Annotated in this window: 47 protein-coding genes, 1 tRNA gene and 3 pseudogenes (2 of these 51 running past the window's edge); 27 read left to right on the top strand and 24 right to left on the bottom strand. The window is 64.9% G+C overall.

Annotated elements, in window-relative coordinates:
- Positions 1–829, bottom strand: the 5' portion of a protein-coding gene (locus B586_RS03270) for a class I SAM-dependent methyltransferase (protein WP_054880693.1). The gene continues 119 nt to the left of window position 1, outside the view; the window shows 829 of its 948 coding nt (coding positions 1–829); it begins with the start codon at positions 827–829; its stop codon lies beyond the left edge, outside the window.
- A gap of 141 nt (positions 830–970) precedes the next feature.
- Here B586_RS03270 and B586_RS03265 point away from each other — a divergent pair, with 141 nt between their 5' ends.
- Complete coding sequence (locus B586_RS03265) at positions 971–3358, top strand: lysylphosphatidylglycerol synthase transmembrane domain-containing protein (protein ID WP_054880694.1); 2388 nt, start codon at positions 971–973, stop codon at positions 3356–3358.
- A 6-nt stretch (positions 3359–3364) separates the two neighbouring features.
- On the opposite strand, the gene B586_RS03260 is transcribed toward B586_RS03265, so the two are convergent.
- The gene (locus B586_RS03260; RefSeq protein WP_054880695.1) at positions 3365–5986 is read right to left on the bottom strand and encodes a GH92 family glycosyl hydrolase; all 2622 of its coding nucleotides are present in this window, start codon (positions 5984–5986) and stop codon (positions 3365–3367) included.
- Positions 5987–6105: 119 nt separating this feature from the next.
- Positions 6106–6927 carry a class I SAM-dependent methyltransferase gene (locus B586_RS03255; RefSeq protein WP_054880696.1) on the bottom strand — a complete coding sequence of 274 codons (822 nt, stop codon included), beginning with the start codon at positions 6925–6927 and terminating at the stop codon, positions 6106–6108.
- 247 nt (positions 6928–7174) lie between these two features.
- On the opposite strand from B586_RS03255, the gene lpqN reads away from it, so the two are divergent.
- The 3 genes from lpqN to B586_RS03240 all read left to right on the top strand — a co-directional run bounded on the left by lpqN (position 7175) and on the right by B586_RS03240 (position 10328).
- Positions 7175–7834, top strand: a complete 660-nt coding sequence (lpqN, locus tag B586_RS03250; RefSeq protein WP_047313781.1) for an envelope biogenesis lipoprotein LpqN — start codon at positions 7175–7177, stop codon at positions 7832–7834.
- Positions 7835–7880: 46 nt separating this feature from the next.
- Entirely contained in the window at positions 7881–9578 is a 1698-nt protein-coding gene (locus tag B586_RS03245) for a thiamine pyrophosphate-binding protein (RefSeq protein WP_054880697.1), read from the top strand.
- Positions 9579–9842: 264 nt separating this feature from the next.
- On the top strand, positions 9843–10328 hold the full coding sequence (locus B586_RS03240; RefSeq protein WP_054880698.1) for a hypothetical protein: 486 nt from the start codon (positions 9843–9845) through the stop codon (positions 10326–10328).
- Here B586_RS03240 and B586_RS03235 read toward each other — a convergent pair.
- A complete protein-coding gene (locus tag B586_RS03235) occupies positions 10325–11143 on the bottom strand; it encodes a Mut7-C RNAse domain-containing protein (RefSeq protein WP_082607491.1) in 819 nt (272 codons plus the stop codon). The two genes, B586_RS03240 and B586_RS03235, sit on opposite strands and share 4 nt — an antisense overlap.
- Before the next feature lie 210 nt (positions 11144–11353).
- Here B586_RS03235 and B586_RS03230 point away from each other — a divergent pair, with 210 nt between their 5' ends.
- Together B586_RS03230 and B586_RS03225 are read left to right on the top strand one after the other, a co-directional pair.
- Positions 11354–13549 (top strand): FUSC family protein, encoded by a 2196-nt coding sequence (locus B586_RS03230; protein WP_054880699.1) that lies wholly within the window; start codon positions 11354–11356, stop codon positions 13547–13549.
- Between the two features lie 39 nt (positions 13550–13588).
- Positions 13589–14755: an FAD-binding domain gene (locus B586_RS03225; protein ID WP_054880700.1), complete on the top strand. Its 1167-nt coding sequence runs from the start codon at positions 13589–13591 to the stop codon at positions 14753–14755.
- A gap of 29 nt (positions 14756–14784) precedes the next feature.
- On the opposite strand, the gene B586_RS03220 is transcribed toward B586_RS03225, so the two are convergent.
- Complete coding sequence (locus B586_RS03220; RefSeq protein WP_047313582.1) at positions 14785–15669, bottom strand: LysR family transcriptional regulator ArgP; 885 nt, start codon at positions 15667–15669, stop codon at positions 14785–14787.
- Between the two features lie 71 nt (positions 15670–15740).
- Here B586_RS03220 and B586_RS03215 point away from each other — a divergent pair, with 71 nt between their 5' ends.
- Positions 15741–16340: a LysE/ArgO family amino acid transporter gene (locus B586_RS03215; RefSeq protein ID WP_047313583.1), complete on the top strand. Its 600-nt coding sequence runs from the start codon at positions 15741–15743 to the stop codon at positions 16338–16340.
- Positions 16341–16815: 475 nt separating this feature from the next.
- On the opposite strand, the pseudogene B586_RS20695 reads toward B586_RS03215, so the two are convergent.
- A pseudogene (locus B586_RS20695) lies at positions 16816–16958 on the bottom strand (transposase); the annotation flags it as partial.
- Between the two features lie 447 nt (positions 16959–17405).
- Between B586_RS20695 and B586_RS03205 the strand changes: the two are divergent.
- On the top strand, positions 17406–20729 hold the full coding sequence (locus tag B586_RS03205; protein WP_414738691.1) for a helix-turn-helix transcriptional regulator: 3324 nt from the start codon (positions 17406–17408) through the stop codon (positions 20727–20729).
- A 36-nt stretch (positions 20730–20765) separates the two neighbouring features.
- Here the strand turns inward: B586_RS03205 and B586_RS03200 are convergent.
- Positions 20766–20849 (bottom strand) — tRNA-Tyr (locus tag B586_RS03200).
- A 71-nt stretch (positions 20850–20920) separates the two neighbouring features.
- Between B586_RS03200 and B586_RS03195 the strand changes: the two genes are divergently transcribed.
- The 4 genes from B586_RS03195 to B586_RS03180 all read left to right on the top strand — a co-directional run bounded on the left by B586_RS03195 (position 20921) and on the right by B586_RS03180 (position 25723).
- A complete protein-coding gene (locus B586_RS03195; RefSeq protein WP_047313584.1) occupies positions 20921–21412 on the top strand; it encodes a YajQ family cyclic di-GMP-binding protein in 492 nt (163 codons plus the stop codon).
- Positions 21413–21440: 28 nt separating this feature from the next.
- Complete coding sequence (locus B586_RS03190) at positions 21441–22946, top strand: flavin-containing monooxygenase (RefSeq protein ID WP_054880702.1); 1506 nt, start codon at positions 21441–21443, stop codon at positions 22944–22946.
- Positions 22933–23961: an NAD(P)H-dependent glycerol-3-phosphate dehydrogenase gene (locus tag B586_RS03185; protein WP_047313586.1), complete on the top strand. Its 1029-nt coding sequence runs from the start codon at positions 22933–22935 to the stop codon at positions 23959–23961. The genes B586_RS03190 and B586_RS03185 overlap by 14 nt, the downstream gene beginning before the upstream one ends.
- Positions 23962–24214: 253 nt before the next feature.
- Positions 24215–25723, top strand: a complete 1509-nt coding sequence (locus tag B586_RS03180; RefSeq protein ID WP_236971348.1) for a SulP family inorganic anion transporter — start codon at positions 24215–24217, stop codon at positions 25721–25723.
- Here the strand turns inward: B586_RS03180 and B586_RS03175 are convergent.
- The 3 genes and pseudogenes from B586_RS03175 to grcC1 all read right to left on the bottom strand — a co-directional run bounded on the left by B586_RS03175 (position 25688) and on the right by grcC1 (position 28198).
- Positions 25688–26043: pseudogene (locus tag B586_RS03175) on the bottom strand (type II toxin-antitoxin system HicB family antitoxin). The gene B586_RS03180 and the pseudogene B586_RS03175 overlap by 36 nt on opposite strands.
- 189 nt (positions 26044–26232) lie before the next feature.
- A complete protein-coding gene (gene htpX / locus B586_RS03170; protein WP_047313588.1) occupies positions 26233–27093 on the bottom strand; it encodes a zinc metalloprotease HtpX in 861 nt (286 codons plus the stop codon).
- Between the two features lie 97 nt (positions 27094–27190).
- Positions 27191–28198: a nonaprenyl/(2E,6E)-farnesyl/geranylgeranyl diphosphat synthase gene (gene grcC1 / locus B586_RS03165; RefSeq protein ID WP_047313589.1), complete on the bottom strand. Its 1008-nt coding sequence runs from the start codon at positions 28196–28198 to the stop codon at positions 27191–27193.
- 15 nt (positions 28199–28213) lie between these two features.
- On the opposite strand from grcC1, the gene menJ reads away from it, so the two are divergent.
- The 3 genes from menJ (at position 28214) to B586_RS03150 (ending at position 30563) form a co-directional block, all read left to right on the top strand.
- Complete coding sequence (gene menJ / locus B586_RS03160) at positions 28214–29440, top strand: menaquinone reductase (protein ID WP_054880703.1); 1227 nt, start codon at positions 28214–28216, stop codon at positions 29438–29440.
- A gap of 69 nt (positions 29441–29509) precedes the next feature.
- Positions 29510–30196, top strand: coding sequence for a class I SAM-dependent methyltransferase (locus B586_RS03155; protein ID WP_054880704.1), 687 nt, complete (start codon positions 29510–29512; stop codon positions 30194–30196).
- 28 nt (positions 30197–30224) lie between these two features.
- Positions 30225–30563 (top strand): DUF732 domain-containing protein, encoded by a 339-nt coding sequence (locus B586_RS03150; RefSeq protein WP_047313592.1) that lies wholly within the window; start codon positions 30225–30227, stop codon positions 30561–30563.
- Positions 30564–30570: 7 nt separating this feature from the next.
- On the opposite strand, the gene B586_RS03145 is transcribed toward B586_RS03150, so the two are convergent.
- From B586_RS03145 to B586_RS03105, 9 genes are all read right to left on the bottom strand, one after another.
- A complete protein-coding gene (locus tag B586_RS03145) occupies positions 30571–31272 on the bottom strand; it encodes a demethylmenaquinone methyltransferase (protein ID WP_047313593.1) in 702 nt (233 codons plus the stop codon).
- 26 nt (positions 31273–31298) lie between these two features.
- Entirely contained in the window at positions 31299–32426 is a 1128-nt protein-coding gene (locus B586_RS03140) for a glycosyltransferase family 4 protein (RefSeq protein ID WP_054880705.1), read from the bottom strand.
- A 79-nt stretch (positions 32427–32505) separates the two neighbouring features.
- On the bottom strand, positions 32506–33033 hold the full coding sequence (locus B586_RS03135) for a DUF3592 domain-containing protein (protein WP_047313595.1): 528 nt from the start codon (positions 33031–33033) through the stop codon (positions 32506–32508).
- A 24-nt stretch (positions 33034–33057) separates the two neighbouring features.
- Complete coding sequence (gene menD, locus B586_RS03130) at positions 33058–34728, bottom strand: 2-succinyl-5-enolpyruvyl-6-hydroxy-3-cyclohexene-1-carboxylic-acid synthase (RefSeq protein WP_054880706.1); 1671 nt, start codon at positions 34726–34728, stop codon at positions 33058–33060.
- A 149-nt stretch (positions 34729–34877) separates the two neighbouring features.
- Entirely contained in the window at positions 34878–35726 is an 849-nt protein-coding gene (locus B586_RS03125; protein ID WP_047313597.1) for a coiled-coil domain-containing protein, read from the bottom strand.
- 98 nt (positions 35727–35824) lie between these two features.
- Positions 35825–36595: a hypothetical protein gene (locus B586_RS03120; RefSeq protein WP_056936224.1), complete on the bottom strand. Its 771-nt coding sequence runs from the start codon at positions 36593–36595 to the stop codon at positions 35825–35827.
- Positions 36596–36751: 156 nt separating this feature from the next.
- The gene (locus B586_RS03115) at positions 36752–37540 is read right to left on the bottom strand and encodes an alpha/beta fold hydrolase (protein WP_047313786.1); all 789 of its coding nucleotides are present in this window, start codon (positions 37538–37540) and stop codon (positions 36752–36754) included.
- Entirely contained in the window at positions 37503–38507 is a 1005-nt protein-coding gene (locus tag B586_RS03110; protein ID WP_054880708.1) for an o-succinylbenzoate synthase, read from the bottom strand. Before B586_RS03110 ends, B586_RS03115 begins: the two co-directional genes overlap by 38 nt.
- The gene (locus B586_RS03105; RefSeq protein ID WP_054880709.1) at positions 38504–40108 is read right to left on the bottom strand and encodes an amidohydrolase; all 1605 of its coding nucleotides are present in this window, start codon (positions 40106–40108) and stop codon (positions 38504–38506) included. Before B586_RS03105 ends, B586_RS03110 begins: the two co-directional genes overlap by 4 nt.
- 117 nt (positions 40109–40225) lie before the next feature.
- Here B586_RS03105 and fadD8 point away from each other — a divergent pair.
- The 10 genes and pseudogenes from fadD8 to B586_RS03055 all read left to right on the top strand — a co-directional run bounded on the left by fadD8 (position 40226) and on the right by B586_RS03055 (position 49547).
- Positions 40226–41903 (top strand): annotated as a pseudogene (gene fadD8, locus B586_RS03100) (fatty-acid--CoA ligase FadD8).
- 160 nt (positions 41904–42063) lie between these two features.
- Positions 42064–42966, top strand: a complete 903-nt coding sequence (locus tag B586_RS03095; RefSeq protein ID WP_047313602.1) for a 1,4-dihydroxy-2-naphthoyl-CoA synthase — start codon at positions 42064–42066, stop codon at positions 42964–42966.
- A 22-nt stretch (positions 42967–42988) separates the two neighbouring features.
- Positions 42989–43879, top strand: a complete 891-nt coding sequence (locus B586_RS03090) for an SDR family oxidoreductase (RefSeq protein WP_047313603.1) — start codon at positions 42989–42991, stop codon at positions 43877–43879.
- A gap of 89 nt (positions 43880–43968) precedes the next feature.
- The gene (locus B586_RS03085; RefSeq protein WP_054880711.1) at positions 43969–44598 is read left to right on the top strand and encodes a maleylpyruvate isomerase family mycothiol-dependent enzyme; all 630 of its coding nucleotides are present in this window, start codon (positions 43969–43971) and stop codon (positions 44596–44598) included.
- 41 nt (positions 44599–44639) lie between these two features.
- Positions 44640–45047 carry a VOC family protein gene (locus tag B586_RS03080; RefSeq protein ID WP_054880712.1) on the top strand — a complete coding sequence of 136 codons (408 nt, stop codon included), beginning with the start codon at positions 44640–44642 and terminating at the stop codon, positions 45045–45047.
- Between the two features lie 97 nt (positions 45048–45144).
- Positions 45145–46389, top strand: a complete 1245-nt coding sequence (locus tag B586_RS03075; RefSeq protein ID WP_047313606.1) for an inorganic phosphate transporter — start codon at positions 45145–45147, stop codon at positions 46387–46389.
- Entirely contained in the window at positions 46386–46673 is a 288-nt protein-coding gene (locus B586_RS03070) for a hypothetical protein (RefSeq protein WP_047313607.1), read from the top strand. Before B586_RS03075 ends, B586_RS03070 begins: the two co-directional genes overlap by 4 nt.
- A 29-nt stretch (positions 46674–46702) precedes the next feature.
- Positions 46703–47005 carry a DUF3349 domain-containing protein gene (locus B586_RS03065; RefSeq protein WP_047313608.1) on the top strand — a complete coding sequence of 101 codons (303 nt, stop codon included), beginning with the start codon at positions 46703–46705 and terminating at the stop codon, positions 47003–47005.
- Positions 47006–47073: 68 nt separating this feature from the next.
- Positions 47074–48171: an o-succinylbenzoate--CoA ligase gene (gene menE / locus B586_RS03060; RefSeq protein ID WP_236971385.1), complete on the top strand. Its 1098-nt coding sequence runs from the start codon at positions 47074–47076 to the stop codon at positions 48169–48171.
- 11 nt (positions 48172–48182) lie between these two features.
- Positions 48183–49547, top strand: coding sequence for a hypothetical protein (locus tag B586_RS03055; protein WP_054880713.1), 1365 nt, complete (start codon positions 48183–48185; stop codon positions 49545–49547).
- A gap of 23 nt (positions 49548–49570) precedes the next feature.
- Here the strand turns inward: B586_RS03055 and B586_RS03050 are convergent, their stop codons facing one another.
- The 3 genes from B586_RS03050 to B586_RS21815 form a co-directional block, all read right to left on the bottom strand.
- Positions 49571–50242 carry a TIGR04282 family arsenosugar biosynthesis glycosyltransferase gene (locus tag B586_RS03050; protein WP_047313610.1) on the bottom strand — a complete coding sequence of 224 codons (672 nt, stop codon included), beginning with the start codon at positions 50240–50242 and terminating at the stop codon, positions 49571–49573.
- Positions 50239–50895: a glycosyltransferase family 2 protein gene (locus B586_RS03045; protein WP_047313611.1), complete on the bottom strand. Its 657-nt coding sequence runs from the start codon at positions 50893–50895 to the stop codon at positions 50239–50241. Before B586_RS03045 ends, B586_RS03050 begins: the two co-directional genes overlap by 4 nt.
- 163 nt (positions 50896–51058) lie before the next feature.
- Positions 51059–52921: a DUF7159 family protein gene (locus B586_RS21815; RefSeq protein ID WP_236971347.1), complete on the bottom strand. Its 1863-nt coding sequence runs from the start codon at positions 52919–52921 to the stop codon at positions 51059–51061.
- 421 nt (positions 52922–53342) lie between these two features.
- Here B586_RS21815 and B586_RS03020 point away from each other — a divergent pair, with 421 nt between their 5' ends.
- Positions 53343–54977, top strand: coding sequence for a DUF7937 domain-containing protein (locus B586_RS03020; RefSeq protein ID WP_236971383.1), 1635 nt, complete (start codon positions 53343–53345; stop codon positions 54975–54977).
- Between the two features lie 7 nt (positions 54978–54984).
- Here B586_RS03020 and B586_RS03015 read toward each other — a convergent pair whose 3' ends face one another.
- Positions 54985–56031 carry an NAD-dependent epimerase/dehydratase family protein gene (locus tag B586_RS03015; protein WP_047313614.1) on the bottom strand — a complete coding sequence of 349 codons (1047 nt, stop codon included), beginning with the start codon at positions 56029–56031 and terminating at the stop codon, positions 54985–54987.
- Positions 56028–56816, bottom strand: a complete 789-nt coding sequence (locus tag B586_RS03010; protein ID WP_231584544.1) for an S-methyl-5'-thioadenosine phosphorylase — start codon at positions 56814–56816, stop codon at positions 56028–56030. Before B586_RS03010 ends, B586_RS03015 begins: the two co-directional genes overlap by 4 nt.
- 63 nt (positions 56817–56879) lie before the next feature.
- Between B586_RS03010 and B586_RS03005 the strand changes: the two genes are divergently transcribed.
- Positions 56880–57671, top strand: the 5' portion of a protein-coding gene (locus tag B586_RS03005; protein ID WP_047313788.1) for a 1,4-dihydroxy-2-naphthoate polyprenyltransferase. Its footprint extends 93 nt past the window's final position; 792 of the gene's 885 nt are visible here — the first part of the coding sequence; it begins with the start codon at positions 56880–56882; its stop codon lies off the right edge, out of view.

Raw genomic sequence — 57671 nt, 5'->3', positions numbered from 1 at the left:
CCCAGCCGTGGCTAGCCAACCAGTCGCCGACGTCGTCGCGCTCCTCGAAGTACCAGAGATCGTGGACGTCGGGGATGTCGCGTTCCGGCTCCAGCTTGGCCATCAGGTCGCGCACCCGCTGCATCGTCTCGCGCTGCTTCGCAAGGGCATCGGGGGCAAGGAAGCCCGGGCCGGGCGCCTCTACGGCGATCCGGCTGCCGGCGCTGCCAAGCGCCTGGACGCGTTCGAAAAGCAACTCTTGGGCAGCCGCCGGCAAAAACGGCAACAGCCCCTCGGCGGACCAGACGCTGGGCGCCGAGGCGTCGAACCCGGCCCGCTGCAACGCCTCCGGCCAGTCATGACGCAGGTCGATCGGAACATGAACCAGGTTGCACGTCGGCTCCGCCCCGTTGTCCCGTAACGTCGATGACTTGAATTCCAGCACTCGAGGCTGGTCGAGCTCGTAAACCGCGGTACCGTCCGGCCAGGGCAGCCGCCAAGCCCGCGAATCCAAACCGGCCGCCAAAATCACCACCTGGCGCACGTCCGCGCGGGTGGCGTCGAGGAAGAACTGGTCGAAAAACGCTGTCCGGGCGGCCATGTAGTCGACCATTCGCTGCATCCGCGGCTTCAGGTCGGGTTCAGCCTCGACGATCTCGGCTGGCAGGTTGGGCACCGCAAACCAGTTCCACATGCCGTCTCCGGCGGCGTCGAGGAACACCCGCGCGAACGGATCGCTGATCAGCGGGGCCTCGCTCTCGGTTTCCGCGGCGCGGGCCGCCGCGACGCCCAGCGCCGTCGCACCCACACTCTCGGTGATCCCCCAGGTGTCGTTGTCGGTTCTCGGCACGCTCGTGTCCTCCAATTCGCTAGCACATCTATGTATCGACCTTACGCGCGCTGAGCCGCAACGGCCCGGCCCTTAGGGCGCATCCTTGCCTGGAATTGGGGTCACGCAGGCTAAATTGTCGACGAGGCGGTGATGTGCACTATGCGAGTGGACGGGCGCGACATCACCGTTTCCGGCAGCCTGCTGCAACCGCTAACCCGCCGGACCAACGACATCATCCGGCTCGTCCTGGCGGCCGTCTTCCTCGCGGCGGTGATCACGAGTTCACTGATTACCCGCCCGAGATGGATCGCGCTCGAAAGATCCATCTCCCAGATCGTCGGGGTCTTGTCGCCCACTCAGTCCGATGCGGTGTATTTGGCGTACGGCTTGGCGATTGTGGCGTTGCCCTTCGCGATCCTGATCGGCCTGATCGTCGCGCGGCAATGGAAACTGCTCAGCGCATACGCGGCCGCCGGGCTGATCGCCGTTCTCCCGCTGTCGATCAGTGCTAACCGCATCGTCGGGCTCCGCTGGCACTTCGACATCTCGGACCGGCTCAGCACGCTGCCCGCCCAGTTCCTGGATGACCCGCGGTGGATCGCCATGCTCGCGGCGGTGCTCACCGTGTCGGGTCCCTGGCTGCCCGCACGCTGGCGACACTGGTGGTGGGCGCTGCTGCTGGCCTTCGTGCCGATCCACCTGTTCGTCAGCGCCGTGGTGCCGGACCGCTCGTTGCTGGGGCTGGCGGTCGGATGGGTCGTCGGCGCGTTGGTGGTCCTGGTGGTCGGCACTCCGGCGCTGGAGGTGCCGCTGGATGGCGCGATTCGCGCGATGGCCAAACACGGGTTCGTGGTCTCCGGGCTCACGGTGGTCCGGCCGGCCGGACCTGGGCCACTCGTCTTATCGGCCGCATCCCAGTGTCCCGATGCTGGGGAGCCGATCAAGGCGGTGATCGAGTTGTACGGCCCGCATCAACGCAGCGGCGGCGCAGTGCGCCAGCTCTGGCGGAAGGCGCGGCTGCGCGGTACCGAAACCGCGCCCTTAGTGGCTTCCATGCGCCGCGCCGTCGAGCATCGCGCGTTGATGGCCATTGCCATCGGTAATGCGGGCGTCGCCAACACGTCGACGATCGCCGTCGCCCCGCTCGACCGGGGATGGATGTTGTACGCACACCGTCCCGTTGGCGCAATCCCTCTCAACAAATGCGCAACGACGACACCGGTTGCCCGCGTGTGGGAATCACTACGAACGTTGCAGAATCACCAAATCTCGCACGGGAACCTGCGCAGCGCGGAAATCACGGTCTGTAACGGCACCGTTCTTTTCGGCGGGTTCGGCAGCGCCGAATACGGCGCCACCGACGCTCAACTCCAATCCGACCTCGCTCAACTTCTGGTGACGACATCAGCGCTGTATGACGCAAAGTCGGCGGTAGCTGCAGCGATCGACGCATTTGGTAAGGACGCGGTCCTGACCGCGTCGCGCCGACTCACTAAAGCCGCTGTGCCAGCTAAAATTCGCGAATCAGTGCCCGACCCGGGCGCCGCCATCTCCAGCGCCCGCGCCGAGGTGATGCGCCAAACGGGTGCCGACCAGATCAAAGCCGAGACGATCACCCGGTTCACTCGCAGCCAAATTATTCAACTGGTGCTGCTCGGCGCACTGGTCTATGTCGCCTATCCCTTTATCAGCGCCGTGCCGACCTTCTTTTCAGAACTCCGAAACGCGAACTGGTCGTGGGCGCTACTGGGATTAGCGGTGTCGGCGCTGACGTATGTTGGTGCGGCAGCGGCGTTGTGGGCCTGCACCGACGGATCGATCAGCTTCTGGAAGCTATCAATCGTGCAGGTGGCCAATACTTTTGCGGCAACCACCACGCCGGCCGGAGTCGGCGGGCTCGCGCTCAGCACCCGGTTCTTGCAGAAGGGCGGTCTTTCCACACTGCGAGCCACCGCCGCGGTGGCGCTGCAGCAAGCCATGCAGGTGATCGTCCACGTTGTGTTGCTGATCTTGTTCAGCACCATTGCGGGCGCGTCCACCGACCTGTCGCACTTCGTCCCGAATGCAACTGTGCTGTACCTGATCGCCGGTGTGGCGCTCGGTATCGTCGGCGCGTTTCTGTTCGTGCCCAAACTGCGGCGCTGGCTAGCAACGGCGGTGCGCCCCAAACTCAAGGAGGTTACCAGCGACCTCGTCGAGCTTGTCCGTGAACCGCAACGATTGGCGCTGATCATACTTGGTTGTACCGGAACAACTCTCGGCGCAGCGTTAGCGCTCTGGGCCAGCATCGAAGCATTCGGTGGCGGCGCGACATTCGTCACTGTCACCGTGGTGACAATGGTCGGCGGCACCCTCGCCTCCGCCGCCCCGACGCCCGGTGGAGTCGGGGCTGTCGAAGCGGCACTGATCGGCGGACTGGCCGCCTTCGCCGTGCCTGCGGCCATCGGCGTGCCGTCGGTACTGCTGTACCGGGTGCTCACGTGCTGGTTACCCGTCTTCATCGGCTGGCTGGTGATGCGGTGGCTAACCGAGAAGGAGATGATCTGAGGCCAGTCAGGGTTCGTCGGTTTCGACCTCAGCAATAACCATCACGGTCGACCTCCTGATGCTCTCTCCGACCGTGATGGCGAGATAGACCAGGCAGTACTGCGCGGGCACGGACAGCGCCACCGTGATTGCCACCGGCACGGTTGCCGATCCGTCGGAGGCAAAGCGTCCGGACGCAGGCGCGGCTGTAACTGCGGGGTTAGAAGACGTGCCAGTGATGGTGTAGTCGCTGACGCCGTCGATCATACGTTGAGCATCAACATTGACGGTCCCAGTTCCGCCCGGCGGGATCGTCACGATGGGGTGCGAGACGTTAACGGTCACAGCCGAGCTGCTCGCACCGAAGGACGGCGGCGCAGCGGATTCGGCAGTGCCCCAGCGCGTGTTGGGGTACGCGGAGAGGGAAAACGTGAGATCGCCGCCAGTGCGGATGATCGACTCCGGAAGAGACGTTTGATCAGTGGCCTGACCGTCGATGCGCAGGCCGCTGATGTAGCGCAGCCGGCGGGGCGCCGATGCGCCCGGGGCGGAGATCCGGATGGATTTTCCTCCCGGCACCGTGATGAGGGCTCGGTCGAAGAGCGGCGTGTTCACGGTGAGGATTGCAGTCCCAGGGGTGCTCGGGTACAGGCCGAGGGCAGCCCAAACGTACCAGCTGGACAGCGCGCCGAGGTCGTCGTTGCCCGGCTCGCCATCGGGAGCGGGACCGAATAGTCCGCGCACCCGGTCCACCGTCTGCTGAGTCTTCCATGGTTGACCGATGTAGTTGTATAGCCACGGCACCCCGAATCCTGGTTCGTTACCGGCCCAAAGATAGGGCTCGTTGGGGCCCACATTGAGCTTTTCCGTGAAGCGGTCGAGTCGGCGCGCCACCGCACGGCGACCGCCAAGAGCGGTCACCAGACCGGCGACATTATGCGGCACCCACCAAAGGTATTGCTCGGCGTTGCCTTCGTCGAATCCGTCCTGGCCGAATCCCGATGAGGATTCTACGAATCCAGGGCCGTCGCGGAAGAATCCGTTCAGGCTGCGGGGTGAGATGTAACCCGTGCTGGGGTTAAACAGGTTCTGCCAGTACTGCGCCCGGCTTTGGAATTCGGCCGCGGTCGCTGTGTCGCCGAGCGAGTCGGCGAACCGTGCGATAGCGAAGTCGTCAACCGACCACTCCAGCGTGATCGAGGCGCCGGCGCCGAACTCAGCCGTCTGGGGTGCGTAACCCAATCGCAGATAGGTGGCGATGCCCGGCCGCTCCACGTAGCCGCCCCGCCCAACACCGCCTGCGGTCGCCGCGTTCACCATGTAGTGCAGCGCCGCTTTGAGGTCGAAGTCCTTAGCTCCGTAGGAATACAGGTTCACGATGAGCGGTACTACGTTGTCTCCGCTCATCTCGCCTGTCGCGGAATTCGCGATTGCCCAACGCGGATAAGCTCCGCCTTGCTCGGCATCGTTGACGAGCGATTGGGCCATGTCGCTGGCTTGCTTCGGGAAAAGCAGGCCCTGTAAAGCTGCCAGGCACCGATATGTGTCCCAGTCGGAGAAGTTGGTGTACTGGGTCCGCCCGCCGGCCACGGTGTGGATGAAGCCATCGAAACCGATGTAGCGTCCATCCGCGTCGTTGAAGGTGTTGGGGTGCAGCAGCGAGCGGTAGAAAGACGTGTAGAAGGTCTGCAGATTGGCTTCATTTGCGCCAGCCACCGTGATACGCGACAACATGCTGTTCCACTCCGATGACGCCGCAGCGCGGACGTCATCGAAGCTCGCTTTGCCCTCGGCCGCCAGGTTTGCCCGCGCTCCGTCGACACTGACATAGGAAATCGCAGTCCGTACCTCGAGCACCGAGCCGGTGGGGAACTCTACATACCCGCCGCTGAAGGGCGAAGCCGCGCCGCGGGTGCCGGCGTGCACCGTGTAGCCGTCCCAAGTGCCGTACGAGAGGAACGGCTGGCTGAACTTCATCGCGAAATACACCGTGTAGGTGTTGTTCTTGCCGCAGAATCCGCCGCTGGTTGCCCATCCGGTAATCGTGGCGTTGTCCTGGCCAAGCTGGATGGTCGCGCGCGAGTTGCCCGCGAACGATGCGCCGGACCGAACGTGAACCAGGGCAGGCCGACCGTCACGCGGATAGCTGAACCGGCCGACGCCGGTGCGAGTGGTAGCGGTGAGTTCCGCGATTACTCCGGTGCCGGGGAACCGCACCGTGTAGTAGCCGGGAACACCCACCTCGGTGTCGTCGTGGGCGATCCTTTCCCAGGCGTTCCAGGGCCACGCGCCGATCGGGGTGGTGGTCGGCAGCATGGCAATGTCACCGAAAGCCGGACAACCCACCGAGGCGTGGGTCATGCTGAATCCGGTGACGCGAGAGTTGCCGTAGTCGTAGCCGGCGTAGTCATTCGTGGTGTCTGGTGAGTACTGCACCATTCCGAACGGCACAGCAGCGCCGGGGAAGTTGTTGATCTCCCCGACCGTCTCACCGCCAGTCCCGGTGCCGTTGAGCGTGTCGACGTAGTCGGCTGGGTTCGCGATAAACCCGGGCTCACCGTCGTAACCAATGGGCGGGGCCAGCGCAATGAACGTCACGAAGACGCCCATCGCCGACACCAACGCTACTAGGGCCCTGTGTGACCGCATAGTTGTCTCTTACTGCATAACCGCCTATTCCCGTGGGTGTTTCGAGAGGGATTCCACAGAGATCGAGGGCGCTTGCGGGCGGGCAGCGTCCCAGGAAACGACCTAATAAGGCGCGTGACTCAGCAAGCGAAGCGGTTGAGCACGTTGTAGTTGCGGGCCGGTGTGGCGTTGACCAGCCGCCACAGCAGCCGCACCGGCGTTGATGGGATACGTTCGTGGAGTGCCCCCGCTGGCGACCGCTCCAGGCAGCGCAGCCGCGGGTTCCATTGCTCAATGTCGCGGGCATCACGGATGCCCCACTTGGTGATGCCCTTGGTGAGCACCTTGGACAGGCGTGGCCCCATCGGCGATACGGTGTCGAAAATGAGCTCGCCGCTGCCGAACCGATCCGTGAGGCGCTGCAGCAGCGCGCGCACCTGTGGCTCGGTGAGATACATGACCAGCCCCTCGGCGACCATCAGCATCGGACGACCAATGGGTATCTCGTCCAGCCACGCCGCATCGGTCACTGACGAGCCAATCATCCGGTAGCCATCGCGGTCGTCGTAGAGCTTGCGGCGCAACGCGATCACATTCGGTTGATCGACGTCGAACCACTGCACAGTTTCGGGTGGATGCAGCCGGAACGCCCGGGTGTCCATGCCGCAGCCGAGGTGCAGCACCACGGCGTTCGGATGGCGACGCAGGAAGTTGGTGCTCCAGTCGTCGAGCTGTTTGGCGCGCATGGTGACCATGTACTGATTGACCCCAGGCCGCATGGCGCGGCGCATGCGGGCCCAGTCGTATTCGATGCGGTCCACCGCCTCACCTGCTGCCGTGTCTCCGAGAATCGGTGCTGGCGAACGGCTTTCGTATGCCCGCAGGTACAGCGTGCACAGGTTCGTCCATTCCACCGAGCCCCACCGCACATCGGTGAAGTCGACCTGGTCCGCCTCAGTCATGGCTGCCTCACCATGCCGGATTCCGGCAGCTGCCGGATGATGGTGTGCGGCGGCTGCGGCGGGTCGCAGATCGGCAGCCAGCCATACACGCAGCAGACGATAGTCTTTTCGGCACGGGCATGGGCTCTTTACACGGCCTTGCCTCGGTCTTTGGAAGTTCTTTAGCAACCTTGCACACCATTTCGGCTAGTGTCAGTTCCGTCGCGGCCAGCGCAGGTGCCGGCCCATTTTCGGGGAGATGCAATTGATGCGGTACTTCACGGCGGCAATCACAACCGTGGCGCTGAGCCTGGCGCTCGTTGGTTGTGGCTCTGACAACCAGAGCAACAAGGCGTCAACATCCACATCCACCAGCTCGTCGGCCACCAGCACAGCACCTGCCGCGGGCGCCAAGTACACCATCGCCGACTACATCAGGGACAACCACATCACCGAAACCCCGGTCCACCATGGCGATCCCGGTTCCCCCACCATCGATCTGCCGGTGCCCTCGGGTTGGCAGCTGCTCAACGAAAGCGCCGACGCGCCTTATGGCGGCATCGTTTTGGCCCGGCCCACCGATCCCTCGGATCCGCCCACCATCGTGGCGCTCGTCTCCAAGCTCACCGGCGACGTCGACCAAGCGAAGATTCTGCAATACGCTCCGGGCGAGTTGCAGAATCTGCCCGGATACCAGGGCTCCGGCGACGGAAACGCGTCCAGGCTCGGCGGCTTCCAAGCGTGGCAGCTAGGTGGTACCTACACGAAAGACGGCAAGAAGCGGGCGGTCGCGCAGAAAACGGTGGTGATTCCCAGCCAGGGTGCGGTGTTCGTGCTGCAGCTCAACGCCGACGCCCTCGACAGCGATTCAGGCCCGCTGATGGACGCCACCAACGTCATCGACCACCAAACGACCATCACTCCCTGACCCTCTCGGGATCGGAAAGTCGGGCCGGACGAGAGTGGACCTACACATGCGTGCAATCCAGAACGGCGCCAAAGTCCTGTTGGATCAGTTGAATGCACACGGCGTGGACTGTGTTTTCGCCTCTCCGATCGCCGTCATGGCACCAATCTGGGAGGCGCTGACCCGCCGCGTCGATAACACGACGCCACGTTACTTCCGCTGCCGTCACGAACTCCTGGCGGTCAACCTGGCCTCCGGATACTACAAGGCCACCGGCCGCAGCCAGGTCGTCTTTCTGCCGTCGTCGCTGGGAATTCAAAACGGCTCCATGGGACTGCACACCGCGCTGCAAGAACGCACCCCAATGACCGTACTGTCGCCCGACACGCTCACCTACGGCGAGGATCCCGCCACCGACCCTGGCCCCGAATGGCCCTCGCTGCTGGTCGACCTGGTCGGGCCCGCCCGCAACGCGGAAGCCGTAGTCAAATGGTCCAAACGGGTGCGAACCCCCTCCGAATTGGTTTACGAGCTACGGCGCGCCCGCTTCGTCGCCGAGTCGGTGCCGCGCGGTCCGACCGTGCTGGAGATCCCGTTCGACCTGCTGATCGGCGAAGGCCACGGCGAGATCCCGACGTGGGTTGCGCCCGCGCCGGTCGTCGCCACCCCACAACAGATTGACCACGTCGCCCGGATTCTGGCCGAGGCCGAATGTCCGCTCATCATCACCGAGCATGGCGGCCGCACGGACGAACAGCGCGACGCCCTGGTACGCATTGCCGAAGCCGTGTCGGCGCCGGTTTTCGAGTTCATGTCGCCCGCCTACCACAATTTCCCGCGCTGCCATCCGCTCTACGGCGCGGGGCCGGTGGAGGCCGTGGTGGGCGACGCCGACGCGATCCTGTTGGCCGGCTGCAATGCGCCCTGGCATCCGCCGCGCCCAACGCTACGACCGGGATGCGCCGTCATTCATGCCGACGAGGACCCGCTGCGTCCGCGGGCGGCGTATTGGGGCTACCCGACCACGCACGCGCTTCCGGGAGACCTCGCCCACAACCTTGAAACGCTGGCCGCCAGCCTGGCGCAGCGATCGCCCCGACCCAATGCCGCTCAAACCGCTGCACGCTGGGCCCGTCACACGCAGAGCGTTCGCGACCAGGGCATCGAGGATGCCCGCCAATCCGGTGTGCAGGCAAACGATTTCGTGCCTGCAGCCAAGCTGTTCGCAGAACTACACGACGCGCTGCCCGACGATGCGATTTGCGTCGACGAGATCATCGCCCAAATGCCGCAGATGATTCAGTTCCTCTTCGAGCGCAAGCCTATTCGACAATACCGCGGCTGGGCCGGAGCCCTCGGGACCAGCCTGGGCACCGCGTTGGGCGTCAAACTCGCGCGCCCGCACCAACTTGTCGTGTCAATCCTTGGCGACGGAGCCTGGCACTACAACCCCGTCCCGGCCGCCCTCGGATTCGCCCAGGAGTACAACGTTCCGTTGCTGATCGTGCTGTGCAACAACCGAGGCTTTGCGTCGCAGACGTGGAACATGCTGCGCTACTTCCCAGACAGTGCCGCGGTTCGCGACCGCGATTTCGTCGGCGACGTTATCTCACCAACACCGGACTACGTCAAAGTCGCCGAAGCTTATGGCGGGGCGGGCGAACGTGTCGAGAAATCGGGCATGCTGCGCCCAGCCCTGCAACGCGCCTTGGCCACCGTCGCCTCCGGCACAACGTTCCTGCTCGACGTGACAGTCGACCCGTAGCTGACCCGATCAGCCTCGCGAACCAATAAGGCAAGGCGATGCTTCGGCGACCAGTCCGTCGCCGCCGCCCTACCGTCTGTGCGCCGAGTTAAATGGAGTGTGGGACCCACAATCGGGGCGTTGCACGGTCAGTCAAGCAGTTCGAGCCGGACCACGCCGAGGGTGGGCTCATCACCCCGCGCGTTCCCTCGCCGAGTTCGCACCGATCCTGCGCGACAAGGGCTGCCCAACTGACGTCGCAAGCTCGAGTCGTACGGTGTTGTCATGACAGAACAGTCGTATGCCATAGATGTCGGACACCCGCCCAGTGCATTACTCCGTATTGTCAATCCGATTCTGGGCGCCCTGCTGCGCACTCCGCTCGCGGGCCCTGCTCGCAAGCAGCTGATGATGTTGAGCTTCACTGGGCGAAAGACAGGGCGGCAGTTCTCAATTCCGGTGAGCGCCCACCTGATCGACAACGATCTCTATGCATTGACCGGCGCGCTCTGGAAGCAGAACTTCCGTGGCGGCGCTGTCGCCAAGGTCGTCTATGACGGGAAGACGACCGCGATGCGGGGCGAGCTGATCCGAGACCGTGCGGTGGTCTCCGATCTGTACCTGCGGTGCGCCCAGAACTACGGCGTCAAGCGCGCACAGCTGATGATGGGGTTGAAATTCCGCGAGCAGCGAATTCCGACACTCGAGGAGTTCGGCGAGGCGGTGGACCGCATGCAGCTGGCCGCCATCCGGTTGACTCCAGCCGATTAGCCTTCCCCGAGCGTGCGGCCAGCTTCACGCTCGGTTTCGAACGTGCGGCTAGCTTCACGTTCGGCGGGGCCAAGTTGGTCGCGCAGTCGTTCGACCAGTCGGACCAACCGTGCATGATGCGACCCTGCCCAGTAGATCCGACCGCATGCTGGGCAACGGCTGAAGTCCTGGTAGTACCGGCGGGTCAACGGCTCAAGTTGGTCAATCACCTCATCTTTGGTGACCGCGGCCAACGTCCCATTGCACCGGATGCACCGCGTCAACGGCGCCAGCCGCTGCCGTAGGTCTAGTCGTCTGATCACCTCGACCGTCTGCTCCTGGGGATGCTGGGAGTGGACGAATAGGCCATGCGTGATCGCCCTACGCTTCAACAGGGCACGGTCGCGGGTCAGCAGGATCCGTTGCTGCTGGCGGCTGATGTTGGTCAGGGTCGTGTCGTCGGCGTTATTTGACCACCACACGTCGAGGCCGAGCATTCGCAGCAGGCGCGCCAGCCGACCGAGGTTCACGTCGACAACGAACCGCGGGTCACGCAACGGCACCGGCCGCAGCCTGGCCGTCGACCCGACGTCGAGGGCCTCGAACATCGGGTAGGCGGTGATGCGGTCGCCGGCCGTCGGCCGATGGCAAGACTCGACAGGATCGCCGTTCACCAGGATGAGGTCGACCTCGGTATGCGGAATGCCCATCGCTTCCAGCACATCCTTGACCGTCTGATGACTCTGGAACGGACGACGCACGGTCACACCACGCGACTCGGCTTCCACGAAGTCATTGAGCTCGGCGTATGCCCGAACATCCACATGGCCGGCCATTCCTTTAGGCACTGGATAACTGGAACACCGCCCCGAAGCCGGGGAGGGCCACCGTGTCCCCCGCGCCGGGTCGCACCACCACCGTGACCTTAGTCTGATTCACGTCGACCGCCTGACCTCGTATTCGCGCCTACTAGATCGACGATCCCTCAGCTAGATGCGTCCGCGCAATGGGTCATCCATGTTTCGAAAGGGGGTGTCGCATCGGTGATGCTTCTTTACGAACGCGCACAAAACTGGGCGATCGGCTCTGATCCCGGATTGCTGCGGCTACGGACGGCGAGCCGGACGACGGGCGCACTGGCCTGCTCGTTGGTGATCCTTTACTTTCTGACGAGAGCGACCAAGCAGCCGCTGACCGTCGCTTTGCTCGGCGTCGTTATCACGATGATCGCGGCACGATCCGTCAACGAGCCAAGCCCACACCAGCAACGGATCACGATGGCGCTGCTGCCCGTGCCCGCCGCGCTTGCTATCGCCGCCGCAGCGCTGCTGGCACCCCACCAGGTGGTCAGCGACGTTGTCTTCGTGGTTATCGTGTTCGCCGCCGCCTACATCCGCCGCTTCGGGCCGCGCGGCAGGACGCTGGGGATGGTGGCGTTCATGGCCTACTTTTTCACCTTGTATCTGCGGGCCGGTATGTCGGAGTTGCCCTGGATGATTGGGGCGATCGTGGTGGGCACGATGTGCACGTACGTGATGAGCAGCTACGTTCTGCCCGATCGACCCGAACGTGTGCTGGAAGCCAGCCTACGGGCGCTGCGGGCGCGGATGGCGATTGTGATCGACGGCACCGCCGACGCGGTCGGTACCGGCCGGCTCGACGAACGGCGCCGGCGCCGCATGCAGGCGCATATCGTTCGGCTCAACGAGACCGCTCTCATGGTGCAGAGCCAGATCGAAGACAGAGCCGACCCTGCCGCACCGTGGCCCGGAGTCACCGACGAACAACTGAGCCCCTGGTTGTTCGACGCCGAACTTGCCATCGAATGGGTCGACACCGCCGGTCGACGAGCCGCGGCCGTCGCCTCGAACATAGCTGCCGCCAGCCGTGCCGAACTGGTCGGGACGCTTCGAGAGCTCGCGCGGGCAATCCGGCTACCGCAACCCGATGGACTTCGACAGACCGCGAACCGGGCTCAACGGCTGCTGGACCAACAGCCCAGCCCTACCGAAGCCGACACCCCAGCCAGCGACGCCGGTAGCGCCGCCGTCCGCCGCCTTGCCCTGGCGATCATCAACGCGGCGAACGCGACTTCTGATATCCGGGCAATGGTCGAGGGCGCGACCACCGGGACCCCGGAAAGCGCAGCAAGCGCCCCGCCAGCCGCATCCGACAGCGGCGCCGAGCAACACCGCGGCGGCTTGCGGCCAACGACCCGGCAGGCCATCCAAGTGGCCGTCGCCGCGTCCTTAGCCATCGTCACCGGCGAGTTGGTGTCGCCGGCCCGCTGGTACTGGGCGGTGGTCGCGGCGTTTGTGATCTTCGCTGGCACCAACTCCTGGGGTGAAACCCTCACCAAGGGCTGGCAGCGGTTGCTCGGCACCATCGTCGGCGTGCCCTGTGGTGTACTGGTGGCCACGCTGTTCTCCGGCAACACCACGGCCTCGCTGGCCGCGATCTTCGTATGCCTGTTCTGCGCCTTCTATTTCATGGCGGTCACCTACAGCCTGATGACCTTTTGGATCACCACGATGCTGGCGTTGCTGTACGGCCTGCTCGGCCAATTCTCGGTCGACGTGCTATTGCTGCGAATCGAAGAGACCGCACTCGGCGCCGTCATCGGCGTGGCGGTGGCCATCCTGGTGTTGCCGACCAATACCAGATCCGCCATCCGCGACGACACCCGCGCCTTTTTGACGACCCTGTCTGCACTGATCGAGGCAACCACCGCGACCATGTTCGGTGACGACGAGAGCGGGAGCCCGACCGAGCGGGCGCGTCAACTCGACCGAGACCTGCAGCAGTTCCGGGCTACGGCTAAGCCACTAGTGGCTGGGGTCGCCGGCATCAACAGCCGCCGAAGCATTCGACGCGGCCTGCGGCTATTCACCGCATGCGATCACTTCGGCCGCAGCCTGGCGCGGAGCAGCGAGCGGTACCGGAATCCGGCCGGCTCACCCGAGCTGGCCGCTACGCCTGCCAATGCCTTCACGTCGGCCGCAACGCAGACTCGGCGCAATATCGACGCGCTAGTCGCGGCCATCGACGGTGCCCACACGCCGACGATCGTCTCCGCGACCGACGACCTCGATGCCGCTGAGACCTTGACCCGCCAGCACTTTGGCGATCAGGATGACCGCGTACCACGGACCGATACCCGACGATTCCTCACCGCAGTGCACTCGCTTCGCCAGATCGATCGCATTATCGGCACGGTAGCCGCCGACTTCGGCGCGGCATGATGACCAGCGATTGACCGCGTCGACCGGCAGAATCGCAGCATGAGAATCGCAATCAGCGGTGCCGGGGTGGCAGGCGCTGCGCTCGCCCACTGGCTTCATCGCACCGGCCACACCCCAACACTGATCGAGCAGGCGCCGAAATTCCGCACCGGCGGCTACATGATCGACTTCTGGGGCGTCGGCTACCAAGTGGCCAAACGCATGGGCATTGAGGACCCGATCCGCACCGCCGGCTACCAGATTGAAAGCTTGCGCTCGGTGGGCCGGGGCGGCGAGACCAAAACGGACCTGAGCGTCAACATCTTTCGCGGCATGATCGGCGACGACTTTACTAGCCTGCCCCGCGGCGACCTGGCCGCCGCGATCTACGCCACCATCGAAGACCAGGTCGAAACGGTCTTCGGCGACAGCATTGCCACCATCGACGAGCAGGCTGATGGTGTCCGCCTGACCTTCGATAACGGCGCGCCGCGCGATTTCGACCTGGTTATTGGCGCCGATGGTCTGCACTCGAATGTGCGGCGTCTCAGCTTCGGGCCAGAGGAGACCTTCGAGCATTACCTTGGCTGCAAGGTCGCGGCCTGCGTGGTCGATGGCTACCGCCCACGCGATGAATTGATGTACGTCACCTACAACACGCCCGGCAAACAGGTGGGGCGATTCTCGCTGCGCGATGACCGCACCATGTTCTTGTTCATCTTCCGCGCCGAGCACGACGGCGCCGGCGCGGCACCAAAAGACCAGTTGCGCAACCAGTTCGGTGACGTCGGCTGGGAATGCCCGGATATCCTCGCGGCCCTCGCTGATGTCGACGAGCTGTACGTCGACGTCGTCAGCCAGATCCGCATGGGTCGCTGGTCACGCGACCGGGTGCTACTGATCGGTGATGCAGCGGCTTGCATTTCGCTGCTTGGTGGCGAGGGCACCGGCCTGGCGATGACCGAAGCTTATGTGCTGGCCGGCGAACTGGTGCGCGCCGGCGGCGATTACCGCCGTGCTTTCGATGCCTACGAGGCATGCCTGCGTCCCTTTATCGAAACCAAGCAAGCCGCAGCGACGAGGTTTATCTCGTTCTTCGCCACGCGAACCAGACTCGGGCTGCGGTTCCGCAACGTGGCACTGCGCACGATGAACTTCAGGCCGCTGGCCCACCTGTTCGCCGGCAGCGTGCGCGACGACTTCGAGTTGCCCGCGTACGGCATCTAACTTTGGGACAGACACCGCGCTTGTGGTCCTTATGTTGATCGACGGCGGAGGTCCGTGGCGGCGGCTAGGACCGCGTCGGTAATGGTCGTCACGATTGGGCTCTCCAACTTCCAGCACTGCCAGAACAGCGGTACATCCAAATGAAGGCCGCTGATCGGAACGAACGATCCGGCGGCCAGCTCAGGTGCCGCGAGTTTGTCGGGAAACATGCCCCAGCCAAGCCCTGCCCGCGCCGCTGCAGCCATTCCTTCTGTGGTCGGCACAAAATGTATCGGGCGGCTGATTGCGCGGCGAAATGCCTTGCGCACCAGCATATCCTGCAGCGCGTCATTGCGGTTCCAGGCCAATGACGGCGCCACCGATGCCGCGTGCGCGGTGAAGCCATTGGGTAGATGGCGTTTGATGTAGGACGCGCTGGCGACCGGCACATAACGCATGGCCCCCAAGGGCTGCACTCGACAACCTGACACCGGAGCGCGTTCGGTGGTGACCGCACCCATCACGACCCCCTCACGTAACAACTGCGCCGAATGGTCCTGGTCCTCAATGCGGATGTCGAACAAGACATCCTCCAGCCCGGCGAAGACCTGGGGAAACCAAGTCGCCATCGAGTCGGCGTTCACGGCCAATGCAACGCGAGTGCGCGTCGAATCGTCCCGCAGCTGGCTGAGGGCCTCGGATTCAAGCATCGCGGTCTGTGCCGCAAGTCGCAGCAGCGGGATGCCGGCCGCCGTCGCCACGCACGGCTTTTTTCTTACCACCAGCACCCGCCCTACCCGCTGCTCAAGCACCTTAACCCGCTGGCTGACAGCTGACGGGGTGATGTGCAACCGTTCGGCCGCAGCATCAAAGCTGCCCAGTTCGATCACGGCTGCGAAGGCGGCCAGCTGGTCGTCATCCAACAGCTGCGTCACATTAGAGATTCTACTGATAGTTAAGAATATTTAGCTCGACTGAAACCGTTGGTGACCCTAGCGTTGACGCGGTGACTTCCCCCTTGCTGCTTGGCTTTATGACCGGGATGGCGCTGATCGTGGCGATCGGCGCTCAGAACGCCTTCGTGCTGCGCCAAGGGATCCAGCGGCAACATGTGCTGGCCGTGGTGGCAGTGTGCGCGGTCTCCGATCTCGTACTGATCGCAGCCGGCGTGGCCGGATTCGGCGCGCTGGTTACCACCTATCCCGACGTCGTCGCAATGACGAAGTTCGCCGGAGCGGCGTTCCTCACCTGTTATGGCCTGCTGGCGGCCCGACGCGCGTGCCGTCCCAGCGGCCTGCAGCCCGCCGACGCCGCACCGGCGCGACTGGTCAGCGTGGTGCTGGCCGGCCTGGGCTTCACCTGGCTCAACCCGCACGTGTACCTCGACACCGTGGTGCTGCTCGGCACGATGGCCAACCAGCATCGTGGTGAGCGCTGGCTATTCGGCATGGGCGCGGTAGCGGCCAACACCGTATGGTTCACCGCGCTCGGGTTCGGTGCGCGCGGGCTGCACGGGTTGTTCGCCCGGCCCAGCGCCTGGCGCGTCCTCGACGGGTTCATCGCGGCCACCATGATCGGCCTCGCCGTCGCAACGGTGCGGTGCTAACTCGGCGGGCACGGGGTATTCCTGCGGGACAGCGAAGAGGGTACCAGTGACGCCAACGACAGAGGTCGACGCCGACGTGGTTGACCGCGCTGGCGACTGTCGCGACAGTGGTCGCGGCTGCCACCGGGCACCGGCTGCCCGAACGACTGCTGGTGTGCCGAAGAAAAGGCCACTCATGTGCTGATCCGCCGAGTAGCTAAGGGCAACAAGCTATCTGGACGGACCGCTCTGGCGAAGATCGCGTGATCTGTTGCCATTGCGCAGCCTCATCGTCTGATTCGGGCTCGAAATGAATGAAGATGCCGCGAACGATTGCTGACGTAGGCGTTTAAATCTGGTGCTTGGGGGCACTCGGCAGTCGTGGACACCGACGGCTGCATGGGTTGTTCGCACGGCCCAACGCCTGGCGTGTGCTCAACGGGTTCATCGCGGCCACCATGATCGGCCTCGCCGTCGCAGTGCAGTAGCTGGGCTACTTATCGGCGAGCGCATCGACGATCCGATCGGATTGCGCTGCAACGGAATCAGCATCGGGCTGGCCATAGACCGAATGAACAGAGTGCGCACCCACGGCCACGACGCTTTCGGAGGTATCGACATCAGATTCGTCGAGTGGTGGCAAAGCTACCGAGAACTGGATGGAGCGATTACGTTTGACCTGCGCATACCCGTCAGCGACAGGCCGGGCTTCGGCGAGTTGCCCATCGCTAATCCATGGAAAGTTACGCATTAATGCTGACGTTTTCCGCCCCCGGAACCAGATCTCTTATAACAAAGCCTGTAATCGATGCCGGGGCCGGACCCCGTTAGCCTGGGGGTGACGTTTTGGTGGTGATGGCGCCAACATCAGGGAGGGAAACCCACCCTGACTTGGGCAGCGCGCTCGGGGAAATCTTGCAATTCGCCGAGGTCGAGCGCCGAAAACCCGATGATTTGCGGCTCACCTCCCAGGACGAAGGGCTGCGGGTCGGTTTTCCGGCCTGTCTCTCTCCGAGAGTACGTGCATGAATTGGTGCAGGTTGGAGTTGATGTTTTGCTGCCTCGGTCGCTACATGCCGGCTTAGGGTGAGCGAGATTGACCAGCGCGCCGATGTGCCATCACCGTTGGACGGGAGCGATGGCAGGACTGCGTCGTTGCTGCCCGGCACCATAACGTTGCTTTTGGTGGCCGCCCAATCCAACACGGACCGGTTGGAGGGCATGCGACCGGAGGAGACGGGTACGGCAATTACGGAGCTGAGATCCGCGGTGTCAGAAGCCGCCACAGCCCATGGCGGGTTGCGCACAGTGGAACAAGGCGAGGGCGACACCGTTACCGTGGCGTTCAGTCGCGCAAGTGATGCTGTTGCGTGCGCCCTGGATCTGCAGCGCGTCCCGCATCCGCCGTTGCAACTGCGTATCGGTCTTGACACCGGTGAGATAACGTCTCGCGGGAATACCAACTGCATGCCGCCCACCATGGCCCGGGCTACGCGGCTGTTGGATCTGGCACATCCGGGTCAGACGTTATTGTCAACTACAACAGGTGATCTGGCTATCGACCAGCTCCCGGCCGATACCTGGTTGATTGACCTCGGCAGCCATCAACTGCCGGATCTACCTCGGCCTATCGGTGTCATGCAGCTGTGTCACCGCAACTTTCGCAATGAGTTTCCTGCCCTGAATCTGTTGGAAGCTGTTGCTGGCCAAGATCTTCCAGTACCGCTCACCACTTTTGTGGGCCGAGCCGCGCAGCTGGACGAAGTGCAAGAGCTCGTGATCGGAAATCGGCTGGTGACGCTGTACGGTGCGGGCGGGGTGGGCAAAACGCGCCTTGCGCTACAGGTGGCCGCTCAAATTACCAGCGAATTTAGTGACGGACTGTGGTACGTCGATCTAGGTTCGATCTCTGATCCCGACCTCGTGCCCATGTCGATAATGAGCGCAGTAGGCCTTGCCGATCAACCGGACTACGCAACACAGGAGACCCTGATCCGTTTCGTCGGCGACCGGCGCATGCTGATTGTGCTGGACACCTGCGAACATCTTCTCGATGTGTGCGGGGAGCTAGTGCTTGCGCTGCTGGGCGCCTGTCCCGCGTTGACGTTCTTAGCGACCAGCCGCGAGCCGATCAGGGTGACCGGCGAAGTCACGTGGCGGGTCTCGGCCTTGTCGCTGGCCGAAGCGATCGAGTTGTTCACCGACCGTGCTGGCCTGGTGTTGCCCGGATTCAGCATTACCGATGCTGACACCCAAGTCGTACGGAACATCTGCCGACGCCTCGACAGCATGCCATTGGCGATCGAACTCGCCGCGGCGCGGGTGGCTACGTTGTCGCTAGCCGAGATTACCAAGGGTTTGGACGATCGGTTTCGATTGCTGAACAGCGGTGCACGGACCACGGTGCCACGTCAGCAAACCCTGCGCGCATCAATGGATTGGTCGCATGCGCTGCTGACCGAAACCCAACGGACCCTGTTTCGCCGACTAGCGACATTTCCGGGCACGTTCGACCTCACGGCAGCCGAGGCGGTGGCCGGCTACGGTGACCTCAAGCCTCATCAGGTTCTCGATCAGCTGACGCTGTTGGTGAACAAGTCGCTGGTGGTGGTCGAAGGCAGTCGGGGTCGTACCCGATATAGGTTGCTGGAATCGGTTCGCCAGTACGCGGCAGAAAGGCTCACCGAGTCCAGCGACGCCACCGCCGTACACACACGTCATCGTGATCACTACGCGTTGTTGGCTGATCTGCTGGACGCTTCGGGACACCGTGACCACCAGGAGCTGATCGAGCGAGCCGAAACTGAACTCGATAATCTGAATGCCGCGCTTGCGTGGACCCACAACGCGGGCGATATCGCCGGCGCACTACAACTAGCGTCCTCGTTGCAACCGATCTGGTTTGGACGAGGGCACATGCATCAGGGGGTGGCCTGGTTCAACGCCCTCTTAGAAGACGAAAATATCCATCACCAAGTGGTATCTGCAGGGGTTTTGGCACGCGCGCTCGCCGACAAGGTCATGTTAGATGCAGTGCTCAGCAGCAGAGTGACCGTCGACGACATCACCGCTCGAGCTCAACAGGCCTTGGCTATTGCCCGCGATATAGGCGACCCTGTCGTCTTGGCTCGGGCGCTTACTGCCTGCGGCTTCAGCAGTGGTTACAACGTTGGAGTCGCCCGACCTTACTTTGACGAGGCGATCGAGCTAGCGCAGGCGTTAAACGATAAGTGGACGCTGAGTCAAATCCTTTATTGGGAGCTCCTCGGGGCCTACATATCGGGCGACCCGGTTGCGTTGCGCACAGCCGCTGAGACGGCGCAGGACCTGGCGAAAGCCATCGGAGACCGATTCGTTGCCCGTCAGTGCCTGTTGTGGTTCAGCGTCGCAAAGCTATGGCAGGGCGATCTCACCGAGGCAATCGCGCAATCGCGCAAGGTTACGGCCGAGGCTGAAGCGGCTGGCGATGTGATTACTCGAATAGCGGGTCTTTACACACAAGCGCGAGCGTTGGCGCACCGGGATGCCAAGAGGGCACAAGCCGCGGCCTGCATGATCGTCCAAGTCGCAACGGAGTTCGAGTTAAGTCCGATCTACCGAAGAATAGGTTATGCGGCCATGAATTGCGCGGCTTTGGGCGCAGGCGACATCGCCTTGGCCGTCCCTGACAGTGAGCTAGTGCCGCCGAGCCTTAGTGCCCAGCAAGATCTGGTGCCGACACAACATGACCTCATCGCGCAGGCAGCTCTGGCACGAGGTGATGTGTTGGTGGCACGGCGCATCGCCGACGAAGCCGTCCTCGTCAGCCAGGGCTGGCACCTCATGGTGGCTTTGACAACGCGTGCGCGCGTTGCGATCGCGCAGGCTGAACTCGAACAGGCACGAAATGACCTTCATACAGCGCTGGCCTGCGGTGCCGACATTCAAGCGTATTTTGGCATGCCCGACTGCATAGAACTCCTGGCCGGCCTGATCGGCGAGACCAGCAGTCACGAAGCCACGCGCCTTTTCGGCGCGGCATCCGCGCTGCGCCGCCGGACAGGTGAGGTCCGCTTCAAAACATGGAACGCCGCGTACGAGGCCGCGGTGGCGGCACTTCGTGACGCAATGGGCGACGAAGATTTCAATTCCGCCTGGGCCGAGGGCGCGGCCTTACCCATCAAAGAAGCGATTGTCTACGCGCAACGCGGACGCGGAAAACGTAAACGACCAGCCAGCGGCTGGGAATCATTGACCCCAGCCGAACGCAATGTGGTGCAGCTGGTTAGCGAGGGGCTATCAAACAAAGACATCGCAAAACGGCTTTTCGTCTCCGTGCGCACGGTGCATACCCACCTCACCCACATCTACACCAGACTAGGTATCAACTCCCGCGTACAACTCGTCCAAGAAGCAATGCGTCACACCTAGTCGACCCCATGGGGCCTGTCCAACACCTCTGACCTGTGGTGGCAGGTACAGGATTCGAACCTGTGTAGCTTTCGCGACGGATTTACAGTCCGCTCCCATTGGCCGCTCGGGCAACCTGCCGCCTAGCAGGGTACAACGAGCGGGTAGACAGAACACAAACGGCTATCACCGGAAAGGAAGGGACGGACCGCATGGCGGACTCATCGTTCGACATCGTCAGCAAGATCGACCGACAGGAAGTCGACAACGCGCTCAATCAGGCTGCCAAGGAGCTAGCGACGCGTTTTGACTTCCGCGGCACCGACACCAAGATCGCGTGGAAGGGCGACGAGGCCGTCGAGCTGACGTCGTCCACCGAGGAGCGGGTCAAGGCCGCCGTGGATGTTTTCAAGGAAAAACTGATCCGCCGCGACATTTCGATGAAGGCCTTCGACGCCGGCGAGCCACAGGCCTCCGGCAAGACGTACAAGGTCACCGGCACCCTCAAGCAAGGCATCGACAGCGGGAACGCCAAGAAGATCACCAAGCTCATCCGCGACGAGGGGCCCAAGGCCGTCAAGACCCAGATTCAGGGCGACGAGGTCCGCGTCACCAGCAAAAGTCGCGACGACCTGCAGGCCGTTATCGCGATGCTGAAGAACGCCGACTTGGACGTCGCACTACAGTTCGTCAACTACCGATAGCTACCTAGGCTCATAACGAGGTTCGACCGTGACTTCCCAGGGAGCCGACGCCGACTACGTCGACGTGGTTATCGTCGGCGCCGGCATCTCCGGCCTCGATGCGGCCTATCGACTCACCGAGCGTAACCCGCACCTGACCTACACCATCGTGGAGCGGCGCGCGCGGATCGGCGGTACCTGGGATTTGTTCCGGTATCCCGGTGTGCGCTCCGACAGCAGTATCTTCACGCTGTCCTTTCCGTTCGAGCCGTGGACCCGCAGGGAAGCCGTCGCCGACGGTGCCCACATCCGCGAGTACCTGACCGCCACCGCGCGCAAGTACGGCATCGATCGCCACATCAGGTTCAACAGCTCCGTGTGCGCAGCGAACTGGGATTCGGCCACCGACACCTGGACGATCACCGTCGACGACTGCGGCAGACAGCAGCGTTTGTGCAGCCGGTTCGTGTTCTTCGGCAGCGGCTACTACGACTATGACGAGGGCTACACCCCTGATTTCCCCGGCATCGAGCAGTTCGGCGGCGCCGTCGTGCATCCGCAGCACTGGCCGGACGAGTTGGACTACACCGGCAAAAAGATGGTGGTAATCGGCAGCGGCGCCACCGCGGTCACGCTAATCCCCTCGCTCACCGACCGCGCCGAAAAGGTGACCATGCTGCAACGCTCACCGACCTACCTGATGTCGGCGTCCAAATACAGCAAGTTCGCCTTTGTCTCTCGTAAAATGTTGCCCCGCAGAGCTTCCCATTCGATCATCCGGATGTACAACGCGTTACAAGAGGCGGTGCTGTGGTTCATCTCCCGCAAAACGCCGGCGGTGGTGAAGTGGATAGCACGACGCACGGCGGTCAACAACCTGCCCGACGGCTACGACGTCGACACGCACTTCAAGCCGCGGTACCAACCGTGGGATCAGCGGATGTGCCTGATCCCCGACGCCGACCTCTACCTCGCCATCGCTGCGGGCCGCGTGGAGGTAGTCACCGATCACATCGACCATTTCGACACCACCGGTATCGCACTGCAGTCCGGCGGGCATCTCGACGCCGACATCATCATCACCGCCACTGGGCTGCAGTTGCAGGCGTTTGGCGGCGCCGCGATCAGCCTGGACGGCATCAAGATCAATCCCTGTGACCGCTTCGTCTACAAGGCTCACATGCTCGAAGATGTGCCCAACCTGTTCTGGTGTGTGGGCTACACGAACGCGTCCTGGACGCTACGCGCCGACATGACAGCCCGAGCCGCAGCAAAACTCTTGGCGCACATGGATTCTCACGGCTACACTCACGCCTACCCACACCGAGATGCCGATCCCATGGCCGAAAAGCCGTCCTGGGACATTAAGGCCGGCTACGTACTGCGATCGCTGCACGCGCTGCCCAAGTCAGGCACGAAACGGCCGTGGAATGTCCGGCAGAACTACTTCGCCGACGCCATCGATTACCGATTCGACCGCATCGAGGAGGCGATGGTGTTCGGCTTCCCAAAGGTCAAGAGTCGGCAATACGCTAAACCCCATGCCCGTGGCTGAGCAGCGCGAACCCAAAGTCGTTGTCTTCGGTGGCGGCTCGTGGGGCACCACCGTGGCGTCAATCTGCGCGCGCCGCGGACCGACGCTGCAATGGGTGCGCTCGGAGGTGACGGCCAAGGACATCAACGAGCAGCACCGCAACAGCCGCTACCTCGGAAACGACGTCGTCCTGAGCGACACCCTGCGCGCCACCACCGACTTCGCGGAGGCCGCCCGCTGCGCCGACGTCGTCGTCATGGGCGTGCCCTCACATGGTTTCCGAGGCGTACTCACCGAACTAGCCAAGGAACTGCGGCCGTGGGTGCCGGTGGTGTCGCTGGTCAAAGGGCTCGAGCAGGGCACCAACATGCGAATGTCACAGATCGTCGAGGAGGTACTGCCCGGCCATCCGGCGGGAATCCTGGCCGGACCGAACATCGCCCGCGAGGTGGCCGAGGGGTACGCCGCCGCGGCGGTCCTGGCGATGCCCGACCAACATCTGGCGACCCGGCTGGCGGCGTTGTTCCGGACCCGGCGCTTCCGCGTCTATACGACCGACGACGTCATCGGCGTCGAGGTGGCGGGCGCGCTGAAGAACGTCTTCGCCATCGCCGTCGGGATGGGTTACTCACTGGGCATCGGGGAAAACACCCGCGCGCTGGTGATCGCCCGCGCGCTGCGCGAGATGACGAAGCTAGGCGTGGCCTTGGGCGGGCGCAGCGAAACCTTTCCCGGCCTGGCCGGTCTGGGTGACCTCATCGTCACCTGCACCAGTCAGCGCAGCCGCAACCGCCACGTCGGTGAACAACTGGGCGCGGGCAAGCCGATCGACGAGATCATCGCCTCGATGAACCAAGTCGCCGAGGGAGTCAAGGCCGCCAGCGTGGTCATGGAGTTCGCCACAGAGTTCGGGCTCAGCATGCCGATCGCCCGCGAAGTCGACGCGGTGATCAACCACGCCTCGACCGTCGAGCAAGCCTATAGCGGCCTGATCGCCGAGATCCCCGGCCACGAGGTGCACGGCTCAGGGTTCTAATCTCGCAACAATGGCCTCGTTGACCTGCAAAAATTTGGATTCGGTATGCAGGTGGCTCGTCAACTTGACCCACGCCCGGCCGCCCCAATACCGTCGAAGCTACCAGTAGCCAGCCATTCCGGCTCCGAACAACGGAGCTGGAGTGGTTGAACTTTGCCTGTGTGCAAGCACGTTGCGTAGCCGCTATGCAACGCCAATACGGGACGGGATATCGGAACGTCCCCCCGCTAAGACCTATCGAGGGAGCTACCGATTGCGATCCGTTATCCGGCATGAATTGCGATCCGTTATCCGGTATGACCTGCCCGCGTCACTCGTGGTGTTCCTGGTGGCGCTCCCGTTGTCGCTGGGCATCGCGATCGCCTCGGACGCACCGGTGCTCGCCGGTCTGATCGCCGCCATCGTCGGCGGGATCGTCGCCGGAGCCGTGGGTGGATCACCGCTGCAGGTCAGCGGTCCTGCGGCCGGGCTGACGGTCGTCGTAGCCGAGCTGATCTCCGACTTCGGTTGGGCAGTAACCTGTTTAATCACCTTGGCCGCGGGTGCTCTGCAAGTGCTGCTGGGGCTTAGCCGCGTTGCGCGAGCCGCACTGGCGATCTCGCCCGTCGTCGTGCACGCCATGTTGGCCGGCATCGGCATCACCATCGCACTTCAACAGGCCCACGTGCTGCTCGGCGGAAAGTCGAAAAGCACCGCTTGGCACAACGCCATTGGCTTGCCAGGTCAGATCCTGGGCGCGCACCGGCCCGGGGTCATTCTTGGCGTACTCGTGATCGCCATCCTGATCGCCTGGCGGTGGGTTCCGGCCCGAGTGGCCCGGATCCCCGGCCCGCTGGTCGCCATCGTGGGGGTGACGCTGGTCTCGGTGATATTCCCGTTCCACGTGTCCCGAGTCAAGGTCGACGGGTCACCGTTGGATGCCTTGCAGCTGCCGGCGCTTCCCGACGGTAACTGGGGTGCCGTGGCGTTAGGCGTGATCACGGTCGCGCTCATCGCCAGCGTCGAGAGCCTGCTGTCGGCGGTGTCAGTCGACAGGATGCACAGCGGGGCACGCACCGACTTCAACCGCGAGCTGATCGGACAGGGCGCTGCCAACATGGTGTCCGGGGCGATCGGCGGGCTTCCCATCACCGGGGTAATCGTGCGCAGCTCAACCAATGTCATTGCGGGCGCGAAAACCCGCGCCTCGGCGATCATGCACGGACTTTGGATCCTGCTCTTCACAATTCCGTTTGCGGGGCTGGTCAACCAGATCCCGTCCGCAGCGCTTGCCGGACTACTCATCGTCGTCGGAATTCAGCTGCTGAAGCCAGCTCATATCGAAACCGCCCTGCGGAACGGGGATCTCGCCGTCTACCTGGTGACCGCCGTCTGTGTGGTGTTTCTCAATCTCTTGCACGGCGTAATGATCGGACTCGCCGTCGCCATCGCGTTGACCGGATGGCGGGTGATCCGAGCCAAGGTCGAGGCCCAGCCCGTTGGTGACGAGTGGCACGTCCTGGTCGCGGGAGCGTGCACCTTCCTGGCGTTGCCCCGGCTCACCCGGGTGCTAGCTTCTATCCCTCCCCGCACGCGGGTCACGGTCGACATTTCAGTCAACTACCTCGACCACGCCGCGCATCAGGCGATTCACGACTGGCAGCGACAGCATCACGCCACCGGCGGGACGGTTCAGATCAACGGCATGCTCGAGACGGGTCACCTGGCTCGCCGCACCGTGAGTGGCCTAATCGGACCCGAACGGCCAGAGGCCGCTGCGTAGTTCCCGCCCACTGAGCTTCTGAACCACCCACTGATTGAGCGACACACGCTGCTCAGCAGCTTCGAGGGCAAGGCGTGCATGCAACGCCGGTGACGTCCTGACGACGAACGTGCCGCGGTAATTGCGCTCGGTCAATGGTGTGGGCGCTGTTTCACCACACACTTGCATATCAGCGACCAGCTGGTCGACCGCCTCAGCGATACTGGCGATGGCTTGGTGGGCGGTCCGGGCCCGCCGCACTAGCGATGGCAGCTCGATGCAAAGTGCGACGTATTCGTGCCGTCAGGCGACCATTCGGCACGGTAGGTATAGCGGTTCACGCCGGATTTGATAGCACATGTGATATCGATTGCGACATTCACTCATACACTGCGCGGCCATTAGCGCGAGGGGTTAGGGCGACCGCGGGAATCGATATCACATGCGATATCAAATCGGCGAAGCCACGCATGGTTCTGACCCGAGGGTCAGTCAACATCGATACGGGATGCAGGCACTCGGCACCGTTCTTATCGCCCAGCCATCGCTTCTAGCCGGCGAATGCGGTCCTCGATCGGCGGGTGCGTCGAAAACAGCGATCCGATCCGCTCGCCGGCACGAAACGGGTTGGCGATCATCAGGTGCGCCTGGCTGGCCAGCTGCGGCTCCGGAGGCAACGGCGCTGCCTGCACGCCGCTGGAGATCTTGCGTAACGCCGACGCCAGGGCCAGCGGGTCGCCGGTGAGCACAGCGCCCGATTCATCGGCTTGGTACTCCCGCGATCGCGATACCGCTAGCCGCACCACCGTCGCGGCGATCGGGCCCAGCAATGAAACCAACAGCAGCGCAAAAGGATTCTCCCCGTCCCGGTTGCCGCCAAACATGCCCGCCCACATGGCCATGTTGGCCAGCGCGGTAATCACGCCGGCCAACGCGCCGGCCACACAGGAGATCAGGATGTCGCGGTTGTACACGTGCGAAAGTTCATGCCCTAGCACAGCGCGCAGCTCGCGCTCGTTGAGGATCTCCAGGATGCCGGTGGTGCAGCACACCGCGGCGTTGCGCGGATTGCGGCCGGTAGCGAACGCGTTGGGCGCGTTCGTGTCACTGATGTAGAGCCGCGGCATCGGCTGGTGCGCTCCGGTGGCCAGCTCGCGCACGATCCGGTACATCGCCGGTGCTTGAACCTCCGAAACCGGTTGCGCATGCATCGCGCGCAACGCGAGCTTGTCACTGTTGTAATACGTGTAGACGTTGATTCCCACAGCGAACAGGGCCGCAAAGAAAAGCGCCGTCCTACCGAACATCGCGCCGACGGCCACGATCAATGTGGACATACCGACCAACAGGACGAAGGTCTTCAACCTGTTGGCTTGGGGATGCCAGGTCATCAGTGTCCTCCTAGCAACACGCGGTTCTTGCTGACTACTAACAAATTCAACGCCCACGACGACCCTGCGGGTTCCGCGACCCGGGGGTTGCCCGCTACTAACCGTGCCGGTTAGTCGTGTAGTCGACCAGCGCCGCCAACGCATCCCGACCGGGGCCGTCGGGCAGCAGCGCCAGCTCGCCACCGGCCTGCGCCGCGTACTGCGCCAGGACTTGCTTGGCCTTCGCCATCCCCGGCGACGCCCGCAACAGCGCTAGCGCCTCGACTACCTCTGCGTCGTTGTCGACGGGTCCGGCCAGCAGCGCGCGCAGCCGCTCGCTGTCGGGCCCGGTCTCGCGCAGCGCATAGAGCATCGGCAAGGTGCGCACGCCTTCACGCACATCGGTGCCGGGAAGCTTGCCGGACTTGGTGCTGTCGCTGTCGATATCGATGATGTCGTCAGCGATCTGAAACGCGGTGCCGACAATGCCCCCGAGCCGGCTCAGCCGCTCGACCTGCTCGGCGTGTGCGCCGGCGAACAAACCACCGAGCCGGCCGGCCGAGCCGATTAGGCAGCCCGTCTTTTCGTACACCACCTTCAGGTACTGCTCGATCGAACCTGCATCTTCTGGAACGCCGCGGGTTTCGCGCATCTGCCCGGTCACCAGCTGAGCAAACGTGTCAGCGATTATCCGCACGGCATCCGGTCCAAGCTGCGATACCAGCCGCGACGCCGTGGCAAACAGATAATCGCCGGCGAGGATGGCGACGCTGTTGCTCCAGCGCAGGTTGGCACTGGGCGCACCGCGCCGGACCTCGGCCTCGTCCATCACGTCATCGTGGTACAGCGAGGCTAGGTGGACCAGCTCGATGACCGCGCCGGCGACTATTACCTCGGGAGCGTCGGGCCGGGGTCCGATCTGGGCGGACAGCACCGTGAACAGCGGCCGGAATCGCTTACCACCGGCCGCGAACAGGTGCAGCACCGACTCAGCCATCACCTCGTCGGCGCCGCGCAGTTCGGCGTCCATGAGCTGCTCGATCCGCGCCACACCGTCTTGCACGGTCGCCGCGAATGCGGCGTCGCCGAAATTGATGCCAGCTACCACCGTCGGCGGAGTCGTCATCCGACCAACATACTAGTGAGCGTGGAGACCAGCGCAGACGTGGTAGTGGTGGGCGCCGGGCCAGCGGGGTCCGCGGCGGCCGCCTGGGCGGCCCGCGCCGGCAACGACGTAGTCGTCATCGACTCGGCCAGCTTCCCTCGAGACAAGGCCTGCGGTGACGGGTTGACACCGCGTGCGGTCGCCGAACTGGAACGGCTAGGGCTGGGCGACTGGCTAAATACCCGCATCCGACATCGCGGCCTGCGAATGAGCGGCTTCGGTGGCGAAGTGGAAGTGAACTGGCCCGGCCCGTCGTTCCCGTCGACCGGCAGCGCGGTGGCGCGCCTGGAATTAGATGACCGGATCCGTAAGGTCGCCGAGGACTCCGGGGCCCGCATGCTGCTCGGGACCAAAGCCGTTTCAGTTCACCATGATTCATCGAGACGGGCTGCATCGGTGACGTTGGCTGACGGCACCGAGGTCGGCTGCCGTCAGCTGGTTGTTGCCGACGGGGCCCGGTCTCCGCTGGGCCGCAAGCTAGGCCGGCGCTGGCATCAACAGACGGTGTACGGCGTCGCCGCCCGAGGGTACCTGACCACTGAACGCAGCGACGACCCCTGGCTAACGTCGCATCTGGAACTGCGTTCTCGCGACGGAGCCATGCTGCCTGGCTACGGCTGGATTTTCCCGCTGGGCAACGGCGAGGTGAATATCGGCATAGGAGCGTTGTCGACGTCAAAGCGGCCAGCCGACCTGGCGCTGCGACCGCTGATCTCGTATTACACGGATCTGCGCCGCGACGAGTGGGGCTTTTCCGGCCAACCGCGGGCGGTGTCGTCGGCGTTGCTGCCGATGGGTGGCGCGGTTTCCGGGGTGGCGGGGCCAAACTGGATGCTCATCGGCGACGCCGCAGCGTGCGTCAACCCGCTCAACGGCGAAGGTATTGACTACGGCCTAGAAACGGGCCGGCTGGCCGCCGAGCTGCTGGACTTGCGCGATGTGTCGCACGTGTGGCCGTCGCTGCTGCAGCAGCATTACGGCCGCGGATTTTCGGTCGCGCGCCGGCTGGCGTTGTTGCTGACCTTCCAACGGTTCCTGCCCGCGACCGGCCCGAGAGCGATGCGCTCTACCGCACTGATGACGATCGCCGTGCGGGTGATGGCCAATCTGGTCACCGATGACGACGCCGACTGGGTAGCGCGGGTGTGGCGAAGCGGCGGGCGGGCATCACGGCTCATCGATCGCCGACCACCGTTCAGCTAGCCCAGTTTTGCCCCCTCCCGCAATATCAACTTCCTTGACATATATCAGGGCGGTTGATATACCTGAGTCATGACCAAACCGCTTGATTTTGAGTTCGAATCGGCCTACCGCGGCAAATCCGCCCAGTTCGGGGACGGCGCCCGGCCGCCATGGAGCATCGGCGCACCACAACCCGAACTAACCGCCCTGATCGAGCAGGGCAAGTTTCACGGCGACGTCCTTGATGTGGGCTGCGGGGAAGCGGCCATCTCGATGACCCTGGCCGAGCGGGGCCACGCCACGCTGGGACTCGACCTGTCGCCCACCGCCATCGAGCTAGCGCGACGCGAGGCCGGGCGGCGAGGCCTGGCCACGGCTCGCTTCGAGGTGGCCGACATCAGCGATTTCACCGGCTACCCACCAGGATCAGCCGGCCGGTTCGGCACCATCGTGGACAGCACGCTATTCCACTCGATCCCGGTCGAGGCGCGTGAGGGCTACCAGCAGTCGATTCGCCGCGCCGCAGCACCGGGTGCGTCCTACTTTGCGCTGGTCTTTGACAAGGCGGCGGTACCCGAAGGCCCGATCAACGCGGTGACCGAGGACGAGCTGCGCCAGGTGGTGTCCAAGTACTGGGTCGTCGACGAGATCAGGCCGGCCCGTCTGTACGCCAAAGCGCCGAAGGACTTTTTCGGGATGCCCGGCGTCGAGCTGCGTGACGAACCCAACGGGCTAGTGTCGATCGGCGGCTGGCTGTTATCAGCGCACCTGGGCTGAGGATGCGGTCGGGTGTATAGTCCGGCTAATGAAGGGCACTAGCCTCGCCGTTAGCGTGGCGATGGCGGCGGCCGCCCTGGCACTGGCCGCACCGGCACGGGCCGACGACTACGACGCCCCGTTCAACGCCCAGCTTCGCAGCTACGGCATTTACGGCTCGCAGGACTACAACGCGTGGCTGGGCAAGATCACCTGCCAGCGACTGGCCAAGGGCGTAGACGGGGATGCTTATAAGTCGGCCACCTTCATCCAGCGCAACCTGCCGCTACACACCACCGAGGGGCAATCGTTGCAATTCCTGGGCGCCGCGATCGACCACTACTGCCCTGACCAAGTAGGTGTCCTGCAACGGGCCGGCGCTCGCTAGGTTTTCCTTAGTCGGCTGGCAGCACCGGCTTCTCTGCGGCGTGCAACGCTACGATGCCGCCGGTGAGGTTACGCCAGCGTGGTGTTGCCCAACCGGCCCGCAACATCTGGCCGGCCAGCGTCGCCTGATCGGGCCAGGCTCGGATGGACTCCGCTAGGTAGACGTAGGCATCGGGATTACTAGACACCACTCGCGCCACTTGCGGCAGCGCCCGCATCAGGTATTCCTTGTAGACGGTGGCGACCAGCGCATTGGTAGGTGTGGAGAATTCGCACACCACTAATCGACCGCCGGGCCGGGTGACGCGGGCCATCTCGCGCAGCGCCGCCTGATGGTCGGCGACATTGCGCAACCCGAAACTGATAGTGACCGCATCGAATACGCCGTCGCCAAAGGGCAGCTGGGTGGCATCTCCGGCCACCTTCGGCACCTTCCGCGCACCGCCGGCCGCGAGCATCCCGACCGAAAAGTCCGCGGCCACACACCAGGCGCCGGATTTCCTCAGCTCCGCTGTGGACACCGCTGTGCCTGCGGCCAGGTCCAGCACTTTGTGTCCGGGCCCAATCCGCAGCGCCGACCGGGTGGCTCGCCGCCAGTACCGATCCTGCCCCAGCGACAGCACGGTGTTGGCTAGGTCGTATCGGCGGGCGACGCCGTCGAACATCGCGGCGACGTCGCGGGGGTGCTTGTCCAGGGCGGCGCGACTCACGACGTCGACGCTACCGGGCGCTAGATCTAGGCAGCCTGAGCCCCGCTCCTACCTCGTACCGCCTGGTAATGGCCGAGCAGCTCATCACAGATGACCGGCCAGCTGCGATGCAGCACACTACGCCGGGCGGCTGGTGAGTAGCGGTGGCGTTCAGCGACCAGATAGGCAACAGCGGTGGGCAACCGTGCCTCGAACTCTCCGACGGGCAGCAGCAGTCCGGTGCGGCACGGGGTGACCAGGTCGCGTGGCCCACCGGCGTCGGGGGCAATCACCGGCAGCCCTGACGCCAGCGCTTCCTGCACAACTTGGCAAAACGTCTCGTGCTCACCGGTATGCACGAAGACATCCATGCTGGCATACGCAGCGGCGAGCTCCCCGCCATACAACGCACCCGTGAAAACCGCTGTGGGCATTGCGGATTGCAGTTTGCGCTGATCGAGGCCGTCGCCGACGATGACGAGCGCCACGGTGTCGCTGGCAGCCAGCGCGATGAGCCGTTCAACATGCTTTTCCGGCGCGAGCCGGCCCACAAAGCCGACGATGGGCTTGCCGTGCGGCGACCAACGCCGCCTGAGCTCCTCGTTGCGCGCCGACGGCGCGAACCGTAGCATGTCAACTCCGCGCGCCCACCGATATACCCGCGGAATACGATGGGCAACAAGGGATTCCATCGTAGCAGTGGACGGCGCCAGGGTGCGGTCGGCGAGGCTGTGCAGGTGGCGGAACCACGCCCACGCCGCCCGTGTCGTGATCGGAATGCCGTAACTCGATGCGAAACCCGGAACGTCGGTTTGGTATACCGCGACTGTCGGCACACCAAGGCGGCGAGCGGCCCGCACTCCGCCATATCCGAGCAGCGCCGGCGACGCCAGATGCACCACGTCCGGATCGAATCCGCGCATCACGCTGACCAGTCGTGGCGTCGGCAGACCAAGCGGCAACGTGGTTACCTTCGGAAACATTCGTGACGGCACCCGGTGCACCCGGATGCCGTCGTGAATTCGCTCTGCGCGGGGTTCACCCGGCGCCGTATCGGGTGCGATCACCAGAGCTTCATGCCCGGTTCGACGCAAATGCTCGAGAATCCGAATCACTGAGTTGCTGACACCGTTGACATGCGGGAGGAACGACTCGGCGATAACCGCAACGCGCACGCCACTACAGTGGCAGTGCCGGCTGTCGACAAGGTTGCCTACCGGCATACGTCATGCGAAATCTGCTGGTTGGCGCGCCTTAGGAAGCCGGTTGGCTCGGCATGTCGCTCGATTCGGCGTGCCGGTCCAACCGCTTGTCCAGCACCGCCAAAGCCACCAGCACAACAGTCGCGGCCAGCCAGCACACTACCGCGATAGACCCCGCCGGGATGATCGCTAGTCCGGCGTTGCGGTGCCGCACCCGGACCAGGTTCGGATCATTCCTGTTGTATTCAACGTAAATTCGCATGCCCGTGGACAATTCAGACGGATACAACACACCGAGTTCCGGGCGGTAAGTGACTCGCTCGGGGGTGACGAACTCGATCGTGGAGCGTCGCGGCCCGGCGCTGAGTACCTCCGCTTGCGCGACCCCCATATTGTGTTGGATCGCCAGGTCGTTGCGCCAAGCGCCGGCCACGAGCAGCACCGATTGCAGCGTGATCAAACCGGTCACAATCAGCACCGCAATCCGCACCCATCGCAGAACAACTCTGGCCCGAGTGTTCGGCGGTTCGTCGCTGCGTCCGCGAATAAGGATGCGCAGCAACGATTTCGGCAATATCACGGTTGACGATACCTCATAGCAACCTCATAATGCCGCTTTGATTGCGGCGTGTAGCTGTCGCAGCGAAGACCGGTCGGCCTTGACTTCCAGCACGCGCATGCCGGCACCGGGTTCGTCGAGGGCCGCCCGCAGCTCGTCGACCTCGATCTGTCGGCTTTCCACGTGGTACGCACGACACAACGCACCCACGTCGACGTCGTGCGGAGTACCGAAGATTCGCGACGACACAGCAGAGAACCTCGGGTCACCTTGCTCGAGCAGTTCGAAGATGCCGCCGCCGTTGTCGTTGGACACCACGATCGTCAGCTGCCGCGGTGTGGGTTCGGTGGGACCGATCAACAGCCCTGAGCTGTCATGGACGAACGTCAGGTCGCCGATCAGCGCGACGGTACGGGCCGGGCGGTCTGTGCTGGCGGTGCCTCCGGGGGACCGCTCATATGCCAGCGCCGCCCCGATCGCGGTGGATACGGTGCCGTCGATGCCAGCAACGCCGCGGTTGGACCGCACCTGGATACCGTCAGTGGACAAACCAACCAACGCCATGTCGCGCACCGGGTTGGACGCCCCCAGCACCAGTTGGTCACCAGGCCGTAGCGCATCTGCTACGGCCGCGGCGACATGTAGGCCCGTGGTTAACGGGTGCGCCGCGAGCTGGCCGTGCACCGCCGAGATCGCGTGCCGGTTCATCTCCGCACAGCGCTGCAGCCAGGCCGGGTGCGGTGTCCCGGTGGTTACCGCCCGAGTACCAGTGGCCTGCGAATTGCCCGAGACGTCCGGCCAGCGTGGCCCGGTGGTCAGCGCGTACACCGGCACTTGCGGGTCGGCCAGCAGCGCTGACACCGGGCGATGCAGTGTCGGGCGACCGAGCATGATCACCTGCTTCGGGTGCAGCAGCGGCAGTGCTAGGGGGTGCAACGGGTACGGCCGGTACGGCCCAAATGGCGCGGTCGGCTCAGCAACGATCGGCAGTTCCGCCAGGTTGGGGTGTACGCCCGCGCCGTGCCCGGCGATGACGACGGTGTCGGCCGACAGGTCGATTTCCAGCGGCTGGTCAAACGTCACCGGCGGTGTGTAGGTCCACGGCTTTCCGCCGGGCCGGCCCTGCAGTGCAACGGCGCCGTGGGGTTCAGGATCGGGTACCAAAGGCTCGCGCAGCGGGATGTCGAACTGTACGGGGCCGGCATTGGCGGTGCGAGAACCGGTGGCAGCCACCAATACTCGGCAGGTGGCCGATCGCCAGGTCGCGTTGAACGAATCCAGCCGCTCCGGCGCGTCCTCTGCTAGGCCCAGGCTGATGGTGGCACGAACTTGGGTGCCGAAGTAGCCCAGCTGCTCCATGGTCTGGTTGGCCCCGGTGCCAAGCAATTCATAGGGCCGGTTGGCCGACAGCACGATCAGCGGCACCCGGGCGTAGTTGGCCTCGACCACCGCTGGACCAAGGTTGGCCACGGCAGTGCCCGAGGTCATCGCGACACACACCGGCGCGCCCGCAGCAACCGCCAGCCCGATGGCCAGATACCCGGCGGTGCGCTCGTCGATGCGGACGTGCAGCCGGATCCGGCCGGCACAGTCGGCGTCTTGCAGCGCGAATGCCAGCGGAGCGCTTCGCGACCCGGGGCACAGCACCACATCGCGGACGCCGCCGCGGATCAGCTCGTCAACGACGACGCGGGCCTGTGTCGTCGAGGGGTTCACCCGTATAGGGTGTCATAGCCCGCCGACGATGCGGCCGGCGCGGCCGATGAGGAGGCGGGCCATCAGACCACAACCCGCCGACGATGCGGCCGGCGCGGCCGGTGAGGAGGCGGGCCATCAGACCACAACCCGCCGACGATGCCGCCGAGCTAAGCCTCCTCACCCACCGCGGGGGGCTTGACAACGGTGATCCGGTCGCGGCGGACAGCGGTCTCGATCCGGCTCTGAATCTCGCCCAGTGCCGCGACGACGTCCCCGCGTACCTTGAGCAGGTCCTTGACATGGGCCTCGGCGCGTTCCTTGACCAATTGCGCATCGCGCTCGGCGGCGGCGACCATGCCAGCCGCCTTGAGTCGGCTCTCCTCCTCGCAGGCGGCGATCTGGGTCTCGGCCTGCTCCCAGCGTGACTTGATCTGCTGGTCCAGTCGATGCTGCGCTTCGCGGCGGCGGCGTTCGTCCTCGTCGGCCAGGCGCAGCTGCATTTCACGGCGCCGCCGCTCGGCCTCCGCGGCTTCCTCAGCCAGGCGGGCGCGCTCGTTATGAGCGGCCTGCAACACTTCTTCGGCCTCGGCCTTCGCCTCGGCGAGAATTTGCTCGCGGCGGGCGGCGGCGGAAGCCTGGAGTTCGGCCAGTACGGCGCTAGCGGTGGCACGGTCCTGACGTGCCGCTTCAACCTCGTCGCGCAACTCACGAGTCAGTGAATCGGCCTCTTCGCGTGCCATCGCCTTGGTGCGACGGGCCTCATCGGAGGCGACGCGCATCATGCGAGCAATGCGCTCCGACATCCCTTCGACCGAATCGATCGGCCCGGAAAGACGCTCGATATCGCCGTGCAGCTTCGTGATCTCGTCGTTGAGTCGTTCGCGGTCGGCCAGGGCGTGAGACGCGTCGTTTTGGAGCGACTCCATCTCACTGTGGATACGCAGGATGTACTCAGTGACCTGAGCACGATCGAGACCGCGTCTTTGCGTCTCGAACGTTGGGATTGGCCTTGCCATCTGGGCTTCTCCTAATAACTAGAGAAATTACATTCCGCGCATAACATTTTCGCCGTCGGAAAGGTAGCCGACCAGGGCTCTAATGCAAATATTTCGAACTACCCAACATTGCCAAGCGACTCCTGAGGCGGATCAATATCAGGAGCCGAATGCGCACCATAGGAGAGCGATGGGTCCAAGGGAACCGGAGCAAAGGAAATAATCTGGGCCGGATCAATTTCCCGCACGGGGCGCTCCAGCGCGGTAAACCTGTCGTAGAAAGACTTCAGTTGCGCAATGGTTTTCACTCGCACCTGTTTGAGTTCGTCCAACTTGGCCTGCGCCGCTGCAATCTGTGTGTCAACGTTACGCTGCACGCGGGCCAACACTTCTGCGGCCAGGCTCTCGGCCTCGGCGATAATTTTGGCGCCCTCCAGGGTGGCCTGCTCCCGTAGCTGAGTAATGTCAGCCCGTACCTGGTTACTCTGCGCTAGCAGGTCGGCCCACAGCTTGGCTGCTGACTGATACTCCAGCTTGGCGTCGGCGATGATTTCAGCGGCGCGCCGCTCCGCTTCGACGCGAGTGGTTTCGGCGAACTGATGCGCCTCGGCCCGAATCGCTTCCGCCTCCACCGTGGCGGTGTTCAAGACCGCGCAGAGTCGATCACCCAGGTGCTCGACGTCGGCAGGGATTTCGGCCGCCTCTTGGTGGAAGCGCAACGACATCGACTCCAGCTCGGCCTGTGACCTGTTCAGCTGCTCACCGAGGTCCGCGATCCGCGAATCACCTCGACGGGCCAGTTCCCGTAGGTCGCTGAGCTGCTGGTCTTGGCCCGCCACGAGCAATGACAACCGCTCCACTTCAAAGCTCGACTCCACGTCAAAGCTCACACGCTTCACCCTTCCGCCCATGCGGGTACCCGTCGCTCTCGATCACAGCGGCACTGTACTTCAGTAATACCGATTTAAGGAAACTCTAAATGTACAAGAAATGTACAAGCGGTCTGATTCAGGCTGGTAAGCGATGGTTTGTGACGTTTAGGGCCACTAGCCTGTGACGCTGTCGAAGAACTGCAGCGCCGCGGCGTTGACGGCCTCCGGACGCTCGAAGAACCCGAGATGACCGGCGTCTGGTATCTGCAGGTAGCGGCCGTTGGGCAGGGCATCGGCGACCTCTCGTCCCAAAGACGGTGGTGTCACCACGTCTTCGGCGAAGCCAATCACCAACACCGGCGCGGCGATGCTTCGGTAGGCCGGTAACCGGTTGTCCTGCGGGGCGACATCCGTTTGGCAACGCAGTCCTGGGGTGGACTTGAGCGGCCACATGTTAAACATGGCGATCCAGTCGGCTACGGCCACGTCATCATTGAGCGTCTTGCGTGAAAAGTTTTCCAGCAAGCGAACTTTCGCATCGTAACCGGATGGCAGTTGGATACCGGAGTCATGGAACTCGGCTTCGACATCGTGAAAGAACTGGCGGGTGCGGTCCAGCCGGCCACGGGTCGCCATCAGCACGGCAGCGCTGACCAGTTCGGGCCGGGCCACCATGAGCTCCTGGGCGATGAATGAGCCCATCGATACCCCAACGATGCGCGCCGGGGCTGCGCCTAGGGATTCGATCAGTGCCGCGGTGTCAGCGACCATGGTTTGCGTCGTGAAACCTTCGGCGTTTTCGGTGGCACCGATTCCGCGATTGTCGAAGGTGATGACGCGATAGCCGGCCGCCAGAAATGCCGGAACTTGATGCGGTTGCCAGGTGCGTCCTGCACCGCCGCGGCCCGCAATGAAAACAACGGGTTCACCGGTCCCGCGGTCCTCGTAAGCAAGATTGATCACCTGCACACGGTACAAGCAGCGGATAGCAGGCCTTGACCCGGTCGATCCACCACTGCCGTCGCGTGGGCGCCGCGCCCAGCGCCTGCAGCCGCGCCGGGTCAGGGATTACCGGTCCGACCGGCAGCAAGCCATCGACGGGCTCGGCGACGTCTGCCACGTCTTCTAAGAACAGCCTGCCGGTGCCCAGCCCGCAGGCGTGGCCGAGTTCGGGTAAGGCCGCGGCGGCGGTCAAGCCGGTGGCGATCCCGACCGCCGAATCGAGCGCGCTGGACACCACCACCGGGATGTCGATCTGCGCTGCGATAGTGAGCAACGCCGAAATTCCACCCAGCGGCGCCACTTTCAGCACCGCGACGTCGGCAGCGTGCGCGCGGACCACAGCCAATGGGTCGTCGGCCTTGCGGATGCTTTCGTCAGCGGCGATCGGCACGTCAACCCGGCGGCGCAGCTCGGCGAGTTCGTCGACGGTGGCACACGGTTGTTCGAGGTACTCCAGCGGGCCATCGGCGGTCAGAGCGACGGCCGCCTGGGCCGCTGCCTCGACGCTCCAGCCGCCGTTGGCGTCCACCCGCACGGTTTCCACCAGTTCCCGCACCGCGTTGACCCGGTCGACATCGTCGGCCAGATTCTGCCCGGGCTCGGCCACCTTCACCTTGGCGGTGCGCACGCCGGGAAATCGAGCAAGCACCTCGGGCACCTGGGCGGCGGTCACAGCGGGCACGGTGGCGTTGATCGGGATCCGGTCGCGGCGAGCCTTTGGCGGCTCGCGGTAGGCGGCGTCAATGCCCGCCGTCAGCCACGCGGAAGCCTCGGGGGGCTGATATTCAAGGAAGGCCCCGAATTCTCCCCATCCTGCTGGGCCGTCGATCAGCGCCACTTCGCGGGTGGTGATGCCGCGGAAGCGCACCCGCATCGGCAGGGCCACCACATGTAGGCGGTCCAACAGCTCGCTCAGCGTGGGGATCACTGCGGGTAGACCTGGCGACCCGCCAGAAACGTCGCACGCACCTCGAGATCCGCGATCCGCTCCGGTGGCACGGTACGCGGATCGGCCGACAGCACCACCATGTCGGCGTACTTGCCGACCTCCAGCGAGCCGATCACATCGTCGGCAAACAGCTGCCAGGCGGCGTCGATTGTCTGCGCGCGGATCGCCTGGTCGACCGTCAACCGCTCCTCCGGAGCCAGCACCCGGCCGCTCGGCGCGACCCGCGTCGCCGCCACGCTGATGTTGCGCAGCGGTTCTTCGGGTGTGACGGGCGGATCGTTGTGCAGCGAGATCCGCATACCGGTTGCAACCGCGGATCCCGCTGGCATCCAACGAGATCCGCGCTCCGGACCGAACAGGCCGTCGATAATGACGTCACCCCAGTAGTGGATCTGGTCGACGAACATGCTGCAGGTGACGCCCAGCCCGGCGGCACGCTGCAGTTGGTCGGGTCGGATGGCGCCGACATGCTCGAGGCGCAACCGATGGTCGGGACGCGGATGTCGGCGCAGCGCCTCCTCATACACATCGAGGATGGTGTCGACGCCGGCATCACCATGCACGTGACAGGCCAGCGGCCAACCCAACGGAAAGTAGGCGCCGACGATTTCGGTCAGCTGGTCGCGGGTGTAGTTGGCGTGTCCGCAAGAACCCGCCGGCACACCGATGGCGCGGGTCGCGGCGGTGTCCAAATACGGAAAAGACAGCGCGATGTTGCCAACCCATGGTGAACCGTCCACCCAGATCTTGATCCCCACCTGGCGCAGCATGTCGTCACCCTCGCCGGGGGTGGCGTCGGTGGACAGCTGCGGATTGGAGATTTCGTAGCTGCGCAGCCGGACCGTCAGCTCGCCGCGCAGTTGCTCAACCAGCGGCCGAAACACCGGATCGAAAGCCATCTCGGAACATGTGGTCAGCCCCGCACGATTGAGCCGGGCGCATTCGGCGCGCAGCATTGCCGGGTAATCGCTGGGTTCGATGGCACCGCCCAGCAGCGGAAACACCGCGCCGGTTTCCTCGGCCGTGCCGTCGAGTTCACCGTCGCCATCACGACCGTACTTGGCGCCCTTGGGATCCGGCGTGTCTGTGTTCAACCCGGCGCGCCGGGCGGCGTGCGAGTTGAAATAGGCCTTGTGCCCAGAGTTGTGGATGATCACCAACGGTCCGTCCGGCGCGATGTCGTCAAGCCAGCTCAACGTCGGCTGGGGCAGCCCGGGTTGCAGTAGTGGGTCCCAACCGATGAGATACGCCCCGGCCGCTCCCCTTGCGGCGGTCTCGCGGCGAACCGCCTCGACGACGTCATCAGCGTTGCGCATGGTGACCGGCCGTATGTCGACGATCCGGTCGGACAGCGCGACGGCCTCCATCAGCGGATGGCCATGTGCCTCAACGAATCCCGGCATGACACAGCCAGCACCAACATCGATGGTTACCGTGCCAGTACCGATGAACTTCGCGATCTCGGACCGGTTACCGACGGCGATGATCCGGCCGTCAGCAACGGCAAGCGCCTCGGCGGTAGGCCGCACGTCGTCGACGGTCAACACGTTTCCGGTAATGACGATATCCGCATCAGCCACGACACGAAATCCTAATGATCCGCGCCGACGACGATGCAGAGCGAAGCGATGAGGAGGAGCGGCGCTCATAACACGCCCACGCCCACCCGAAATTGCAACACGTTCTAGCCTAGCCACATGAGTCGCGCCGGCGACGATGCAGTGGGGTACCGCCCGCTTGCGGGGGGACGAAGCGATGAGGAGGAGCGGCGCCATGACGCACGAACTGTTGCGCAACCCAATCCATAATGGCCATTTGCTGGTGGGCGCGTTGAAGCGCCACCAGAACAAGCCCGTGCTGTTCCTCGGCGACACCACGCTGACCGGCGGCCAGCTGGCCGACCGGATCAGCCAGTACACGCAGGCGTTCGAGGCGCTGGGTGCGGGCACCGGCGTCGCCGTCGGGCTACTGTCGCTCAACCGTCCCGAAGTACTGATGATCATCGGGGCCGGCCAGACCCGGGGCTTTCGGCGCACGGCGCTACACCCCCTCGGCTCGCTGGACGATCACGCTTATGTGCTTTCCGACGCCGGCATCAGCTCGCTGATCATCGACCCCAAACCGATGTTCGTCGAACGCGCGTTGGGGCTGCTGCAGCGGGTGGACTCGCTCAAGCAGATCCTGACTATCGGGCCGGTGCCCGAAGCTTTGAAGAGTGTGGCTGTGGACCTGTCGGCCGAGGCCGCCAAGTACCAGCCGCGGCCGCTGGTGGCCGCCGACCTACCGCCCGATCAGGTCATCGGCCTGACCTACACCGGCGGCACCACCGGCAAGCCCAAGGGCGTGATGGGCACCGCGCAGTCGATCGCCACCATGACGGCCATCCAGCTCGCCGAATGGGAATGGCCGGAGAACCCGCGGTTCTTGATGTGCACGCCGCTCTCGCACGCGGGCGCAGCGTTTTTCACGCCCACCGTGATCAAGGGCGGCGAGATGATCGTGCTAGCCAAGTTCGATCCGGCCGAAGTGCTGAAAACCATTGAAGAGCAGCGCATTACTGCCACCATGCTGGTGCCGTCGATGCTGTACGCGCTGATGGACCACCCGGACTCGCACACCCGGGACCTGTCGTCGCTAGAGACCGTCTACTACGGCGCTTCGGCGATCAACCCGGTGCGGCTGGCCGAAGCAATCCGACGGTTCGGCCCGATCTTCGCCCAGTACTACGGGCAATCCGAGGCGCCGATGGTGATCACCTATCTGGCCAAGAGGGATCACGACGAGAAGCGGCTGACTTCATGCGGGCGCCCGACGCTGTTCGCGCGCGTCGCGCTGTTGGGCGAGGACGGTAAAGCGGTTCCGCAGGGGGAGCCAGGCGAAATCTGTGTCAGCGGACCACTATTGGCCGGCGGTTACTGGAATCTTCCGGAGGCCACGGCCGAGACGTTTAAAGAAGGCTGGCTGCACACCGGCGATATGGCCCGTGAGGACGAGGACGGGTTCCTCTACATCGTGGACCGGGTCAAGGACATGATCGTCACCGGCGGGTTCAATGTGTTCCCGCGGGAGGTCGAAGATGTCGTCGCCGAGCATGCGGCGGTCGCGCAGGTATGTGTGGTCGGCGCGCCGGACGAAAAGTGGGGCGAGGCCGTCACCGCTGTGGTGGTGCTACGCGCCGACGCGGCCCGCGATGACGCCGCGATCGAAGCCATGACCGCCGAGATCCAGGCCGCCGTCAAGGAACGCAAGGGCTCAGTGCAATCGCCCAAGCGGGTGGTGGTCGTCGACTCGTTGCCGTTGACGGGGCTGGGCAAACCGGACAAAAAGGCGGTGCGCGCACAGTTCTGGGAAGGCGCCGGTCGGGCTGTCGGCTAAGTTACGCGCCGAACGTGAAACTGGCTGCACGCTGACGACCGAGCGTGCAGCTGGCTTCACGTTCGGCGGTAGTAGACGAGCTGACTACTGTGGCAGGCATGGCAAAAGGTGAGGGGAACAGCGGCGATCTCACCATCAACCAGAACGGAGTCCAAAAACCTTGAGTGACAATCCTTTTGATGCCGAATCGTGGCGACTTATCGACGGCTTCGGCGATCTGACCGACATCACCTATCACCGCCACGTCAACGACGCCACGGTGCGGGTGGCGTTCAACCGTCCCGAGGTACGCAACGCGTTCCGGCCGCACACCGTCGACGAGCTCTACCGCGTCCTCGACCATGCCCGGATGTCGCCCGACGTGGGAGTGGTATTGCTGACCGGAAACGGGCCCAGCCCGCGCGACGGTGGCTGGGCATTTTGCTCCGGCGGCGACCAGCGCATTCGGGGGCGCTCCGGCTACCAGTACGCAAGTGGTGACACCGCGGACACGGTTGACGTCGCACGCGCAGGCAGGCTGCACATCCTCGAAGTACAGCGATTGATCCGGTTCATGCCCAAGGTGGTTATCTGCTTGGTCAGTGGATGGGCGGCCGGCGGCGGGCACAGCCTGCACGTGGTCTGCGATCTCACGTTGGCCAGCCGCGAGCATGCCCGTTTCAAGCAGACCGATGCCGACGTCGGCAGCTTCGACGGCGGCTACGGTAGCGCGTATTTAGCCCGTCAGGTCGGCCAGAAGTTCGCCCGCGAGATCTTCTTCCTCGGCCGCGCCTACACCGCTGAGCAGATGCACCAGATGGGCGCGGTCAACGCCGTCGTCGAGCACGCCGAATTGGAGACGGTGGGTCTGGAATGGGCGGCGGAGATCAACGCCAAATCACCTCAGGCGCAACGGATGCTGAAGTTTGCGTTTAATCTGCTCGACGACGGTCTGGTGGGTCAGCAGCTGTTCGCGGGTGAGGCTACCCGGCTGGCATACATGACCGACGAGGCCGTCGAGGGCCGTGATGCGTTCCTGCAGAAGCGCGCGCCGGACTGGAGTTCGTTCCCGCGTTACTTCTGAGCACCGCCTAAACTCCCCACGTGTGAGCAAAAGTCCGCTGCGCTGGTTCACCGATCAGATCACGTTGGCCGGCATGCGGCCGCCGATTTCGCCGCAACTACTGCTGAACCGGCCTGCGATCAAACCCGTCAACCTCGGCGGTAAGCGGATCCTGCTGACTGGAGCCTCCTCGGGCATCGGCGAGGCCGCCGCCGAGCAGCTCGCACGGCACGGCGCCACCGTGGTCGCGGTCGCCCGCCGCCGGGATCTGCTCGACGCGGTGGCAGACCGGATCACGACCGCGGGCGGCACGGCGTTGCCGATCCCGTGTGATATCTCGGACATGGACGCGGTGGACGCGTTGATCGCCGACGTCCAAACGCGCATCGGCGGGGTCGACATCCTGATTAACAACGCCGGCCGGTCCATCCGCCGACCGCTGGCCGAGTCGCTAGCACGCTGGCACGACGTCGAGCGGACCATGGCGCTTAACTACTACGCCCCGCTGCGGCTGATGCGCGGGTTTGCCCCAGGGATGCTGGAGCGCGGTGACGGCCACATCATCAACGTCACCACCTGGGGCGTGCTGTCGGAGGCCGCGCCGCTGTTCTCGGTGTATAACGCGTCGAAGTCCGCGCTGTCAGCGGTGAGCCGAATCGCCGAGACCGAGTGGGGCCGCCAGGGTGTGCATTCGACGGCGCTGTACTACCCGCTGGTGGCCACTCCGATGATCGCACCGACGAAGGCCTACCGCGGGATGCCCGCGTTGACGCCGCACGAGGCGGCCGAGTGGATGGTGACGGCCGCCCGCACCCGGCCGGTACGGATCGCACCGCGGGTCGCGATTGCGGCCAGAGCGTTAGACACCGTCGGCCCCCGCTGGGTCAACACACTCATGCAACGGCGCCCCACCCAGCTCAGCGACCCGCACTAGGGTTTGATGACCCGTCCCCCGCAAGCGGGAGGTACCCCCAGCGCCCGGCTCCGCCGAGCTTGCGATCGCCACTGACCTAGGAGCAGCCCATGTCGGACCTCTGGACCACGATTGCGGCCGAGCGCGGCGCCCTCGTCAATGACCTGGCCAATCTGACGCCGTCGCAGTGGGACACGCCATCACTGTGCCGTGGTTGGACGGTGCACGACATCGTTGCGCACCTTTCGGCCACTGCTGCACTGAACCCGGCCACCTTCCTGCTGGGAATGGCCAAGGCCGGATTCAGCTTCGACAAGTTCACCGCCGGTCAAATCGCCAAGCATCGCGGCACCGATCCGACCGCCACCTTGAACGAGTTCCGTGGCCTGCAGAATTCCACCTCAGCACCGCCGGGACCCAAAGCCTCCTGGCTTGGCGAGGTGGTCGTTCACGGCGCCGATGTCCGTCGCCCGCTGGGCATCCCGCACACGTACCCGCCGGGCGCAGTGCGCCAGGTGATCGACTTCTACAAGGGCTCGAACATGCTCATTGGCTCGAAACGCCGGATCGCTGGGCTCGCCTGCTATGCCACCGACCACGACTGGCAGCACGGAGCGGGCGAAAAGGTCGAGGGCCCACTGCTGTCGCTGCTGCTCGCCATGACCGGCCGAGGAGTCGCGTGCGACGACCTCACCGGGCCCGGCGTGGCGACCCTGCGAAGCCGGTGCGCAACGAAATGACCGTCTCAATGAATATCGCCAGACGTGGTAGACACAAGGTCATGGAGATCCTGGCCAGCCGGATGCTGCTCCGACCGGCGGACTATCAACGGTCGCTGAGCTTCTACCGGGACCAGATCGGGCTGGCGATCGCCCGCGAATACGGTGCGGGCACAGTGTTTTTCGCCGGCCAGTCACTACTCGAACTGGCCGGATACGGAACGCCCGACCACTCCCGGGGGCCCTTTCCCGGTGCGCTGTGGCTGCAGGTCCGCGACATCGCCGCCACCCGGGCCGACCTGGAAGGCCACGGGGTCTCCATCACCCGCGAACCGCGTCGGGAACCGTGGGGCCTGCACGAGATGCACGTGACCGACCCGGATGGGATTACCTTGATCTTTGTGGAGGTTCCTGCCGATCACCCACTACGCGGGGACACGCGAGGTGAACGCCCCAGAACACCGGATTAATTGCACGGTAACATCTGACGACGGGTCGCAGCTTACCTGCGATTCGTGCTCCAGCTAATTCGACAACGGATTGCCCCGACCACGAGAATCAGGCGCTGTGAACATCAATTTGTTCCTCTTGATCATTGTCGTGATCACGGCACTGGCCTTCGACTTCACCAACGGCTTCCACGACACCGGCAACGCCATGGCGACCTCGATCGCCAGTGGTGCGCTGGCACCAAAAGTGGCGGTGTCCCTCTCCGCCATCCTGAACCTGATCGGCGCGTTCTTGTCTACTGCCGTCGCAGCCACGATTGCCAAGGGTCTGATCGAGGCGGATCTGGTAACGCTGGAACTGGTGTTCGCCGGCCTGGTTGGCGGCATCGTCTGGAATTTGCTGACCTGGCTTCTCGGTATCCCGTCGAGTTCCTCGCACGCGTTGATCGGCGGTATCGTCGGCGCCACGATCGCGGCTGTCGGCGGTCACGGGGTGATCTGGAGCGGCGTCATCTCCAAGGTGATCATCCCGGCCATCATTGCCGCGTTGCTGGCCATCGTTGTTGGGGCGGTAGCCACCTGGTTGGTCTACGCGATCACCCGCGGTGTTCCGGCCATGCGCACCGAGACCGGGTTCCGACGCGGCCAGATCGGCTCGGCGTCGCTGGTTTCGCTGGCACACGGGACCAATGACGCACAGAAGACGATGGGCGTGATCTTCCTGGCGCTGATGTCCTACGGAGCAGTGAGCAAGACCGCCTCCATGCCGCCGCTGTGGGTCATCGTGTGTTGCGCGATAGCCATGGCCGCGGGTACCTACTTGGGCGGCTGGCGAATCATCCGCACCTTGGGCAAGGGGCTGGTGGAGATCAAGTCGCCGCAAGGCATGGCCGCCGAATCGTCCTCAGCCGCGGTCATTCTGTTGTCCGCCCACTTTGGCTACGCGCTGTCCACGACCCAAGTCTGCACCGGTTCGGTGCTGGGCAGCGGGTTGGGCAAACCCGGCGGCGAGGTCCGGTGGGGCGTGGCTGGCCGGATGGCAACCGCGTGGCTGGTCACGCTTCCGTTGGCTGGTTCGGTGGGAGCAGTCACCTACTGGATCGTGCATCTCATCGGTGGTTATCCCGGCGCGATCATCGGGTTCTCGCTGTTGGTCGCGGTCTCTGTGGCCATCTACATCCGGTCACGCAAGGTCAAGGTCGACCACAAGAACGTCAACGACAATTGGGAAGGCAGCCTGACCGCTGGGCTCGACGGTTCGGACAACCACCAGCCCCCCTCCAATATGGGCCCTAAATTGACTGCCACCCTGCCTCGATACCGCTCCGGTCACCACACGGTTGGCGTAAGGAACGCCTCATGAGCGCCTGGTTCAACTACGAGGCCACCCTCAAGATCCTGCTCTTCAGCATGCTGGCCGGTGCGGCACTGCCGGGGCTGTTCGCGCTCGGGATCCGGCTGCACGCCGACGGCGCTGCAGACGTCAGCACCAGCGGCGCCGCCCCACGCCGCAAGCCGATCCTCGTTACACTCGCTTGGGTGATCTACGCGGTGGTTCTTACGGTGGTCATCCTCGGGGTGCTCTACATCGCCAAAGACTTCATCGCGCATCACACCCATTACCCGTTCCTGGGAACTAAGCCCTAGTTGCACCGACTGCGCAGAATTGCAGCATAGTGAACCGATTCCTGACTTCAATCGTCTCGTGGCTGCGCGCGGGGTATCCGGAAGGCATCCCAGCGACCGATACCTTCGCGGTGCTCGCGCTGCTCGCCCGCCGACTGACCAACGACGAGGTGAAACTCGTCGCCAGAGAGGTGATCCGGCGCGGCGAGTTCGACAAGATCGACATCGGTGTGCTGATCAGCCAGCTCACCGACGAGCTGCCGTCACCGCAGGACATCGAACGGGTGCGGACACGGTTGGCCGCCAAGGGCTGGCCGCTCGATGACGCGCGCGACAACGGAGAGCCCGCATAGCCGTCCTGCGCTCGCTTAGCGTCACGTCCGGATCCGCAGCCCCGTTGCTGCTGCCCACGCTGGAACGGATCCTGGATGGCCGCGATCCCGCGATGGTGGTGGTGCCGGCCCAGCATGAACCCACCGCCGCGCTGCGTGCTTTGCGCGTGGGTTTACGAGTGGGCGAAGAGATCGACGACGATGTGGCTCTGGTGGCCACCACGTCGGGAACGACAGGTGCGCCCAAGGGCGCCTTACTGACCGCCGCCGCCTTGACTGCCAGCGCGTCGGCCACCCACGACCGTCTTGGCGGTCCGGGCAGCTGGCTGCTGGCGTTGCCGCCGTATCACATCGCCGGGCTGCAGGTGCTGGTGCGCAGCGCGCTGGCCGGTTCGGTGCCCGTCGAGCTGGACGTCTCTGCCGGGTTTGACATCGCCGAACTGCCGGACGCGGTGGGCCGATTGAGCCCAGGCCGGCGATACACGTCACTGGTCGCTGCGCAGCTAGCCAAGGCGCTCACCGACTCGGCGGCCACGGCCGCGCTCGCCGAATTGGATGCCGTCCTCATTGGTGGCGGACCAGCTCCCCGGCCGATCCTGGACGCCGCGACAGCGGCCGGCATCGTGGTGGTCCGCACCTACGGAATGAGCGAGACTGCGGGAGGTTGCGTGTATGACGGTGTCCCGCTGGACGGCGTGCGGCTACGCGTGCTGGTCAATGGCCACATCATGATCGGTGGCGCGACGCTGGCCAAGGGCTATCGCAATCCGGTCACGCCCGACCCGTTCGCCGAACCGGGCTGGTTCCACACCGACGATCTCGGCACTATCGATGGCGCGGGCGTGCTGACAGTGCTGGGTCGGGCCGACGACGCGATCAGCACCGGCGGGTTGACCGTGCTGCCAGGGCCGGTCGAGGCCGCGCTGTGCACCCACCCCGCGGTCAGCGACTGTGCGGTCTTCGGACTTGCCGACGACCGCCTAGGTCAGCGGGTAGTCGCCGCGGTGGTACTGACCGACGGTTGCGCACCGCCGACGCTGGACATGCTGCGCGCCCTTGTCACCCGCAGGCTGGACGCCGCGGCCGCACCACGCGAGCTGCACATCGTCGACGCACTACCACGACGTGGCATTGGAAAGGTCGACCGCACCGCGTTGGTGCGCCGGTTCGACAGGTCCGGTCAATAGGCTGACCGATCGTGAAGATCGGTCGCCGAGAGGCATTGTCCGTGGCAGCCGCGGTCGTCCTGGTCGCGGCCGCGTTCATGCTGCCGCGATTGCACTGGGGCATCAATCCGCGGCGAGACACCGGGCTGGAGCGGTTTGCCATGCACGCCGGCGCCGCACCGATCTTCGGCTATTGGGACGTCCATGCCTGCTGGGGAATCGTGCCGGCGATTCTCATTGCGGTAGCCGCCGTGGCGTGGGGGCCAACCGTGGCACAACGTCTTTCGTGGCGAGTGCTGACGCTGGGCACCTGGGCCACCGCCTGCAGCTGGGCCTTTTCGCTGGCCATGATCGACGGCTGGCAGCGAGGCTTCGCCGGCCGGTTAACCACCAGGGATGAGTATCTGTGGGAAGTGCCCGGCGTCACCGACATCCCAGCAACGCTGCGCATGTTCGCCAGTCGCATCCTCGACTTCCAGCCCAGCTCCTGGACCACGCATGTGTCGGGGCATCCGCCGGGTGCGCTGCTGACGTTCGTGTGGCTGGACCGGATCGGCCTGCACGGCGGTGCCTGGGCCGGGCTGCTGTGCTTGCTGGTCGGGTCCAGCGCGGCGGCGGCCATAGTGATCGCCGTCCGCGCGCTGGCCGACGAGGCTACGGCGCGACGGGCAGCCCCGTTCGTCACGGTAGCGCCCACGGCGATCTGGGTCGCGGTCTCCGCGGACGGATACTTCGCCGGGGTCGCGGCATGGGGTATCGCGCTGTTGGCGCTGGCGGTACACCGTACGGTGGAGTTCCCCGCGCTCGCCGCAGCCGGCGCGGGTCTGCTGCTCGGCTGGGGAGTTTTCCTCAATTACGGCCTCATGTTGATGGGGCTTCCGGCATTGGCAGTACTGGTTGGCTCCCGCCACGCACAGGCCAACTTCAGGGCGGCCCTGCAGGCACTCGGCCCGGCTGTGCTGGCCGCAGTGGCGGTGGCAGTCGCTTTTGCCGTTGCGGGGTTCTACTGGTTCGATGGCTACAACCTTGTGCAACAGCGTTATTGGCAGGGGATTGCTAAGGACCGGCCGTTCCAGTATTGGTCGTGGGCCAATCTGGCGTGCGCGGTGTGCGCGATCGGGCTGGGCAGCGTCGCGGGAGTCAGCCGGGTGTTCAACCTGGCCGCCATCCGTCAGCGGTCCAGCTTGCATGTGCTGCTGCTGGCGATGCTGGCAGCCATCCTATGCGCTGACTTGAGCATGCTGAGCAAGGCTGAAACCGAACGGATTTGGCTGCCTTTCACCATCTGGCTCACCGCGGCGCCCGCGCTGCTGCCAGCGCGTTCACACCGACTGTGGCTGGCACTCAATGCCGCCGGCGCCCTGCTTTTGAACACCATCATCTTCACGAACTGGTAGGCGACTGTGACTCGATACCTTGCTCAGAGTCCGGCTGCGCGGGTGGCCCGTGCGAAGCGACTGGCGGGTGCGCAGGCATCGCGGACCGCGGCGATGTCGTCGACGAAGTCGAAATCGGCCAGAGGATCCACCGAGGTCACATCGATAGCGTTGCTATGCAACGCCTTTAACGTGAGCTCTCCAGTATCGGGCTGCGACATCGGAACTGCGCGTAGACATTCGGCCATCGCCGATGTCTGCACCCCGAGCACCCACCAACCGCCGTCATGGGCCAACCCCAGCACGGCTGGCGTGTTGAGCAGCCGGCATGCACAATTGGCCAGCAGCTCGGCGGTCACCTGCGGAGTATCCATCCCGATTTGCAGCACCGGATGCCCACCGGCCTGGTCAGCCGAATCGATGTGCGCGTTGGCGAGCCGGTCGGCGAAGTCATCGCCGCGCTGCTCGATCACCGTGAACGACTCGACCCGCTGACGGATCTCAGCGGCACGCGCGGCGGTGTCGAGGTCACCGGTGAGCGCCAACACCCGCGCGGCGACCGGCGTGGCCGCCGCCGCGTCCAACGTGTCGAGCAGCGCGGCGGCGGCGATGTCGGCGGCGAGCCGGTCACCGACGGCGGCGGCCAGCCGCGTCTTGACCCGGCCGGGTTCCGGCGCTTTGGCGACCACCAGCAGGGTCACCGGCAGGCCGCTCATGAAATCACCTTCCAGAAGTCCACGATTGCGGTAATACTGCCCCGCAGTGAACCGCTGACCTTGGATTTACCGCCCGTCCTGGGGCCGTAGCTGACGTCGAGCTCGACTACCCGCCACCCAGCAGCTGCGGCGCGAACCAGCAGTTCCAGCGGATACCCCGACCGTCTGTCGGCGACACCCAGATTCAGCAGCGCCTCCCGCCATGCGACGCGCATTGGTGCGATGTCGTGCACCGGCAGGCGGTGACGGGTGCGCAGTCGCCAGCTCATCACCACGGTGCCCAGCCGGGCGACCCACGGCCAATACAGCCCGGGCACCGGCCGCCGCCGGCCGATCACCAGATCCGTGTCCTCGTCGAGCGCGGCGACGAGCCGGGGCAAGTCACCGGCATCCATCGAGCCGTCGGCGTCGATCACCGCCACGATCGGAGTCGACGCGGCGACCACACCGGCGTGCACCGCCGAGCCGTATCCGGGCCGCGGTTCGGCAACCACCTGAGCGCCATGACGAGCAGCGACCCCGGCGGTGTCATCGGTGCTGTTATTGTCCACGACCAGCACCCGATAGCCAGCGGGAATCGCGGCCAGCACCGCCGGCAGCGACTCCTCCTCGTTGAGACACGGCAGCACGACGGTCACCACATCATCAGGCACGGCATCCGACCCTAGCCCGGATACACCGCATCGGGCCGACGTGCTCGCCGGTAGAGCGCACATCGACGCCGATGTAGCGGTGCTGTCGTGGCCCATGGAACCGCGAGGCCCACGATGCGCGCCAGCCGACGCCACCACTCTGCCGGTGCAGCTTGACCCTCGATTAGAACCCGAAATCATGGCCCCCGGAGCCATGCGACTCCGACGGGGTCTCCGGCTTCGGGGCCACGGTCTCCTGCGTTTGTGTGTGCGTCGGCGCCTCAGTCATTTCGTTTGTTGGCAACGACGCCTGGGTCGTCGGCTCTATCGACGCCTGGGTCGTCGGCTCTATCGACGTCTGAGTTGTCGGCTCTATCGGCGCCTGGGTCGTCGGCGTGGTCGGCTCTGCCGTCGGCGTCGTGGGTGTGACCGGTGTCGTCGGTGTCGTCGGCGTGACCGGTGTCGCCGGTGTCGTCGGTGTCGTCGGTGTCGCCGGTGTCGTCGGTGTCGTCGGCGTGACCGGCGTCGTGGGTGTGACCGGTGTCGTCGGTGTCGTCGGCGTGACCGGTGTCGCCGGTGTCGTCGGTGTCGTCGGTGTCGCCGGTGTCGTCGGTGTCGTCGGCGTGACCGGCGTCGTGGGCGTCGTCGGCGTCGTGGGCGTCGTCGGCGTCGTGGGCGTGACCGGTGTCGTGGGCGTCGTCGGCGTCGTCGGCGTGACCGGCGTCATCGGAGTTGTCGTCGGCGTTGTGTAGCTGGGGGCCGTCGGCACCGGCGGCTGCGGCCACCAGCCTGGGAAAGGAACGATAACCGGCACCGGCACCGGGACGGGGAGCGGAAGGTTTGGGTTAGGCGGAGCACCGGGCGCCGGGACCGGAGCAGCCGGCGTTCCCCCCACGCCGGGCGACGTTGCTGGCTGAGGAACCGAGCCCCCGACAGCCGGAATGGTGCCGCCTTGGAAACCAGCGTTGGGCTGATCGGGCGGGGGCGGCGGCACCGGCGCCTGCTGCTGCGTCGGCAATAGGGGCATGAACTTTCCCGGGGCCGCGTTCTGGTGACCCACCACCGGCGCTTGACTCGCGGTCGGCCGGATGGCGATGGTCACCGCGACAGCCAACGAAGCGAACCCGATGACCGCGAATGCGACGACAGCGTTGCTGATCAGTAATGACCGTCTGCTCAACCGCAGTGCGCTGGTCTCGGCTTCAGCATCGACGTATCCCCCGAAATCACGATCAAATTCGTCCATATCGGCCGGCAGCAACTCGGCATCGCCGGCCATCGAGTACGCCAGCTGCGGTTCCTCACCGACCGCGGCGGCGAATTCAGCCGCGGGCACAATGGTGGTTTCCTCTCCAGCCGCCAGTCCAGCCGCCAGCGCCGGCTGGGCCATCGTCGCGCCGCACGCCACGGGCGCGGCGGCCAACGCCGCGCCACGCGCGAGCGCAAACGTGGGATCGTCGGCAACCTCTACCCGCATGGTCGACGCGTCGCCGATCTGGTGAGCAACCGCGGTGAGGTCAGCAGCGGTGAGGTCAGCAGCGGCACCCACCAGGTAGACCTCGGTCGGAGCGCCGGGCTGGTCGCTGAGCCGGGCCATCATGGTGTCCAACGTGGAGCTGACATCGGCGCCCGCCAGCGGCTCGGCGGCCAGCAGGGTCGGTGGCGCGTCCTGGTCTTCGGCCACCGGACCCGGCACTGACAGCGTCGCCGTCTCATCACCGACCAGCAGCACCGCGCCGGGCCCTCCCCGCGTCAGAGCCGTCGCCGCCTCCGACTCGGACAGGACCGCGACGTCCCAGACACCGGAATCCTCCAACGCCTGCCGCAGCTGGTCAGCTTTGGGATGATCGGTCCAGCACAGCCGCGTGGCCACCAGTCGATGGGTGGCATCGGCCAGCAGCTGATTCGTGCCGACCACGGTCTCGGTCAACTTCTGGACAGGGTTATCAGCCAGGTCAACAGTGGATTGGTCAATCACCTCACCCGACCCGACAAGCGCCAATCGGGCGATCGGGCCTGCGACCGCAACCCCCAAAACGACGTCCATCGCGGCTCTCCTTCGCCCTGGCCACCCGGTAACCAGCAATGTCCCGGCATCATTACACTGCGATACCGTCGGTAGCATCAGTCATTCAGGCGACCAGGTTCACCCCGAGCGCAGCGTAACCAGGTTTGCCAAGGCGGAACGTTCGCCGCGGGACTGCTACCTCCGCGGAAGTTCCTGTTCTCAGCCGCTGCCACGGCGTCCGAACGGAGAATATGTTCGCAAGCGAGCAGTGCAGTCAGCCGAGTAGGGTGGTCCCTCGCCACACAACCGAACAAGCGCCAATAGTAATCGTCCGTGATTCCCGGGGGGCATCGTGAGCCAGAGCAGCGACGACACGCCTACCGGTCCGATCGGGCGGCAGGCCGACACCGTGCAGACACGCCAGGCGTCGCCACGTCCGGACCAGACGTCACGTCAGGACGTGCCAGCTGGGACCCAGCACGCGACCGGGCAGCCAACCCAGCGGTGGAACCGCATCCGCGACCTGGTCGCCGCTATTTTGGTCGTCACTGCGCTGTTCCTCCCGTGGAACCTGTATTTCGGTGTCGGCATCCCCGCCAGCAAAGTGCCGTTGTTTGGGCTCCTGGGGGCGGTAACCCTGCTGTCCCTCGGTTCTATCGCCGTCACCTATGTGGGCCCATGGAGGTTGTCTGGAGCTCGGTTCAAGCCCGCCCTGGCCGGCCGGCTTCGTCTGTTACTCAACGTCCCTTACCTGCTGTTAGTGCTCGGCTTCGTCGTCTTCGACGCGTTCGAAGCGATCCGATCCGGTGGCACCGTGCACGTGCCCGGTGGTGTCGGGCCGGGGGCCTGGCTGGGGGCCGCCGGCGCACTGTTGGGCGCGCAACCGGTCATCAGAGGCCCAGCCGCCGACGATGACGAGCACCGGCGGTGGCTGGGGTCCGCTCAGATCATCGGCTACGCGTCGATGGTCGGTGCATCGCTGAGCACCATTTTCAACACGTGCTGGCGGGTGAGGTACGCGTTGCACTCGGGCGGTTCGTCTGACTTTGGCAAGCAAAACATCGCGGTTATCGCGACAGCAGTGGTGTACGGCTCGGTGGCGCTCGCCGCTGTCCTCGTCGCGTCCAGCTGGATTCTTCGCAGCACCAAGGCGTCCCGACTCGCGACCACCGGGCTTGGGATGTCGACGCTGGCGGCTGGGGTCCTGGTGTGGAGCCTTCCCATCGGCCGCGACGTCGACGCGTTCCACGGTATCGCGCAAAACACCTCGACGGCGGGAGTCGGTTACGAGGGTTATTTGGCATGGGCCGCGGCCGCGGCGATTTTCGCGCCTCCAACGCTTTTCGCACTGTACGGCCACCGCGGCGCCGCACCAGACGACCAGAGCCCGCGGCGGGTGGCAGCCCGAAAGGGCTTATTGCTTATCGCGGTGTGGTGCTTGGGATCGGTGTTGATGAGGATCACCGACCTCGTGGTCGCGGTGAGTTTGAATTTCCCTTTCTCGCGCTACGACACCATGACGCTGGCCGCGTTCGATTTGGCCACCGCGGTCCTTGCGATCTGGCTGCGCATCAACCTGGCCAACACCTCGGTCTCCGCGAGGCTGATCTCGTCACTGTGTGGACTGCTCGTCACCATGAGCATTTCTCGGGTTGTTGTGGGCATCGCGTTGGCGCCACGGTTCCAAGCGCCGCCAGGTGGCGGCGGGTGGCATAACCCCATCTACGGAAACAATCTCGCCCACCAGATCACCAGCATCTTCGATGTGGTGCTGTGTTGGCTAGCCCTCGGCATCCTTGTTGCTGCCGTCACCACCGGTCATCTCACCGGCCGACGTCTGCGGCGCCGTGCCGCCCACGCGGCAAAGCGCCGTGTCCCGGCGGCCACTGTCTCGCCGTCAGCTGCGCCAACAACTCGTATCGCGACCGGCATGCCCGACACCGCTGACAACGCAGGGCAGGTACCCACCGCCGTGATGCCGCAGCTGGCTTCCTCACCTCGAATTTTTCGGGGCTCACCGGATCAAGACTCCGTCACCCGCCAGATACATGTCGAGGCGCCGAAGATCTACCGGCCGCCGGACGACGTGAACTAAAGCGCGGCTAGCGCAGCGGCGCGAACGCGAACTCGCACAGACCCTGGCGCGGATCGACGGCCGCGCGGAAGCCCAACACCTCGGCGGCCCGGGCGGGATCCGCGACGATGTGGCGCACGTCCCCGCTGCGGTACTGCCCGGTGACGACCGGCGACACGGCGCTATTCGGGCAACTGCGCGCGTCGCACAGTGCGGTGGCCACCTCGAGGATCGAGATGGGCCGCCCAGAGCAGACGTTGACTGCAGTGAAACCTCCGCGGTCGGCTATTGATAATGCCGCTGCGAGGTTCGCGGCGGCTACGTCGTCGACGTGGACGAAGTCACGCATCTGACCGCCGTCCTCGAAAACTTTTGGTGGATCGCCTTTTTCGAGTGCAGAACGGAAGATCGCCGCCACCCCCGAGTATGGGGTGTCGCGCGGCATGCCGGGGCCGTAGACGTTGTGGTAGCGCAACGCCACCACCGAGCCGCCCGTTGACTCCGACCACGCCAGCGCGTAATGCTCCTGCGCGGTCTTGCTGGCCGCGTACAGGCTGCGGGGCCGCAGCGCCGCATCCTCGTCGACGAGCCGCCACTGCAACTCCTCACCACCGCGCGGGCAACGGTGTTCGAAGATGCCAGCGTCGAGGTCAGCGCGCCGCCGCGGCAACGGATCGACCGGCCCATGCCGCCGACAGTGATAGCGCCCCTGCCCATACACCACCATCGACGACGCCAGCACCAGACGGCGCACCCCAGCAGCGAACATCTGCGCGAGCAGCACCGTGGTGGCGAAATCGTTGTGTCCGCCGTAGGCGGGAGCGTCGGCAGCGTCCACGCCGGCGCCCACCATCGCGGCCTGGTGGCACACCACGTCGACACCGGCCAATAGTGGGTCCAGCGCGTCCACGTCGCGGACGTCGACCCGTCGGCATCCCGGCGGCAACACCGGGTTTGGTCCGTGCGCGGCGGGCAGCAACGCGTCCACGCCGACGACATCGTGACCCGCCGCCAGCAACGCCGCGCCCACCCGGGACCCGATGAAACCGGCCGCGCCGGTCAGTAGCACCCTCATGGCAGCTCTATCGGCAATGCGACGCCGGTGTGCGGCAGACAATGCCCGCAGCTGCGGTCCACGCCGACCCGAGCGATCGACGCGGCTACCAGCTTCTTGAACACCTCGATGTTCTTGTCAAGCTGGGCGAGCAGGTCGACGGCCTTCACCCCATCGCCAACCGCGACACCGGCGTCCAGATCAGTTACTAAAGCGATTGCCGCATAGCATATTTCGAGTTCGCGGGCGAGCACCGCCTCGGGGTAGCCGGTCATGTTGACCAGGCTGAAGCCGGAGGCGGCGAACCACTGGCTTTCCGCGCGGGTGGAAAATCGCGGGCCCTGAATCACCACCATGGTGCCGCCGTCGACCACGCCGGGTAGGCCGCTAACCGCGGCACGCAGAGTCGGGCAATAGGGATCGGCGAAGTCGACATGGACAGCACTGGAGTCGAAGTAGGTATCGACACGGCCGCTGGTGCGGTCGACGAGCTGGTCAGGTACCACCACGGCACCCGGGCCGAGTTCGGGGTTCAGGCTGCCGACCACGCACGGCGCGAAAACTCGCCGTACGCCAAGCGAACGCAGCGCCCACATGTTGGCCCGATACGGCACGGTGTGCGCCGAGTATTCGTGGTGTGCCCCGTGTCGAGGCAAGAACGCGACATCGTGTTCCCCGATAGTGCCGACCGTGACCGGGGCGCTGGGCTGACCATACGGGGTGTCCACGTTGACTTCGCGGACGGTGCTTCCAAACGGGGGCCCAAAGAAGGTGTAGAAGCCGCTGCCGCCGATCACTCCAAGCATTCGCCCATTGTTATGCATACCCCGCGTTTGATTGCATGCGCCGGCCACCGGCAGGATGCGTGGGTGGCTAGTTTCGCTCAGTGGATCTCGGGTGCTCGGCCACGGACGCTGCCGAACGCGGTGGCGCCGGTTGTTGCGGGCACCGGCGCTGCGGCATGGCTGCACTCGGCCGTGTGGTGGAAAGCGCTGCTGGCGCTGGCCGTCGCTGTCGCGCTGATCGTCGGGGTCAACTTCGCCAATGACTACTCCGACGGCATCCGTGGCACCGACGACCACCGGGCCGGGCCAATGCGATTGGTGGGCTCGCGGCTAGCTTCCCCGCGATCGGTGCTGACCGCCGCGATTGTCGGCCTAATGGTCGGCGCGGTGACCGGGTTGGCGCTCGCGCTGCTCAGCGCACCGTGGCTAATCGTGGTCGGCGCTGCCTGCATCGCCGGGGCCTGGCTGTACACCGGTAGCTCGAAACCTTACGGCTATACGGGTTTTGGCGAGGTCGCGGTGTTCGTGTACTTCGGCCTGGTCGCTGTGCTCGGCACCCAGTACACCCAGGCATTGCGGGTGGACTGGGTGGGCTTGGTGCTGGCGATGTCGACCGGGGCGCTGTCGTCGTCGGTGCTGGTGGCCAACAACTTGCGGGATATCCCCACCGACACGCAGGCACACAAGTTCACCTTGGCGGTGCGCCTGGGCGATGCCCGCACGCGGCGGTTGTATCAGGCGCTGCTGGCCACCGCCGGGGTGCTGACCCTGGTGCTGATGGTGGCGACACCATGGTGTGCCGTCGGATTGGTGGCCACGCCGCTGGCTCTGCGCGCCCTGCGGCCGGTGCGCTCCGGCCGGGTGGGGCCCGACTTG

The sequence above is a fragment of the Mycobacterium haemophilum DSM 44634 genome, from assembly GCF_000340435.2.
Taxonomy (GTDB): Bacteria; Actinomycetota; Actinomycetes; order Mycobacteriales; family Mycobacteriaceae; genus Mycobacterium; species Mycobacterium haemophilum.
The sequence above is the reverse complement of the archived record's forward strand: the minus strand, read 5'-3'. Positions and strand labels throughout refer to the sequence as shown.

Coding starts and splice junctions, on each gene's coding strand:
- B586_RS03265 (WP_054880694.1), top strand. CDS start 971: ATGCGAGTGGACGGGCGCGACATCACCGTTTCCGGCAGCCTGCTGCAA.
- B586_RS03260 (WP_054880695.1), bottom strand. CDS start 5,986: ATGCGGTCACACAGGGCCCTAGTAGCGTTGGTGTCGGCGATGGGCGTC.
- B586_RS03255 (WP_054880696.1), bottom strand. CDS start 6,927: ATGACTGAGGCGGACCAGGTCGACTTCACCGATGTGCGGTGGGGCTCG.
- lpqN (WP_047313781.1), top strand. CDS start 7,175: ATGCGGTACTTCACGGCGGCAATCACAACCGTGGCGCTGAGCCTGGCG.
- B586_RS03245 (WP_054880697.1), top strand. CDS start 7,881: ATGCGTGCAATCCAGAACGGCGCCAAAGTCCTGTTGGATCAGTTGAAT.
- B586_RS03240 (WP_054880698.1), top strand. CDS start 9,843: ATGACAGAACAGTCGTATGCCATAGATGTCGGACACCCGCCCAGTGCA.
- B586_RS03235 (WP_082607491.1), bottom strand. CDS start 11,143: ATGGCCGGCCATGTGGATGTTCGGGCATACGCCGAGCTCAATGACTTC.
- B586_RS03230 (WP_054880699.1), top strand. CDS start 11,354: ATGCTTCTTTACGAACGCGCACAAAACTGGGCGATCGGCTCTGATCCC.
- B586_RS03225 (WP_054880700.1), top strand. CDS start 13,589: ATGAGAATCGCAATCAGCGGTGCCGGGGTGGCAGGCGCTGCGCTCGCC.
- B586_RS03195 (WP_047313584.1), top strand. CDS start 20,921: ATGGCGGACTCATCGTTCGACATCGTCAGCAAGATCGACCGACAGGAA.
- B586_RS03185 (WP_047313586.1), top strand. CDS start 22,933: ATGCCCGTGGCTGAGCAGCGCGAACCCAAAGTCGTTGTCTTCGGTGGC.
- htpX (WP_047313588.1), bottom strand. CDS start 27,093: ATGACCTGGCATCCCCAAGCCAACAGGTTGAAGACCTTCGTCCTGTTG.
- grcC1 (WP_047313589.1), bottom strand. CDS start 28,198: ATGACGACTCCGCCGACGGTGGTAGCTGGCATCAATTTCGGCGACGCC.
- B586_RS03155 (WP_054880704.1), top strand. CDS start 29,510: ATGACCAAACCGCTTGATTTTGAGTTCGAATCGGCCTACCGCGGCAAA.
- B586_RS03150 (WP_047313592.1), top strand. CDS start 30,225: ATGAAGGGCACTAGCCTCGCCGTTAGCGTGGCGATGGCGGCGGCCGCC.
- B586_RS03125 (WP_047313597.1), bottom strand. CDS start 35,726: ATGGCAAGGCCAATCCCAACGTTCGAGACGCAAAGACGCGGTCTCGAT.
- B586_RS03085 (WP_054880711.1), top strand. CDS start 43,969: ATGTCGGACCTCTGGACCACGATTGCGGCCGAGCGCGGCGCCCTCGTC.
- B586_RS03080 (WP_054880712.1), top strand. CDS start 44,640: ATGGAGATCCTGGCCAGCCGGATGCTGCTCCGACCGGCGGACTATCAA.
- B586_RS03070 (WP_047313607.1), top strand. CDS start 46,386: ATGAGCGCCTGGTTCAACTACGAGGCCACCCTCAAGATCCTGCTCTTC.
- B586_RS03050 (WP_047313610.1), bottom strand. CDS start 50,242: ATGAGCGGCCTGCCGGTGACCCTGCTGGTGGTCGCCAAAGCGCCGGAA.
- B586_RS21815 (WP_236971347.1), bottom strand. CDS start 52,921: ATGGACGTCGTTTTGGGGGTTGCGGTCGCAGGCCCGATCGCCCGATTG.
- B586_RS03015 (WP_047313614.1), bottom strand. CDS start 56,031: ATGAGGGTGCTACTGACCGGCGCGGCCGGTTTCATCGGGTCCCGGGTG.
- B586_RS03010 (WP_231584544.1), bottom strand. CDS start 56,816: ATGCTTGGAGTGATCGGCGGCAGCGGCTTCTACACCTTCTTTGGGCCC.